Annotated in this window: 45 protein-coding genes, 2 tRNA genes and 1 riboswitch; of the genes, 19 read left to right on the top strand and 28 right to left on the bottom strand. The window is 63.5% G+C overall.

Annotated elements, in window-relative coordinates; translation table 11 throughout:
* On the bottom strand, positions 1–351 hold a 351-nt coding region (locus NKI97_RS29500), incomplete at its 3' end, for an SDR family NAD(P)-dependent oxidoreductase (RefSeq protein WP_352837930.1).
* Between the two features lie 85 nt (positions 352–436).
* Between NKI97_RS29500 and soxR the strand changes: the two genes are divergently transcribed.
* A complete protein-coding gene (soxR, locus tag NKI97_RS29495) occupies positions 437–871 on the top strand; it encodes a redox-sensitive transcriptional activator SoxR (RefSeq protein WP_352450000.1) in 435 nt (144 codons plus the stop codon).
* Between the two features lie 1,078 nt (positions 872–1,949).
* Here the strand turns inward: soxR and NKI97_RS29490 are convergent.
* The gene (locus NKI97_RS29490) at positions 1,950–3,455 is read right to left on the bottom strand and encodes a DUF6538 domain-containing protein (RefSeq protein ID WP_352837928.1); all 1,506 of its coding nucleotides are present in this window, start codon (positions 3,453–3,455) and stop codon (positions 1,950–1,952) included.
* Between the two features lie 137 nt (positions 3,456–3,592).
* A tRNA-Leu gene (locus NKI97_RS29485) sits at positions 3,593–3,677 on the bottom strand.
* 175 nt (positions 3,678–3,852) lie between these two features.
* On the opposite strand from NKI97_RS29485, the gene lipB reads away from it, so the two are divergent.
* The gene (gene lipB / locus NKI97_RS29480; protein WP_352837926.1) at positions 3,853–4,596 is read left to right on the top strand and encodes a lipoyl(octanoyl) transferase LipB; all 744 of its coding nucleotides are present in this window, start codon (positions 3,853–3,855) and stop codon (positions 4,594–4,596) included.
* A 387-nt stretch (positions 4,597–4,983) separates the two neighbouring features.
* On the opposite strand, the gene NKI97_RS29475 is transcribed toward lipB, so the two are convergent.
* From NKI97_RS29475 to NKI97_RS29365, 23 genes are all read right to left on the bottom strand, one after another.
* A complete protein-coding gene (locus tag NKI97_RS29475; protein ID WP_254818120.1) occupies positions 4,984–5,667 on the bottom strand; it encodes an ABC transporter ATP-binding protein in 684 nt (227 codons plus the stop codon).
* Positions 5,664–6,950, bottom strand: coding sequence for a lipoprotein-releasing ABC transporter permease subunit (locus NKI97_RS29470; protein WP_352450003.1), 1,287 nt, complete (start codon positions 6,948–6,950; stop codon positions 5,664–5,666). Before NKI97_RS29470 ends, NKI97_RS29475 begins: the two co-directional genes overlap by 4 nt.
* Positions 6,947–8,275 carry a proline--tRNA ligase gene (gene proS, locus NKI97_RS29465; protein WP_352450004.1) on the bottom strand — a complete coding sequence of 443 codons (1,329 nt, stop codon included), beginning with the start codon at positions 8,273–8,275 and terminating at the stop codon, positions 6,947–6,949. The genes NKI97_RS29470 and proS overlap by 4 nt, the downstream gene beginning before the upstream one ends.
* A gap of 560 nt (positions 8,276–8,835) precedes the next feature.
* Complete coding sequence (locus tag NKI97_RS29460) at positions 8,836–9,120, bottom strand: DUF1467 family protein (protein ID WP_023676613.1); 285 nt, start codon at positions 9,118–9,120, stop codon at positions 8,836–8,838.
* Positions 9,117–9,521 (bottom strand): methylmalonyl-CoA epimerase, encoded by a 405-nt coding sequence (mce, locus tag NKI97_RS29455; protein ID WP_352450005.1) that lies wholly within the window; start codon positions 9,519–9,521, stop codon positions 9,117–9,119. Before mce ends, NKI97_RS29460 begins: the two co-directional genes overlap by 4 nt.
* A 139-nt stretch (positions 9,522–9,660) precedes the next feature.
* Positions 9,661–11,331: a ribonuclease J gene (locus NKI97_RS29450; RefSeq protein ID WP_352450006.1), complete on the bottom strand. Its 1,671-nt coding sequence runs from the start codon at positions 11,329–11,331 to the stop codon at positions 9,661–9,663.
* Positions 11,332–11,416: 85 nt separating this feature from the next.
* Positions 11,417–12,238, bottom strand: coding sequence for a biotin--[acetyl-CoA-carboxylase] ligase (locus NKI97_RS29445; RefSeq protein WP_352450007.1), 822 nt, complete (start codon positions 12,236–12,238; stop codon positions 11,417–11,419).
* Positions 12,239–12,242: 4 nt separating this feature from the next.
* On the bottom strand, positions 12,243–13,679 hold the full coding sequence (nuoN, locus tag NKI97_RS29440; RefSeq protein WP_352450008.1) for an NADH-quinone oxidoreductase subunit NuoN: 1,437 nt from the start codon (positions 13,677–13,679) through the stop codon (positions 12,243–12,245).
* Positions 13,680–13,697: 18 nt separating this feature from the next.
* Positions 13,698–15,203, bottom strand: a complete 1,506-nt coding sequence (locus NKI97_RS29435; RefSeq protein WP_352450009.1) for an NADH-quinone oxidoreductase subunit M — start codon at positions 15,201–15,203, stop codon at positions 13,698–13,700.
* On the bottom strand, positions 15,203–17,176 hold the full coding sequence (gene nuoL / locus NKI97_RS29430) for an NADH-quinone oxidoreductase subunit L (RefSeq protein ID WP_352837923.1): 1,974 nt from the start codon (positions 17,174–17,176) through the stop codon (positions 15,203–15,205). The genes NKI97_RS29435 and nuoL overlap by 1 nt, the downstream gene beginning before the upstream one ends.
* Positions 17,177–17,186: 10 nt before the next feature.
* The gene (nuoK, locus tag NKI97_RS29425) at positions 17,187–17,495 is read right to left on the bottom strand and encodes an NADH-quinone oxidoreductase subunit NuoK (RefSeq protein ID WP_023676620.1); all 309 of its coding nucleotides are present in this window, start codon (positions 17,493–17,495) and stop codon (positions 17,187–17,189) included.
* A 1-nt stretch (position 17,496) separates the two neighbouring features.
* Entirely contained in the window at positions 17,497–18,117 is a 621-nt protein-coding gene (locus NKI97_RS29420) for an NADH-quinone oxidoreductase subunit J (RefSeq protein ID WP_023676621.1), read from the bottom strand.
* 118 nt (positions 18,118–18,235) lie between these two features.
* Positions 18,236–18,727 carry an NADH-quinone oxidoreductase subunit NuoI gene (nuoI, locus tag NKI97_RS29415; protein WP_023676622.1) on the bottom strand — a complete coding sequence of 164 codons (492 nt, stop codon included), beginning with the start codon at positions 18,725–18,727 and terminating at the stop codon, positions 18,236–18,238.
* Positions 18,727–19,770: an NADH-quinone oxidoreductase subunit NuoH gene (gene nuoH / locus NKI97_RS29410; RefSeq protein ID WP_352450011.1), complete on the bottom strand. Its 1,044-nt coding sequence runs from the start codon at positions 19,768–19,770 to the stop codon at positions 18,727–18,729. The genes nuoI and nuoH overlap by 1 nt, the downstream gene beginning before the upstream one ends.
* Before the next feature lie 2 nt (positions 19,771–19,772).
* A complete protein-coding gene (gene nuoG, locus NKI97_RS29405) occupies positions 19,773–21,854 on the bottom strand; it encodes an NADH-quinone oxidoreductase subunit NuoG (protein WP_023676624.1) in 2,082 nt (693 codons plus the stop codon).
* Between the two features lie 74 nt (positions 21,855–21,928).
* On the bottom strand, positions 21,929–22,624 hold the full coding sequence (locus tag NKI97_RS29400; RefSeq protein ID WP_352837922.1) for a helix-hairpin-helix domain-containing protein: 696 nt from the start codon (positions 22,622–22,624) through the stop codon (positions 21,929–21,931).
* Positions 22,625–22,702: 78 nt separating this feature from the next.
* Entirely contained in the window at positions 22,703–24,007 is a 1,305-nt protein-coding gene (gene nuoF, locus NKI97_RS29395) for an NADH-quinone oxidoreductase subunit NuoF (RefSeq protein ID WP_023676626.1), read from the bottom strand.
* Positions 24,008–24,017: 10 nt separating this feature from the next.
* Complete coding sequence (nuoE, locus tag NKI97_RS29390) at positions 24,018–25,070, bottom strand: NADH-quinone oxidoreductase subunit NuoE (protein ID WP_352450014.1); 1,053 nt, start codon at positions 25,068–25,070, stop codon at positions 24,018–24,020.
* 434 nt (positions 25,071–25,504) lie between these two features.
* The gene (locus NKI97_RS29385) at positions 25,505–26,695 is read right to left on the bottom strand and encodes an NADH-quinone oxidoreductase subunit D (RefSeq protein ID WP_352450015.1); all 1,191 of its coding nucleotides are present in this window, start codon (positions 26,693–26,695) and stop codon (positions 25,505–25,507) included.
* Positions 26,696–27,298, bottom strand: coding sequence for an NADH-quinone oxidoreductase subunit C (locus tag NKI97_RS29380; RefSeq protein WP_352837920.1), 603 nt, complete (start codon positions 27,296–27,298; stop codon positions 26,696–26,698).
* Positions 27,295–27,834 (bottom strand): hypothetical protein, encoded by a 540-nt coding sequence (locus NKI97_RS29375; RefSeq protein WP_352837918.1) that lies wholly within the window; start codon positions 27,832–27,834, stop codon positions 27,295–27,297. The genes NKI97_RS29380 and NKI97_RS29375 overlap by 4 nt, the downstream gene beginning before the upstream one ends.
* Before the next feature lie 6 nt (positions 27,835–27,840).
* Positions 27,841–28,422 carry a NuoB/complex I 20 kDa subunit family protein gene (locus tag NKI97_RS29370; protein ID WP_023670824.1) on the bottom strand — a complete coding sequence of 194 codons (582 nt, stop codon included), beginning with the start codon at positions 28,420–28,422 and terminating at the stop codon, positions 27,841–27,843.
* The gene (locus NKI97_RS29365) at positions 28,413–28,778 is read right to left on the bottom strand and encodes an NADH-quinone oxidoreductase subunit A (protein WP_023676631.1); all 366 of its coding nucleotides are present in this window, start codon (positions 28,776–28,778) and stop codon (positions 28,413–28,415) included. The genes NKI97_RS29370 and NKI97_RS29365 overlap by 10 nt, the downstream gene beginning before the upstream one ends.
* 335 nt (positions 28,779–29,113) lie before the next feature.
* On the opposite strand from NKI97_RS29365, the gene NKI97_RS29360 reads away from it, so the two are divergent.
* The 9 genes from NKI97_RS29360 to NKI97_RS29325 all read left to right on the top strand — a co-directional run bounded on the left by NKI97_RS29360 (position 29,114) and on the right by NKI97_RS29325 (position 39,884).
* Positions 29,114–30,316: a winged helix-turn-helix domain-containing protein gene (locus tag NKI97_RS29360; RefSeq protein WP_352837916.1), complete on the top strand. Its 1,203-nt coding sequence runs from the start codon at positions 29,114–29,116 to the stop codon at positions 30,314–30,316.
* A gap of 66 nt (positions 30,317–30,382) precedes the next feature.
* Positions 30,383–30,715 (top strand): hypothetical protein, encoded by a 333-nt coding sequence (locus NKI97_RS35560; RefSeq protein ID WP_502907133.1) that lies wholly within the window; start codon positions 30,383–30,385, stop codon positions 30,713–30,715.
* Positions 30,716–30,995: 280 nt separating this feature from the next.
* A riboswitch (cobalamin riboswitch) is annotated at positions 30,996–31,199 on the top strand.
* Positions 31,200–31,237: 38 nt separating this feature from the next.
* Positions 31,238–31,672: a DUF1636 family protein gene (locus tag NKI97_RS29355; RefSeq protein WP_352817126.1), complete on the top strand. Its 435-nt coding sequence runs from the start codon at positions 31,238–31,240 to the stop codon at positions 31,670–31,672.
* Positions 31,669–32,709, top strand: a complete 1,041-nt coding sequence (cobW, locus tag NKI97_RS29350) for a cobalamin biosynthesis protein CobW (protein WP_352817129.1) — start codon at positions 31,669–31,671, stop codon at positions 32,707–32,709. The genes NKI97_RS29355 and cobW overlap by 4 nt, the downstream gene beginning before the upstream one ends.
* Before the next feature lie 18 nt (positions 32,710–32,727).
* Positions 32,728–36,264, top strand: coding sequence for a cobaltochelatase subunit CobN (cobN, locus tag NKI97_RS29345; RefSeq protein WP_352837914.1), 3,537 nt, complete (start codon positions 32,728–32,730; stop codon positions 36,262–36,264).
* A complete protein-coding gene (cobG, locus tag NKI97_RS29340) occupies positions 36,261–37,724 on the top strand; it encodes a precorrin-3B synthase (protein ID WP_352837912.1) in 1,464 nt (487 codons plus the stop codon). Before cobN ends, cobG begins: the two co-directional genes overlap by 4 nt.
* The gene (locus NKI97_RS29335; protein ID WP_502907132.1) at positions 37,721–38,368 is read left to right on the top strand and encodes a precorrin-8X methylmutase; all 648 of its coding nucleotides are present in this window, start codon (positions 37,721–37,723) and stop codon (positions 38,366–38,368) included. The genes cobG and NKI97_RS29335 overlap by 4 nt, the downstream gene beginning before the upstream one ends.
* Positions 38,365–39,123 (top strand): precorrin-2 C(20)-methyltransferase, encoded by a 759-nt coding sequence (locus tag NKI97_RS29330; protein ID WP_352837908.1) that lies wholly within the window; start codon positions 38,365–38,367, stop codon positions 39,121–39,123. The genes NKI97_RS29335 and NKI97_RS29330 overlap by 4 nt, the downstream gene beginning before the upstream one ends.
* A complete protein-coding gene (locus NKI97_RS29325; RefSeq protein WP_352837906.1) occupies positions 39,120–39,884 on the top strand; it encodes a precorrin-3B C(17)-methyltransferase in 765 nt (254 codons plus the stop codon). Before NKI97_RS29330 ends, NKI97_RS29325 begins: the two co-directional genes overlap by 4 nt.
* Here the strand turns inward: NKI97_RS29325 and NKI97_RS29320 are convergent.
* Complete coding sequence (locus NKI97_RS29320) at positions 39,848–40,630, bottom strand: cobalt-precorrin-6A reductase (RefSeq protein WP_352837932.1); 783 nt, start codon at positions 40,628–40,630, stop codon at positions 39,848–39,850. The two genes, NKI97_RS29325 and NKI97_RS29320, sit on opposite strands and share 37 nt — an antisense overlap.
* A gap of 1 nt (position 40,631) precedes the next feature.
* On the opposite strand from NKI97_RS29320, the gene cbiE reads away from it, so the two are divergent.
* From cbiE to NKI97_RS29280, 8 genes are read left to right on the top strand one after another with little or no spacing between them, the layout of a single operon-like run.
* A complete protein-coding gene (gene cbiE / locus NKI97_RS29315; RefSeq protein WP_352837904.1) occupies positions 40,632–41,873 on the top strand; it encodes a precorrin-6y C5,15-methyltransferase (decarboxylating) subunit CbiE in 1,242 nt (413 codons plus the stop codon).
* Positions 41,870–42,250 (top strand): cobalamin biosynthesis protein, encoded by a 381-nt coding sequence (locus NKI97_RS29310; RefSeq protein ID WP_352837902.1) that lies wholly within the window; start codon positions 41,870–41,872, stop codon positions 42,248–42,250. Before cbiE ends, NKI97_RS29310 begins: the two co-directional genes overlap by 4 nt.
* On the top strand, positions 42,247–43,011 hold the full coding sequence (gene cobM / locus NKI97_RS29305) for a precorrin-4 C(11)-methyltransferase (RefSeq protein ID WP_352837900.1): 765 nt from the start codon (positions 42,247–42,249) through the stop codon (positions 43,009–43,011). Before NKI97_RS29310 ends, cobM begins: the two co-directional genes overlap by 4 nt.
* Positions 43,008–43,814, top strand: a complete 807-nt coding sequence (gene cobA, locus NKI97_RS29300) for a uroporphyrinogen-III C-methyltransferase (protein WP_352755825.1) — start codon at positions 43,008–43,010, stop codon at positions 43,812–43,814. Before cobM ends, cobA begins: the two co-directional genes overlap by 4 nt.
* A complete protein-coding gene (locus NKI97_RS29295; protein WP_352837898.1) occupies positions 43,811–45,124 on the top strand; it encodes a cobyrinic acid a,c-diamide synthase CobB in 1,314 nt (437 codons plus the stop codon). Before cobA ends, NKI97_RS29295 begins: the two co-directional genes overlap by 4 nt.
* Positions 45,121–45,882, top strand: coding sequence for an adenosylcobinamide-GDP ribazoletransferase (gene cobS / locus NKI97_RS29290; RefSeq protein WP_352837896.1), 762 nt, complete (start codon positions 45,121–45,123; stop codon positions 45,880–45,882). The genes NKI97_RS29295 and cobS overlap by 4 nt, the downstream gene beginning before the upstream one ends.
* Positions 45,883–45,906: 24 nt before the next feature.
* Positions 45,907–46,917, top strand: coding sequence for a nicotinate-nucleotide--dimethylbenzimidazole phosphoribosyltransferase (cobT, locus tag NKI97_RS29285; RefSeq protein ID WP_352837894.1), 1,011 nt, complete (start codon positions 45,907–45,909; stop codon positions 46,915–46,917).
* A 26-nt stretch (positions 46,918–46,943) separates the two neighbouring features.
* Positions 46,944–47,306 carry a hypothetical protein gene (locus NKI97_RS29280; RefSeq protein WP_352837892.1) on the top strand — a complete coding sequence of 121 codons (363 nt, stop codon included), beginning with the start codon at positions 46,944–46,946 and terminating at the stop codon, positions 47,304–47,306.
* Between the two features lie 452 nt (positions 47,307–47,758).
* Here NKI97_RS29280 and NKI97_RS29275 read toward each other — a convergent pair.
* Positions 47,759–47,834 (bottom strand) — tRNA-Lys (locus NKI97_RS29275).
* Positions 47,835–48,183 lie beyond the last annotated feature (349 nt).

The following is a 48,183-nucleotide window of genomic DNA, read 5'->3' as shown; positions in this document are numbered from 1 at the left end:
GACGAGATTGACCGCGAGCGCCATTTCCAGCTCCTGGCACTCGGTATCGGCAAGGAGCGCCAGAGGGACAGGGCCGAGGCTCGACGCATTGTTGATCAGGACATCGAGCCCGCCAAGGCTGGCAGTGACCTGCAACGCGATCGGGTAGATGTCCTCCTTCTTGCCGACGTCGCCGACAATACCGTGCGCGCCCGTCTCGTCGGCGATGCGTTCGACATTCGCGGCGGTGCGGGCGACGAAGGCGACGCACGCATTCATCGCGGCAAGCTGCCGCACAAGCGCCAGTCCGAGGCCGGACGTGCCGCCCGTGACCGCCACGCGAAGTCCCTGAAGTTCGACATTCGTCTGCATTGCCAGTGCTCCTTTAATCCGTATGCCTCTTGGTACAAGTTCAAGTTAACTTGAAGTCAAGCGGGAATTGTGCTTTCGTTCATGCATGGATTCCATGCTGACCATCACCGACGTGGCGCGGCGCAGCGGCGTCGCCTCATCGGCCCTGCGCTTCTACGAGGAGCGCGGGCTGATCGCGTCCGAGCGGGCCGGCTCGGGACACAGACGCTATCCGCGATCCGTGCTGCGCCGGATCGCCTTCATCGTCTTCGCGCAGCGAATTGGGCTGACGCTTGAGGAGATCGGCGGCGAGCTGGCCAAGTTGCCAGCCGATCGCGTGCCGTCGCGTCGGGATTGGTCGCGGTTATCGGGCCAGTGGACCAAGCGCATCGACCAGCGCATCGCCGAGTTGCAGCGCCTGAGGTCGGGGCTTACCGAGTGCATCGGTTGCGGCTGCCTGTCGATCGACCGGTGTAGCCTTGCGAACCCTGCCGATATGGCAGGACGCAAGGGGCCGGGGCCGAGGTATTGGCTGGGGTGAGTTGGCAGCCAATTGCGAGACGCTGCGGACCGGTAACGTTCAGCGGCGGTATCGTTTGTCGCTGACTTTCTCCATCCACTCGACGGCGTTGCCATCAATTGCTTGCGCCGTCCTGCCAGACGGTTCGTTCCTTCTAAAGATGCGGCTGCATTTCAGCGGGCCAAGCGAAATAAGGAAATACGTCGAACTGCTCCGGGTGCGGCAGTCATCAACCTCTTCAGCCCCCCGAAACGCTGAGCATTGGAGCCGTTGCGCGTTGCCACAGGCTGATCGGATTGATCCGGCGGTTGGCGATACCTTTCTTGCGGCAACGAAGGACGAAAACGGTGTCTAGGCCATCGGTAATGGTAGCCTGTTCAAAATTTCGCCAATCGTTGGCTGATCGCCCGCACGGTACTGCATTCGGACAGCATGACCCAAGACTTTACATTAAGTATTCGAATTTGTTCGCTTTCGGCGCAGTTGGTCCCGCCCATCATTGAACCGACACGAATCTCATAACCGATTTCTTGCCAAGCGATCGCCGTGTGAAGCTTGTCAAACTCACCCCAAAGGTGCCGCAATATCGAGGAATGCTAATGATAAGGTAATCATAAGCGACCTCCCGAGATACTCGCGCTCCCACGCACTGATCCGGATCAGCTAATTGCCTCTCCTCAGGTAATTATAGCCCACCAAATCCGGCATTGCCTGCGTCCTCCGATCGGTTTGGTCGGATCGGATGAGGCATTCCGGCCCGCCGACAGCCTGCGGATCGATTCGGTCTCGTGTCCGGTTCAAGGGCATCGACCCGTCTGAGTCCGCTCAGCAATTCATGTGGCCGGATGTGGCTAGCTGCATCTGACAGTGCAGAGTTGCCGCAAGCGTGTTTTCCGATTTCTACGTCGAAGTATCGCCGCTGCACGATGCGGGAGGCAAACCGCTTTTCTCACCTGCGCCTGCTGCCATTATCTCGTCTGTGTCATCGCCGAACAGGAAACAGACGGGACAGACAATGACCTGTGTTCTGCCACAGGTAAGCACTGTTCCTGAGCCCGTGACCTTAGACAGAATTGACCGCGCTCTGGATACGCTCGCCCTAGCTATCCACAAGGCTGGCAACAAAGGACGAGCGTATCTCCCGATTTACGAGCGTCTTGAACGGGAGAAGAAGAAATTGATTTGCAGAGATGGGCGCAATGCTGCGCGTCCAGGAACGGCTCAAACGATCTCGGGATCGAAAGGCAAAGCAATTTTTTTGAGTTCGTCTCGTCGCCATTGCAACGATCCGCCCGTACCATACTCTACACGCTCTATCGTATGGCCCCATCAAGATTTTGCGAAGCTCGCTGTCGATACCTGCCTCCTTCATACGATCCTCGAAACTGTGCCGGAGGGAATAAATCTTGTGCTTCGGTGTCGGGAAAAGTTTGTGTGTTTTAAAGAATTTATTGAGGTTTGCAGAAAGCGCCTCTTCACGATTGCGGTAGCGCGGAAAGCCCTGCGGATTTTTCTTAAAAACTTCCAGCGCGACGCCTACCAGCGGTACATCTCGCACTGACCATTCGGTCTTGATCTCGCGCGGATCATCGGCGTCCTCTCGTGGGGTAATGCGAATATACGGAACCGGCGTGTCAAGGAAGATCACGGTCTCATCAAGATTGCATGTCTCGCTTGGGCGTGTGCCTGTCTCGATCAGCGCCAGAACGCAGCGACGCGCTTGAGCATCCAGGGATGCTAAAGCGCCCGGCCTCATGATCTGATCGGTTATCCATTTGGGTTCGAATGACGGCCGTTTACGACGGCGCTTGCCACGCTCCGAAAAGCGGAGGTCATCGAATGGGGTGCCTTTTTGTTCCTCGCCCAAATGAGCGAAATAACGCCTGTAGAGATCCCGCATGTTGCCGAGGTCTCGATTGCCGGCAGACGCCGAATGTGTCGCGGCTCCGATGTCTGGCGGCGGCGCGATGCGCTTGAGCCAGAACCGGTAGAAGGTCAGTCCGTCTTCACGCGTGACGTCGCCGATCGGCTTGTCACCAATCAGGGCAACGAAATTGTTTACGGCTCTCTGCTTTACCTTCTTCCACATTCGGCGCTGCGACTGGCTCTTACCCGCGACTTCATGGGCCATGATCTCATCGGCGTAGAGATCAAAAGCTTTGGAGACTTTGACCGGCGGCACCTGCACCCCGCCGAGGAGAGCGTCGGCGACCGCGGGGGCCGCTTGAACGCGCTCCAGCGCCTCGACACGCTTTAAAATTGAATCGACATTCTGAAAGCCTGCCACCTGTCCATTTGAAAGGTAGGAAACGCCCATGGCTTCAGCCCGGCGAACGGCGTCGCGATACTGATCGAGTGCTGACCTTGCCTCGCCGCCGCAAAGAAGCACCGCCCACAGGGTCTTGTCCGCGTCTTCGAGCTTGTCGCGCATGGCACGTGCGAGGCGGCGTTCGTCCGTTCCCAGGGACTTGCGAATGAACCTGCCGCGATCGTCGATGCCGACCATCTTGGCGGGCATTCGCCGATGATAATAGAAAATTCCGTCGCGCTGGACGAGGTAGCGATCCGGGTCTCTGGCGGGCTCTGCGACGGCCTCTTTTCGCATGGGCCAAACTCGCGATGTATCTCAGTTTGTATCCTAGATTGTATCGCATTTCGGCAAGAACGCCAAGCGCCCTCATCAACGGGTGCTCTGCCAGACTGGAGTTTCAATGGCTTAGAGGGCCAAGTTCACGAATTTGATGGTGCGGTCGAGAAGACTCGAACTTCCACGGGTTGCCCCACAGCGACCTCAACGCTGCGCGTCTACCAATTCCGCCACGACCGCACGTGGTAGGAGCCGGAACCAACCGGCCCGCGGCGTGTAGCAAATCGTTTCCGGTGAAACAAGTGCGCGGCCAGCAATAATCGGCCGGACATCGGCATAACTCTTCAAGGGCCGAACGTGCCGGAACTGGACGTTTGTACCAATTGCCGCCATATGAATGGCGAGACGAGATATCATGACAGAACGCAGCCAGATCGCCACGTCGTTCCTGCCCTTGCCCGGCTCGGCGCCGGTCGAATGGCGCATCGAGCCCGGGCTCACCGCCTATCCCGATGCGCTCGCCGTGATGGAGGCGCGCTCCGAGGCAATCCGCAGCGGCGCCGCCGGCGAGATGGTCTGGCTGGTCGAGCACCCGCCGCTCTACACCGCCGGCACCAGCGCCCGCATCGAGGACCTGATCGAGCCGGACCGTTTCCCGGTCTTTGCCGCCGGGCGTGGCGGCGAATACACCTATCATGGGCCGGGCCAGCGCGTCGCCTACGTCATGCTCGACCTGAAGCGGCGGCGCGAGGATGTCCGCGCCTTCGTCGCCGCACTCGAACAATGGATCATCGGCTCGCTGGCCGCCTTCAACGTACGCGGCGAACGCCGCGAGGACCGCGTCGGCGTCTGGGTGGTTCGGCCGGACCGCCCCGCTTTGCCCGACGGCTCGGCGGCCGAGGACAAGATCGCCGCCATCGGCATCAGGCTGAGGCGCTGGGTGAGCTTTCACGGCATCGCCATCAATGTCGAGCCGGACCTTAGCCATTTCAGCGGCATCGTGCCGTGCGGCGTCCAGGATCACGGCGTCACCAGCCTTGTCGACCTCGGCCTTCCCGTGACCATGGCCGACCTCGACCTGGCGCTGAAATCCGCTTTCGAGGACGTGTTCGGGCCCGCCGCGGTGTCGCCTGTCGAAGTGTCCCGCAAGGCCGGCTGAAACAGTCGCCCCAATGCCTGCGCCAATATGCGAAGGCGGCCCTCGCTCATCAGCATCGAGCCCGCCCTTGAGCTCAATCCTCACATCGCGCCGATCCAGATTGCCATGGAAATGAGGAACGTGCTCATGCACACCAGCGAGACGACATCCTGAACAAGATCGGTCATAACTCTCTCCTGTTGTTAGTATGTTCGTATTTTGTTCTAATTTTGTTCGAATGTCAACGATCGCGGTCCGGGCGTCGCCGGAATTGCGCTCGGTCATTTCGACAGGGTTAAGAAAGGGTTGAGAGGGAGATGCCGAGCGTTCGGGGCCGACAGGCGCGCGAAAGCGGCGGGACGGCGCACGGCAGCTCGCAGGCCGTCATCGCCTCAATTGCAGCGCACCCTAAAGCGGCACAACCTTGCCGTCGGCCAGCGTCACGCGGCGGTCCATGCGCGAGGCGAGCTCGTGATTGTGGGTGGCGATGAGCGCCGCCAGGCCCGATTGCCGGACCAATGCTGCCAGCGCCTCGAACACATAGGAAGCGGTCACCGGGTCGAGATTGCCGGTCGGCTCGTCGGCCAAAAGAACCAGCGGCGCATTGGCGACGGCACGCGCGATGGCGACCCGCTGCTGCTCGCCGCCGGAGAGCTCGGAGGGGCGATGCTGTGCCCGCTTGCCGATCTGCATATAGTCGAGCAATTGCGCCGCCCGCTCGGCCGCCTCCTTGCGCGGCAGCCCTTTTATCAGCTGCGGCATCATGATGTTTTCCAGCGCAGAAAACTCAGGCAACAAATGATGGAACTGGTAGACGAAGCCGACATCGTTGCGGCGGATCGCCGTGCGCTCGTCGTCGGAAAGCCGGCCGCAGGCGCGCCCCGCCAGGATCACGTCGCCGGCGTCCGGTCGCTCCAGCAGCCCGGCGGTGTGGAGCAGCGTCGACTTGCCGGTGCCCGACGGCGCCACAAGCGCCACCATCTCGCCACGCTTCAGCGAAAAATCGGCGCCGTTCAGGATAGTCAGCTTGCGCGGCCCCTGTACATAATGGCGTTCGACGCTCTTCAGCTCGATAATGGCCTCGGCCATCATTCGTACCTCAGCGCTTCGACCGGATCGAGCCTGGCAGCGCGCCACGCCGGAAACAGTGTCGCCAGGAACGACAGCGCCAAAGCCATGAGAACGACCGAGATCGTCTCGCTGGCATCCATGCGCGCCGGCAGCTGGCTCAGGAAATAAAGCTCGGGATTGAACAGCCGCTCGTTGGCCAGCCAGGAGAAGAACTGGCGGATGCGCTCGACGTTGAGGCAGATCACGATGCCGAGCAGCACGCCGGCGATGGTGCCGACAACGCCGATCGCAGCCCCGGTCATCAGGAAGATGCGCAGGATCGCGCCGCGCGTGGCGCCCATGGTGCGCAGGATGGCGATGTCGTGGCCCTTGTCCTTCACCAGCATGATCAGGCCCGAAATGATGTTGAGCGCCGCCACCAGCACGATCAGCGTCAGGATCATGAACATGACGTTGCGCTCGACCTGCAGCGCGTCGAAGAACGTCTTGTTACGCTCCCGCCAATCGACGAGGGTGATCGGCCGTTGCGCCGCCTCTTCGACCTTTGGCTTCAGCGCGTCGATATTGTCGGGATTGTCGGCGTAGATCTCAATCGTCTGCGCCCTGCCTTCCATGTTGAAATAAAGCTGCGCTTCCGAAAACGGCATATAGACGATGGAGCTGTCATATTCCGACATGCCGACCTCAAAGATCGCGGTTATCGGATAGCCTTTCATGCGCGGCGTCGTGCCGAGCGGCGTGACGTCGCCCTCGGGCGAGATCAGCGTGATCGTATCGCCGAGCACAAGGCCGAGATTCTCGGCCATGCGGCTGCCGATGGCGACGCCCTCGCCGGTGTCGAAGCCGACGATCGAGCCCGCCTTGATGTTGTTGGCGACGATCGTGATCTTGCCGAGATCCTCGCCGCGTATGCCGCGCACCAGCGCGCCGGTGCCGCCGCCGACATTGCCTTGCGCCAGTACCTGCCCGTCGATCAGCGGAATGGCATATTTGACGCCGGGCACGCCGTTGATGCGGCCGGCGACCTGGCCATAGTCCTCCAGCGGCATGTCGAGCGGCTGCACGATCAGGTGTCCGTTGACGCCGAGGATGCGCGTCAGCAGTTCGGCGCGAAAGCCGTTCATGACCGCCATGACGACGATCAGCGTGGCCACGCCTAGCATGATGCCGAGGAAGGAGATCGACGCGATCACCGAGATCACCGTCTCCTTGCGGCGCGAGCGCAGGTAGCGCCAGGCCACCAAGCGCTCGAAGCCGGAAAAAGGTCCGGCGCCCGATGGTCTTGCTGCCGCCGCTTCACTCATGCGGCGGCACCGAAGCGCTGCTTCACGTCCGCGATCGGCAGCGTCTCGCGCTCGCCGGTCCTGCGGTTCTTGATCTCGACCTCGCCGGCGGCGACACCACGCGGCCCGACGATCACCTGCCACGGGAGCCCGATCAGGTCGGCGGTGGCGAACTTGCCGCCCGGCCGCTGGTCGGTGTCGTCGTAGAGCACCTCCTTGCCGGCGGCGGCAAAGGCGGCATTCAGCTCGCCGCAGACGCGGTCGCATTCGGCATCGCCAGCCTTCATGTTGATCAGGCCGACATCGAACGGCGCCACCGCTTCCGGCCAGATGATGCCGTTTTCGTCATGGCTGGCTTCGATGATCGCCGCGACCAGCCGCGACGGGCCGATGCCGTAGGAACCGCCAGAAACGAAATGATCCTTGCCGTCCGGGCCGGTCACCTTGGCACTCATCGGCTTGGAATATTTGTCGCCAAAATGGAAGATATGCCCAACCTCGATGCCGCGCGCAGAGACCCGGTCGCTCGCGGGCACCTTCTCCCATGCCGCCTCGTCATGCATCTCGTCGGTGGCGGCGTAGGGCGTCGTCCACGTCTTGACGATCTCGGCGATCTCGGCGTCGTTCGAAAAGTCGGTATCCGCCCCCGGCACCTCAAGCGAGAGATAGTCGCGATGGCAAAACACCTGGCTCTCGCCGGTGTCGGCCAGGATGATGAACTCATGGCTGAGGTCGCCGCCGATCGGCCCGGTGTCGGCGCGCATCGGAATGGCCTGCAGCCCCATGCGCGTAAACGTCCTGAGATAGGACACGAACATGCGGTTATAGGCGGCCTTGGCGCCTTCATAATCGAGGTCGAAGGAATAGGCGTCCTTCATCAGGAACTCGCGCGAACGCATGACGCCGAAGCGCGGGCGCACCTCGTCGCGAAACTTCCACTGGATGTGATAGAGGTTGAGCGGCAGGTCCTTGTAGGACTTGACATAGGAGCGGAAGATCTCGGTGACCATCTCCTCGTTGGTCGGCCCGTAGAGCATATCGCGGTCTTGCCGGTCCTTGATGCGCAGCATCTCCTTGCCGTAGTCTTCATAGCGGCCGCTTTCGCGCCACAGCTCGGCCGATTGGATGGTCGGCATCAGGATTTCGAGTGCGCCGGCGCGATTCTGCTCCTCGCGAATGATCCGGCAGACCTTGTCCAGCACCCGCTTGCCGAGCGGCAGCCAGGAAAAGCTGCCCTGCCCCTGCTGGCGGATCATGCCGGCGCGCAGCATCAGCCGATGCGAGACGATCTCGGCCTCGCGCGGATTTTCTTTGAGAATGGGCAGGAAATAGCGCGACAAACGCATGGACTGGTCCGTGAGAGAGGATGGCGGCGCCGGAATCGGCGCAGCGCTGGCTTGCTTGCCCCGGCTTCATAGCCATTTCATGGCGGAATGGAAACCCGGCCCAGGCGCTGCATAGACGCCGCAATTGCCGCACACGGCTTGCTGGGCGTTTCGCAAGCAACGCCTGCCGTACTATTGTGCACTGCAGCACGAGATTGCCTGTTTCCGGGCAAAATTCTTCGTGACATTTTCACCCGCCTTAGGCTAGTGTGCCCCCATAACCGAGAGGGCGGAGAAAAATCTGCCCTCCTACGCGGTCAAAGTCTTGGGAGGATGCGATCTAGGCGCGGTAACTCGCTGCCGCCGGACACCGGAAACAGATCGGACGCGTTTAAATTGCAAGGCCTCGCGCCTTGCATTTTTTTTGTGCAATCATCTGGTTAGCACGACAGATTACCAAACTACATGACGTTGCGTCAGCCCAAACTCGCCCCGGCCTTTACTTTGGGTTGACCTTGCTGGCTCGGCTTGATTTCAGAGCCTCGGCTAGGCTGGGATAGTCGGACACGGTAGGTAGCCGGCTAATGCGCTGGGCTCTGGTTGAAATCCGGCACGATGTGCGGGATGTCGTCGATACCGAGGCCAAGCCCTCTCGTGATGCCGTAGAAGATACCCATGAGGACCAGCGTGACGATCGTCGTGCGCAGCGCCGCGCGCAGCATGTGCGGTCCGCGCGGTGCGCTCGGAACCGTGCCAAGCGTCACGTCCCGATCCTCGTCCTGCGTCCGCATGCTGAACGGCAGGACGGCGAACAACACCACCCACCATGTGGCGAAGAACAGGGCGACAAACGAAACCCAACTCATGCTTGCTCCAGTTCGACCAGCGTGCCGAAGAAATCCTTGGGGTGCAGAAACAATACCGGCTTGCCATGTGCGCCGATCTTCGGATTGCCGTCGCCCAGCACGCGCGCGCCGCTGGCCTTGAGACGGTCGCGCGCCGCAACAATGTCGTCCACCTCATAGCAGACATGGTGCATGCCGCCGGACGGATTCTTCGCGAGGAATGCGGCGATCGGCGAGGCTTCGCCGAGCGGCTCGAGCAACTCGATCCTGGTGTTGCCGACGTCGACGAACACCACCGTAACGCCATGCTCCGGCAGCGCCTGCGGCGCGGTCACGCGCGCGCCAAGCGTATCGCGATAGACCGCCGCAGCCGCGGCCAGATCCGGCACCGCAAGCGCGACATGGTTGAGGCGTCCGAGCATAGCGTACTCCCGGGTTAGGGGAGTAGGGGAGTAAGGCAGTAGGGAGTATGGAAAAAAGGATCTAGAAGTGCATCTGTTTGCGCTCCTACTTCCTACTTCCCTACTCCCTTACTGCCCTACTCCCCTACTCCCTTGTTCGTCACCGCGTGACGAACACTGTCACCAGCGGCTTCTTGCCCCAGGCTTCGTTGGCCGCGCCGCGCACCGCGCGCCGCACCGCCTCCTGGACCAGGTCGAGGTCTTTTCGGCGCTGGCGGGGGATGGAGTCCACGGCGCCGATTGCCGCATCGATCATCAGGTCTTCCAGGCTCTCGCCGCTGCCGTCGGCCTCGGCGACGCCGATGGCGACGAGATCGGGATCGCCGGCAAGCTCGTATTTGTCGTCGAGCACGACATTGACGGCGACATGGCCGGCAAAGGACAGCTTGCGGCGGTCGCGAATGCCCATCGCCTGGTCGGTGCCGATCAGCCTTCCGTCCTTGTAGATGCGGCCGAACGGCACCTGGTCGATGATGGCGGCGGCACCCGGATACAGCCTGAGCATGTCGCCGTCGCGCACCTGCGCGACCTGGCCGATGCCGGACGTCGACATCAGCGAGCCCTGCGCCACCAGATGCGCCGCTTCGCCATGCACGGGAACGCCGATCTGCGGCCGCACCCATTCATACATCTTGCGCAATTCGCTGCGGCGTGGATGGCCGGAGACATGCACCAGCGCATCGCCGTCCTCGATGATCTTGATGCCGAGATCGATTAGGCGGTTCTTGATTTCGAGGATCGCCTTCTCGTTGCCGGGAATGGTGCGCGAGGAAAACACCACCGTGTCGCCGGCCGTCAGCGCCACCGACTTCATCTCGTCGCGCGACAGCTTGGCAAGTGCGGCAAGCGGCTCGCCCTGGCTGCCGGTGCAGATGATGACGAGGTTTTCGCGCGGGATGAAGCCGTAATCCTCCTCGGCGATGAATTCCGGCAACCCGTCCATATAGCCGAGTTCATCAGCCACATCGATGACGCGCTTCATCGAGCGGCCAATCACCAGGCACTGGCGGCCGGCATCCCGCGCCGCCTTGGCGATGGAGACGATACGTCCGACATTGGAGGAGAAGCTGGTGACGGCGACCCGGCCCTTGGCGTTCTGGATGACGCTCTTGAGGCCCTCGCCCACCGCCACTTCGGACGGCGATTCCCCTTCCCGCATCGCATTGGTGGAATCGCAGACCAGCGCCAGCACGCCCTTGTCGCCATAGGCTCGGAAGCGCGCCTCGTCGGTCATCGGCCCGACCGTCGGCGCCGGATCGATCTTCCAGTCGCCGGTATGGATGACGACGCCGGCCGGCGTCGTGATCGCCAGCGACATCGGTTCGGGAATGGAGTGCGCAACAGGGATGGCCTCGATCTCGAACGGGCCGACGGTGAATTTCTCGCCGGCACGGTAGATCGTCACCGGGATCTTCGGCGCCCCTTGCTCGCCCTGCCGCTTGGCTTCCAGTAGGCCGGCGCTGAACGGCGTCATCCACACCGGCGCCTTGAGCTTCGGCCAGATATCGTGGAGCGCGCCGTAATGGTCCTCATGCGCATGGGTGATGACGATGCCGCGCAGATTGGCGACGTTCTCCTCGATGAAACGCGTGTCGGGCAGAACCAGGTCGACGCCGGGCAGGGTTGCATCGGGAAAAGTGACGCCGACGTCGACCACGATCCATTCGCGCGCATTGGCCGGCCCATAGCCGTAGAGGGCGAAGTTCATGCCGATCTCGCCGACACCGCCGAGCGGCACGAAGACAAGTTCGGCGTTTTCCGCTGTCGCCATGATCTTTCCTTCCTTGCCGGTCAAAATTGTGGGCCGGTCAAATTCAAGCTGGTCAAATACCTGGCCAGTCAAACGTATTGGCCGGTCAAACACCGGCCGAGGCAACCGCGCCGAAATGCACGTCGCCGGCGGCGATCGTCAGAACCGAACCTTGATCGTCGCGGATCACGAAACGGCAGTCCTCGTCAATGGTCTCGAAGGTGCCGCGCACCACATTACCGTCAATTCTGACAGCAACCTGGCCGCCAAGCCCCGCCGCACGCGCCAGCCACCGCCGCCTGACGGCGGCAAGCCCACGCCCTTCGTTCCACAGCCGCGCATTCTCGCTCCAGGCATCCGACAGGGCCAGAAACAGCGTCTCGGCATCGCAAGCAGACCCCAGCGCGCTGAGCGACGTCGCTGGATAAGGCAAATCCTCAGGGTATGCCACCACGTTGACGCCGATGCCGACAGCCACCGCCGAACGATCACCATCCAGCATCGCCGATTCCAGCAGGATGCCGGCGAGCTTGGCGCCCGAGGCAAGCACATCGTTCGGCCATTTCAGTTCGAAACGGTTCTTGCCTTGGCTCGCACCATCGAGGCCGATCGCGATCCTGCCCTTCGGCACGACAGCATCGAGCGCGTCGGCCAGCGCCAGTCCGGCAACGAAGCCGAGCGTCGCGGCAAGCCGAAGCTCGGTGTTGGTGATCACCAGCAGCGTCGCTGCCAGATTGCCCTCGGGCGTCGCCCAGGCGCGGCCACGGCGGCCACGCCCGGCTTCCTGCTTTTTGGAGACGACCCAGAGTTTGCCCGGATCGCCGGCCCGTGCGTGCTCCAGCGCCAGCGCGTTGGTGGAGCCGACCGTGTCGTGCGCCTCGAGCCGGAACCCGTCCGAAGCCGCGGTTGGAGCCAGCCTGAACGTCATTCCGTCAGAAGAAGGTCTTGGCCGCGGCTGCTGCGTAGGTTCCGATCGTGCCGCCGATCAGCACGTAGAACAGCACGAAAGCGCCGCAGACACCGAGCACGACGCGCAGTTCGGTCGCCATCGGCACGAAGCCGCCGACCGGTTCGTCGAACCACATGATCTTGATGATGCGCAGATAATAATAGGCGCCCACCACAGAGGCCAGCACGCCGATGATCGCCAGCGCGTAGAGGTTGGCATTGATGGCGGCAAGGAACACGTACCATTTCCCCCAGAAGCCGGCGAGCGGCGGGATGCCGGCCAGCGAGAACATCAGGATGGTGAGGATCGTCGCCATGATCGGATTGGTCGCCGACAGGCCGGCGAGATCGCTGATCTGCTCGACATTGCCCTCCTTTCGCCGCATGGCGAGGATGAAGGCGAAGGTGCCGAGCGTCATCACCAGATAGATCAGCATGTAGATGGCGACGCCGCGCACGCCGTCCTGGCTGTTGGCGGCAAGGCCGACCAGAGCATAACCCATATGGCCGATGGAGGAATAGGCCATCAGCCGCTTGATGTTGGTCTGGCCGATGGCCGCAAAGGCACCAAGCGCCATCGAGGCAATCGAGATGAAGACGATGATCTGCTGCCAGTCGGCGGCGATCGGCTTGAAGGCGCCCATGGTGACGCGCACCATCAGCGCCATCGCCGCCATCTTTGGTGCCGCCGCCAGAAAAGCCGTCACCGGCGTCGGCGCGCCCTCATAGACGTCGGGCGTCCACATATGGAACGGCACCGCCGAGATCTTGAAGGCAAGGCCGGCCAGCACAAAGACCAGGCCGAAGACGAGGCCGAGCTGGCGCTCACCGCCGCTCAGCGCCGTGGCGATCTCCTGGAAGCCGGTGTTGCCGGTGTAGCCGTAGACCAGCGAGATACCGTAAAGCAGCATGCCTGACGACAGCGCGCCAAGGACGAAATACTTCAGCCCGGCCTCGGTCGAGCGCAGATTGTCCCGGTTGATCGCCGCCAGCACGTAGATCGCCAGCGATTGCAGCTCGAGGCCGAGATAGAGCCCGATCATGCCGTTGGCCGAGATCATCAGCATCATGCCGAGCGTGCAGAGCAGGATCAGCACCGGATATTCGAACTTGTCGAAACGCTCCGCCTGGGCAAAGCGGACCGACATGACCAGCGTCACCGCCGAGCCGACCAGCGCCAGCACCTTCATGAAGCGGGCGAACGGATCCTGGATGAAGGCTTCGCCATAGGCGTTGCCTTGTCCCGGCGAAAAGACCAGCCAGGCGCCGGCGATCACCAGCACGGCGACGGCAAGGCCGCTCACCGTGACAGTGGTGTTGGCGCGCGAATAGGCGCCGAGCATCAACAGCGCCAAGGCGCCGATGGCGAGGATCAGCTCTGGCGTCGAGAGCGACAGGCTTGAGAGAAGGTCCGGCGTCATGGTTCGCAAAACCCCCAGTCAGTTCGCCGCCGCGGTCTGCGCGGCGCCGATGGATGCGGTGACATTGGTAACGAGCGCCTTGACCGATTCGGCGGTCGCGTCGAAGATCGGCGCCGGATAGACGCCGAAGAAGATGACCAGCGCGACCAGCGGATAGATGATCACCTTCTCGCGCGTCGACAGGTCGAGCAGGCCTTTCAGGCTTTCCTTGGTCAGTGCGCCGAAGATCACCTTGCGGTAGAGCCAGAGCGCATAGGCCGCCGAAAGGATGACGCCGGTGGCGGCGAAGAACGCTACCCAGGTGTTGACCCGGAACACGCCGAGCATGGTCAGGAACTCGCCGACGAAGCCGCTGGTGCCGGGCAGGCCGACATTGGCCATGGTGAAGATCATGAACACGGTTGCATATTTCGGCATGTTGTTGACCAACCCGCCATAGGCATCGATGTCACGCGTATGCATGCGGTCGTAGACGACGCCGACGCAGAGGAACAGCGCGCCGGAGACCAGGCCGTGCGACAGCATCTGAAAGATCGAACCCTGGACGCCTTCCTGGTTCATCGCGAAGATGCCCATGGTAACGAAGCCCATGTGAGCGACCGACGAATAGGCGATCAGCTTCTTCATGTCCTCCTGCATCAGCGCCACCAGCGAGGTGTAGATGATGGCGACAACGGAGAGCGTGAAGATCAGCGGCGCGAACATTTCGGATGCGATCGGAAACATCGGCAGCGAAAAGCGCAGGAAGCCGTACCCACCCATCTTGAGCAGGATGGCGGCCAGGATCACCGAGCCGGCCGTCGGCGCCTCGACATGCGCGTCCGGCAGCCAGGTGTGCACCGGCCACATCGGCATCTTCACCGCGAAGGACGCGAAGAAGGCAAGCCATAGCCAGGTCTGCATATTGGCCGGGAAGTTGTGGGTCAGAAGCGTCGGGATGTCGGTGGTGCCGGACTGGAAGAACATCGCCATGATGGCGAGCAGCATCAGCACCGAGCCGGCCAGCGTATAGAGGAAGAACTTGAACGAGGCATAGACGCGCCGCTTGCCGCCCCACACGCCGATGATGATGAACATCGGGATCAGGCCGGCTTCGAAGAAGACATAGAACAAGACGATGTCGAGCGCGCAGAACACGCCGATCATCAGCGTCTCGAGCAGCAGGAAGGCAATCATATAGGCCTTGACGCGCTTCTCAATCGATTCCCACGAGGCGAGGATGCAGAGCGGCATCAGGAAGGTGGTCAGGATGACGAACAGCATGGAGATGCCGTCTACGCCCATATGGTAGGAGATGCCGGAATCCAGCCAGGCAAACTTCTCGACGAACTGGAAGCCGGGCTGCGAATTGTCGAAGCCGGTCCAGATGAACAGCGAAATCACAAACGTGAACGCGGTCGTGAACAGTGCTATGGCGCGGATGTTGCGGCGCGCGTTCTCGCTGTCGTCACGCACGAAAAGGATGAGCAGCACACCAACCAGCGGCAGGAAGGTGACCAGCGATAGGATCGGCCAGGCGGTCATCAGAGCATCATCCAGGTGACGAGTGCGGCAACGCCGATCAGCATGGCGAAGGCATAGTGGTAGAGATAGCCGGTCTGCAGCTTGACGACCCGGTTGGTGACGTCGACGACGCGCGCCGAAATGCCGTCCGGCCCGAGCCCGTCGATGACGGTGCCGTCGCCGGTCTTCCACAGGAAGCTGCCGAGGCGCTTTGCCGGCCGCACGAACAGGAAGTCGTAGAGCTCGTCGAAATACCATTTGTTGAGCAGGAAGGCGTAGAGCAGGCGATGGTTGGCGGCGACGCTCCGAGGCATTTCCGGCGCGCGAATATAGAACTGCCAGGCAATCGCAAAGCCGATCAGCATGGCGATGAACGGTGACAGCTCGACCCACAACGGCACTTCGTGGATTTCGTGCAGGATGTGGTTGTCCGGCAGCGTGAACAGCGACGCCTTCCAGAATTCGGCATAGCCCTCGCCGATGAAGGCGCCGTGGAAGATCACGCCGGCGAACAGCGCGCCCGCCGCCAGGATGAACAGCGGCACCAGCATGACCGGTGGCGATTCATGGACATGGTGCATGACCTCGTGGCTGGCCCGCGGCTCGCCGTGGAAGGTCATGAAGATCAGCCGCCAGGAGTAGAAGGAGGTGAAGCAGGCAGCAATGACCAGCAATATGAAGGCAAACGCGGCGACCGCATTGTGGCCGACGAAGGCCGCTTCGATGATGGCGTCCTTGGAAAAGAAGCCGGCCGTACCGATGATCGTTACCGGAATGCCGACACCGGTCAGCGCCAGCGTGCCGATCACCATCATCCAGTAAGTCGTCGGGATCAGCGTCCTCAGGCCGCCCATTTTGCGCATGTCCTGCTCGTCGGAGACGGCGTGGATGACCGAGCCAGAGCCGAGGAACAGCAGCGCCTTGAAGAAGGCGTGGGTGAACAGATGGAAAATCGCTGCGCCATAGGCACCGACGCCGAGCGCCACGAACATGTAGCCGAGCTGCGAACAGGTCGAATAGGCGATGACGCGCTTGATGTCGTTCTGGACGAGACCGACGGTCGCCGCGAAGAAGGCCGTGAAGGCGCCGATGAAGGTGACCACCGTCAATGCCGAATGCGACAGCTCGAACAGCGGCGACAACCGCGCCAGCATGAACACGCCTGCCGTCACCATGGTCGCGGCATGGATCAGTGCCGAGACCGGCGTCGGGCCTTCCATGGCATCCGGCAGCCAGGTGTGAAGCGGCACCTGCGCCGACTTGCCCATAGCGCCCATGAACAGGAGCAGGCAGACGACCGTCATCGCAGCCTGCTTATCGAGTGCATAGCCGAGGAAGGTCAGCACGGCCGCACCTTGCGGCGCGCCTTCCGCCGGAATGAACGTCGCCGCATTGGCGAAGATGGTGCCGAGATTGACCGAGCCGAACAGCACGAACACGCCGAATATGCCGAGCGCAAAGCCGAAATCGCCGACGCGGTTGACGACGAAGGCCTTGATCGCAGCCGCATTGGCCGACGGCTTCTTGTACCAGAAGCCGATCAGCAGATAGGAGGCAAGGCCGACGCCTTCCCAGCCGAAGAACATCTGCACGAGGTTGTCGGCCGTCACCAGCATCAGCATGGCGAAGGTAAACAGCGACAGATAGGCGAAGAAGCGCGGCCGGTCCGGATCGTGATGCATGTAGCCGATCGAGTAGATGTGGACCAGCGACGACACCGTGTTGACAACTACCAGCATCACCACCGTCAGCGTGTCGATCCTGAGCGCCCACGACGCCTCCAGCCCGCCCGACTGGATCCAGCGCATCACCGGCACGGTGAACACCTCGCCGCCGCCGAAGCCAACCGAGAAGAAGGCGACCCACGACAGCACGGCCGCGATCACCAGGAAGCCCGAGGTGATGTATTCGGAAGCCTTGGCCCCGAGCGAGGTGCCGAACAGGCCGACGATCAGAAAGCCGAGCAGCGGAAGGAAGACGATGGCCTGATACATGGTGGTTCCGTCAACCCTTCATCATGTTCACGTCTTCGACCGCGATCGAGCCGCGGTTGCGGAAGAAGACGACGAGAATGGCAAGGCCGATCGCCGCTTCGGCCGCCGCGACCGTCAGCACGAACAGTGCGAACACCTGGCCGACCAAATCGCCGAGCGCCGCCGAAAAGGCGACGAAATTGATGTTGACCGCAAGCAGGATCAGCTCGATCGACATCAGGATGACGATGACGTTCCTGCGGTTCAGGAAGATGCCGAACACGCCGAGCGTGAACAGGATCGCCGATACGGTCAGGTAGTGCGCGATGCCGACGACCATCTCAGACTCCTTCGCCCGTCTTGACCTTGCGGATTTCCACTCCGGTTGCTGCCGTGCGGCCGACCTGGGCGGCGATCGACTGCCGCTTGACGCCCGGCTTATGGCGCAGCGTCAGCACGATGGCGCCGATCATGGCGACCAGCAGCACCAGCCCCGCCACCTGGAAGTAATAGAGGTAATCCGTATAGAGGATGTCGCCGAGCGCTGCCGTGTTCGAGCGCGCGGCCAGGTCCGGAATGGGTTTCGCGACCGTCGCCGCCAGTTTCGGCGCGAATGTATAGCCGCCGAGCACGACGATCAGCTCCGCCGCCAGGATCAGCCCGACCAGCGCGCCGATCGGTGCATATTGCAGGGCGCCTTCCTTCATTTCGGCGAAGTCGACGTCGAGCATCATGACGACAAACAGGAACAGCACCAGCACCGCGCCGACATAGACGACGAGCAGGATCATCGCCAGGAACTCGGCGCCGGTCAGCATGAACAGGCCGGCGGCGTTGAAGAAGGTCAGGATCAGGAACAGCACCGAATGCACGGGATTGCGCGCCGAAATGACCATGAACGCCGATGCCACCGCGACAAAGGCGAAGAGGTAGAAAAAGGCCGCCTCTAGTCCACTCAGCATGGGTTCCCCCGGGTTTCCTGTCAGAACAGGACGTTCGTCCTGTTTTTTGCCACCGCCTCCGGTCGGCAAGTTGCGTGTTCCTTAAACGAGGCCCCTCGCCCCGTCCATGCGTCAAATATCAGCGGTAAGGCGCATCCAGCGAGATGTTGCGCGCCAGTTCACGCTCCCAGCGGTCGCCATTGGCCAGGAGCCGGTCCTTGTCGTAATACAGCTCCTCGCGCGTTTCCGTCGCGAATTCGAAATTCGGCCCCTCGACAATGGCGTCGACCGGGCAGGCTTCCTGGCAGAAGCCGCAGTAAATGCATTTCACCATATCGATGTCGTAGCGCACGGTGCGCCGCGTGCCGTCATTGCGGCGTGGGCCGGCTTCGATGGTGATGGCCTGTGCCGGGCAGATCGCCTCGCACAATTTGCAGGCGATGCAGCGTTCCTCGCCGTTAGGATAACGGCGCAGCGCATGTTCGCCACGGAAGCGCGGGCTGACCGGCCCCTTTTCATGCGGATAGTTGATCGTCTCCTTCGGCGCGAAGAACTGGCGCATCGACAGGAAGAAAGCGCTGACGAAATCCTGCAAAAGCAGTGACTTGGCGGCCTGGGATAATGCTGACATCAGGCAAACCCGGTGAGTTTGAGGAAAGCGGCGGTAGCGACCACCATGAACAGCGAGATCGGCAGGAAGACCTTCCAGCCGAGCCGCATCAGCTGGTCGTAGCGGTAGCGCGGCACGAACGCCTTCACCATGGAGAACATGAAGAACACCAGGCAGACCTTGAGTACGAACCAGATCAGCCCCGGCACCCAGGTGAACGGCGCGAAGTTGAAGGGCGGCAGCCAGCCGCCAAGGAACAGGATGGTGGCCAGCGCGCACATCAGGACGACGGCGACATATTCGCCGAGGAAGAACAACAGGAACGGCGTCGAGGAATATTCGACCATATGGCCGGCGACGAGTTCCGATTCGGCTTCCACAAGGTCGAAGGGCGGCCGGTTGGTCTCGGCCAACGCCGAGATGAAGAAGACGATGAACATCGGGAACAGCGACAGCCAATGCCAGTCGAGGAAGGTGTTGGGCAGGCCGAGCCGCGTGCCCAGCCCGTCCTGCTGCGACAAGACGATGTCGGATAGGTTGAGCGAGCCGACGCAAAGCAGCACGGTGACGATGACGAAACCGATCGAGACTTCGTAGGACACCATCTGCGCCGCCGAGCGCAGTGCGCCGAGGAAGGGGTATTTCGAATTGGAGGCCCAGCCGCCCATGATGACGCCATAGACCTCGAGCGAGGAGATGGCGAAGACATAGAGGATGCCGACATTGACGTTGGCGATCGCCCAGCCTTCATTGACCGGTATGACCGCCCAGGCAGAGATCGCCAGCACCGCCGACACCAAGGGCGCCAGCAGGAAAACGCCCTTGTTGGCGCCGGACGGGATCACCGGTTCCTTGAAGACGAATTTCAGCAGATCGGCGAAGGCCTGCAGCGTGCCCCACGGACCGACGACGTTCGGTCCGCGGCGCAATTGCACCGCCGCCCAGATCTTGCGGTCGGCGTAAAGCACATAGGCGACGAATATCAACAGAACGACGATCAGCACGACCGACTTCAAAAGGATCAGCAGCGCCGGCAGCACGTAGAAGGAGAAGAAGGTGTCCATATCTACTCCGCCGCCTGCCTGAAGCCGTTCTTCGCCAAAGCCGAGCACTCGGCCATCACCGCGGAAGCCCGCGCGATCGGGTTGGTCAGGTAGAAATCCTTGACCGGCGAGGTGAAGGTGCCCTTGTTCAGCCGCCCGCCGAGCTTGGCAACCCTGGCGATGTCGGCCGGGTCGCCGGCCGCGACATGGTCGATGCGGGCAAGATGCGGGTATTCCGCATAGAGCTTAGCGCGCAGCTGCGGCAGCGAATCGAACGGCAGCTTCTTGCCAAGCACATCCGACAGAGCCCGAAGGATCGCCCAGTCCTCGCGTGCCTCACCGGGCGCGAAGCCGGCACGGTTGGTCTGCTGCACGCGCCCCTCGGTGTTGACGAAGGTGCCCGACTTCTCGGTATAGGCGGCCCCCGGCAGGATGACGTTGGCGCGGTGTGCGCCCTTGTCGCCATGCGTGCCGATATAGACGACGAAAGCGCCGCCGGTCTTGGCCATATCGATTTCGTCGGCGCCGAGCAGGAACAGCACATCGGTCTCGCCCAGCATGCCGGCGACGTTCCTGCCGCCCTCGCCCGGCACAAACCCGACATCGAGGCCGCCGACGCGTGCCGCGGCGGTGTGCAGCACGGCAAAGCCGTTCCAGTCGGCCCTGGCAGCGTTGACGGCGACGGCGAGCTTCGCCGCTTGGCCGAGCACGGCCGCCCCGTCCGGACGCGCCAGCGCACCCTGTCCGACGATGATCAGCGGATGCGTCGCCTTCTTCAGCAGCTGGAAGAACTTGCCGTTACCGTCGGCCAGATCCTTCAGCGATTCCGGCCCGGCGCCGAGCTGCTCATAATCATAGCGCGTATCGCCGACATCGCCGATGACGCCGACCGGCAGATTGCCGGCCCGCCAGCGCTTGCGGATGCGGGCGTTGAGCAAGGATGCCTCGAAGCGCGGATTGGCGCCGATGATCAGCACCGCATCGGCCTGTTCGATGCCTTCGATGGTCGGGTTGAACACATAGCTCGCCCGGCCGAGCGACGGATCGAGTGCGGCGCCGTCCTGGCGGCAGTCGGTGTTCTTCGAGCCGAGCGAAGCCATCAGAAGCTTCAGCGCGTAGATCTCCTCGACGGCTGCGAGATCGCCGGCAATGGCACCGATCTTTTCGGGTGCCGCATTCGACACCGCTTCCTTGATCGCGGCAAAAGCCTCGGCCCAGCTTGCCGGGGCCAGTCTGCCGTCCTTGCGCACATAGGGGCGGTCGAGGCGCTGCGTGCGCAGACCATCCCAGATGAAGCGGGTCTTGTCGGAAATCCACTCCTCGTTCACCGCCTCGTTGGTACGCGGCAGGATGCGCATCACTTCGCGGCCTCGGCTATCGACGCGGATCGCCGAGCCGACGGCGTCCATCACGTCGATGGATTCGGTCTTGGTCAGTTCCCACGGCCGTGCCTGGAAGGCGTAGGGTTTGGAGGTCAGCGCACCGACCGGGCAAAGGTCGATGACATTGCCCTGCAGTTCCGAAGTCATCGCGCTTTCGAGATAGGTGGTGATCTCGGCATCCTCGCCGCGGCCGATCAGGCCGAGCTCGGATATGCCCGCAATCTCGGTGGTGAAGCGGACGCAGCGCGTGCAATGGATGCAGCGGTTCATGATCGTCTTGACCAGCGGCCCGATATACTTGTCTTCGACCGCCCGCTTGTTCTCGTGGTACCGCGAGGAATCGACTCCGAACGCCATCGCCTGGTCCTGCAGGTCGCACTCGCCGCCCTGGTCGCAGATCGGGCAGTCCAGCGGATGGTTGATCAGCAGGAATTCCATCACGCCTTCGCGCGCCTTCTTGACCATCGGCGTGTTGGTGAAGATTTCCGGCGGCTCGCCGTTCGGGCCGGGGCGCAGGTCGCGCACGCCCATGGCGCAGGACGCCTGCGGCTTGGGCGGGCCGCCTTTCACCTCAATCAGGCACATACGGCAATTGCCGGCGATCGACAGCCGCTCGTGGAAGCAGAAGCGCGGCACTTCCGCGCCGGCGTCCTCGGCCGCCTGCAGCAGCGTGTAATGGTCGGGTACAGTGATCTCTTTCCCGTCGACCTTGAGCTTTGCCATTTCGCCTCAAACCCCTGCGGACGTTCCGCAATCTTTCCTTCCGGGCGCAGCCGAGACCGCGCACGATATTGAATTCACTTTTTGGCCCCGGCCAACGCGGCCGCCTGACCGATCCAGCCGTCACGGCCGATGCGGCCCTTCAACGACAGGTAATCTTCGACCCAGGCGATCTCTTGCGGCGTCCACGCGGCGATCTGGGCGTATGTCCAGATGCCAAGGCCGTTCAGCACCTTTTCCAGTTTCGGCCCGATGCCCGATATCGCCTTGAGGTCAGCCGGCTCGGCTGGCCGATCCATCGGCTTAGGCTGCTTGAAATCCTCCGGCATCAGGCCGGCCGACGCATCCGCTGCAACGGTGCTGGCATTCGCCAAGCTCCGCGCCGCAGTGCTCGTCGCAATGTCGGTCACATCGTTGGCGAAGGACTGCGCCTCGGCAAGCAGGGTTTTGGTCGCCGCGCGCGCCTTTATCGAGGAGCTTTTGCCGGTCGCGGAAAAGCGTTCCGTTCGCGCCTCGAAATCCTCGGCGACCGGCCGCCAAAGCCGCTGCGAGGTCTCGGCCGCGCCTGAAAGCACGCCCATCCAGATACCAAAGGCGTGGTTGGCAAGGCCGATGCCGAGTGCCGTCATCGCCGCCGCGCCCGCGACAGGATGCGCCAGGAGATTGACGGCATTGGCCATCTCCTTCGGCATCATCCTGGTCAGATCCTGGTTCATCTTCAACAACGGGTCCATATCGGGCGTAAAATCGTCGGGTGTCGAAAACAGCGACATAGGTGGTCTCCTGGTCGTTTCCGTCTGCCCCGCGCTCGTTTCCTCGTGTCGGACATTCGTCCGCATTTTTGAATTCTTCTATTCCGCCGCCGCCAGCACCGGTTCGGCACGGTGCGCGTTGCGCGAAAACTCGTCGATGCGCCGCTCCACCTCGCCGCGGAAATGCCGCATCAGGCCCTGGATCGGCCATGCTGCCGCATCGCCCAGCGCACAGATCGTGTGGCCCTCGACCTGCTTCGTCACGTCGAGCAGCATGTCGATCTCGCGCTTCTGCGCCTCACCGCGCACCAGCCGTTCCATCACCCGCCACATCCAGCCGGTGCCCTCACGGCAGGGCGTGCACTGGCCACAGCTCTCGTGCTTGTAGAAATAGGACAGCCGCGCGATCGCTTTCACGATATCGGTCGATTTGTCCATGACGATGACAGCCGCCGTGCCGAGGCCCGATTTCAGGTCGCGCAGCGCGTCGAAATCCATCGGCGCGTCAATGATCTGCTCGGCCGGCACCAGCGGCACCGAGGCGCCGCCCGGAATGACCGCCAGCAGATTGTCCCAGCCGCCGCGAATGCCGCCGCAATGCGTCTCGATCAGTTCGCGGAACGGGATCGACATCGCCTCTTCGACGGTGCACGGATTGTTGACGTGGCCGGAGATGCAGAACAGCTTGGTGCCGACATTGTTGGGCCGGCCGAAGGACGAGAACCAGGCGGCACCGCGGCGCAGGATGGTCGGCGCCACCGCGATGGACTCGACATTGTTGACTGTCGTCGGGCAGCCATAGAGGCCGACATTTGCCGGAAATGGCGGCTTCAGCCGCGGCTGGCCCTTCTTGCCCTCGAGGCTTTCGAGCAGCGCCGTTTCCTCGCCGCAGATATAGGCGCCGGCGCCATGGTGCATGTAGATGTCGAAATCGTAGCCGGAGGTGTTGTTCTTACCGATCAGCTTGGCCGCATAGGCCTCGTCGATGGCGCGCTGCAGCGCCTCGCGCTCGCGGATAAACTCGCCGCGCACATAGATGTAGGCGGCGACCGCGCCCATGGCGAAGCCGGCAAGCAGGCAGCCTTCGACCAGCGTATGCGGGTCATGGCGCAGTATGTCGCGGTCCTTGCAGGTGCCGGGCTCGGATTCGTCGGCATTGACGACGAGATAGCTCGGCCGGCCGTCGCTTTGCTTGGGCATGAACGACCATTTGAGCCCGGTCGGGAAACCGGCGCCGCCGCGGCCGCGCAGGCCCGATGCCTTCATCTCGTTGACGATCCACTCGCGCCCCTTGGCAACGATGCCGGGCGTGTTGTCCCAGGCGCCGCGCGCCATGGCACCGGCCAGCGACTTGTCGAAGCGGCCGTAGATGTTGTTGAAGATGCGGTCTCTGTCCTGAAGCATTGCTCGTTCCTCAGACCGGCTTCTTGCCGGTCGGCCGGCTCCTGTTTCCGGGCGACGGCTTGGCCGCAGCCTTCGCCGGTTTGACCTTGGCCTCCGGCGCTTTGAAAGCAGACGCCGGCTCGGCCTTGTTCTTGGGGCCCTTGCGCTGTTTCGAGACGTCCTCGACCTGCGGTTCGGCCTTGTTGGCATTGGCGGCCGAATGCAGAGGCGCTGCGACGCTCGCCGCCCTTTCCGCCGCGGGCGCGACTTTCGTCGCCGACGGCGATTTCAGCGCCGGGTTGGTCTCGACCGCGTCGGTCTTCGGCTTGCTGGCATTCGAGGGCGCAACCGGCGCCGGCGCGGCAGGAGCAGTTGGCGGGACTGATGCTGCGACGGCAGCCGCCGGCTCTGCATCCTTGGTGGCCTTGGTCGCCGCCCTGGTTTCCCGGTCGCGGGTCGCCTTGAGGATCGCCTTTTCGCTCTTGAGGGTCGTCAGGCCACTGGCCGGCTCAGAGGTGATGCGGCCGTTTTGCGGTCCTGGCGTCACCGAAGCACCTTTGCCGGCGTCATAGAGGTCGATGATCTCGGCAAGCCGCTCCGGCGTCAAATCCTCATAGGTGTCCTTGAATATCATCACCATCGGTGCGTTGACGCAGGCGCCGAGGCATTCGACCTCTTCCCACGACAGCGTGCCCTTGTCGTTGGTGTGGAATTGGTCGTGATGGATTTTCGAGCGGCACACATCCATCAGCGCTTCCGAGCCGCGCAGCATGCAGGGCGTGGTGCCGCAGACCTGGATATGAGCGCGGGTGCCGACCGGATTGAGCTGGTATTGCGTATAGAAGGTGGCGACTTCCAGCCCACGGATATAGGGCATGTCGAGCATGTCGGAGATCGTCTCGATCGCCGCCTTGGTCACCCAGCCTTCCTGTTCCTGCGCCAGCATCAGCAAGGGAATGATGGCGGACTGCTCGCGCCCCTTCGGATATTTCTTGATCCACTGCTTCGCCGCCGCCGCATTCGCCCGGTTGAAGGCGAAGGAGGCTGGCTGGAGGCTGGCTTCTGCGAGACGGCGGACTGACATTACGATTTCGCTTCTATGTTTCTACTGGTTAGAGTTGTAGGCGCGATAGCAATCCTCGGATCGCCCCAAAACGCATACGAACTCTTCATTTCCACGCTTCAGGCGGATGTATCCGTCATAGCGGCTATACACCCAAGCTATTGGCTTGCAACGATATTCTTCGGGGATCAATGACGCTACGAGGTTGTCATGAACCGCGCAGTTGGACGATGTCGACGGCCGGCCATGGACAAGAATGCCCTCATCCATTGCTGGGGTCTGGGTGCTCAAGCGACGGACTGTAAGCAGATCGCCTTCTGCAATAAGCTTGAACCCCTCTTTGAGAAGATCGGTCGACGAGAGACCCTCACCGGACCCAGCAAGCGACACTTCAGCGGAAGCCGCAAGGCATGCCGCGGCCAGAAACGCCTTTGACGGTCGAGCCATTCCCATCATCACCGATCGACCTCACCAAACACGATGTCGAGTGAACCCAACACGGCGGTGACGTCGGCCAACATGTGGCCGCGACACAAAAAGTCCATGGCCTGGAGATGCGCGAAGCCGGGCGCGCGCAGCTTGCAGCGATAGGGCTTGTTGGTGCCGTCGGAGACGAGATAGACGCCGAACTCGCCCTTCGGCGCCTCGACCGCCGCATAGACCTCGCCGGCCGGCACGCGGTAGCCTTCGGTGTAGAGCTTGAAATGATGGATCAGCGCTTCCATCGAGCGCTTCATCGCCGCGCGCTTCGGCGGCACCACCTTGCCGTCAAGGTTGGACACCGGCCCGCTGCCCTCCTTACCGAGCAACAGATCGACGCACTGGCGCATGATTTTCGCCGACTGCCGCATCTCTTCCATGCGCACCAGATAGCGGTCGAAACAGTCACCGTTCTTGCCGATCGGAATGTCGAAATCCATCTCGGCATAGCATTCGTAGGGCTGCGATTTGCGCAGGTCCCACGGCGCGCCCGAGCCGCGCACCATGACGCCGGAAAAACCCCAGGCCCAGGCGTCGGCCAGAGACACCGTCGCGATGTCGACATTGCGCTGCTTGAAGATGCGGTTGCCGGTCAAGAGTGAGTCGAGGTCGTCGACCGATTTCAGGAATGGGTCGATCCACTTGCCGATGTCCTCGATCAGCTTCTGCGGCAGATCCTGATGCACGCCGCCGGGGCGGAAATAGGCCGCGTGCATGCGCGAACCCGAGGCGCGCTCGTAGAACACCATCAGCTTTTCGCGCTCGACGAAGCCCCACAGCGGCGGCGTCAGCGCGCCGACATCCATCGCCTGCGTCGTCACATTGAGGATGTGCGACATGATGCGGCCGATTTCCGAATAGAGCACTCGGATCAACTGGCCGCGCTTTGGCACCTCGATGCCGAGCAGACGCTCGGCGGCAAGCGCAAAGGCATGCTCCTGGTTCATCGGCGCGCAATAATCGAGCCGGTCGAGATAGGGCACGGCCTGCAGATAAGTCTTGGCCTCGATCAGCTTTTCCGTGCCGCGGTGCAACAGCCCGATATGCGGGTCAACGCGATCGACGACTTCGCCGTCAAGCTCCAGCACCAGGCGCAAAACGCCGTGCGCCGCTGGATGTTGCGGGCCAAAATTGATGTTGAAGTTGCGAACGGAGGTTTCAGCCATTTACTGCTTTGCCTTTTCATCCCCCGGAAGCACGTAATCCGTACCTTCCCACGGAGACAGAAAATCGAAATTGCGGAATTCCTGCTTGAGCTCCACTGGCTCGTAGATGACGCGCTTGGCTTCGTCGTCGTAACGCACCTCGACGAAGCCGGTCAGCGGAAAGTCCTTGCGCAGCGGATGGCCTTCAAAGCCGTAATCGGTCAGAATCCGCCGCAGATCGGGATGGCCTGAAAACAGCACGCCATAGAGATCATAGGTCTCGCGCTCGAACCAGTCGGCGCCGGGATAAATCCCGGTGATTGACGGCACCAGCGTCTCTTCGTCGGCCTGGACCTTGATTCGGATGCGGATATTCTGTCTCGGCGACAGCAAATGATAGACGACGTCGAAGCGCTTCGCCCGCGATGGATAATCGGCGCCGCAGACGTCGATGATCGAAATGAACTGGCATTTCGGGTCGTCGCGCAGGAAGGTCACCACCTCGATCAGGTCGCGCGGCTCGACTGGGATGGTGAGTTCGCGATAGGCGAATACCGCCTCGCCGATCCGGCCGACCAGTTTCTCGCCGAGATAGGTCGAGAGATCATTCAACGCCTGGGTCATGACAGCCTCGCCAACCAGTCCAGAATCTTGCGTGAGTCTTCCGGATCTTTCTCACCGAACCAACCGCTCTCCGTGGCCGCGTCAATGGTCAAAAAAACCTGGCATTCATCATCGTCACCCAGCTCGCCAAAAAACAGCTTTCCGACAAACTGCCGGGTTTCGAGGTTTGCCGGGTCCCCGTTCAGGGCAACGCACTCCACAAACAACTTTTCGGTAACTGCTCCCTGGCCCGGCGCCGAAGAGGAAAGCTTGGCCGACATTTCAGCAGTCAGGTTCTTGGTTCGATCGCCAAGCGAACGCAGTCTCACGTCGCCATGATAAAAGACTATTCGTGGGTCGCTTGTCGGCTCAGCCTCCCAATCATTTAGTCGAATGTCGACACCGAGACCAGCAGCACCAAATTTCGTATCTGCTAAAAGCGCAGAAGAATAAAACGTCGAACCGGCGTCCGTTTTTACAAATCGCTGTTCAGACGTCTTGAACATCAAATCCAGCCAAGGCTCAGGGTTGCCATGAATAATCCCATCTTCATCCACGGCGATTTACCGCTCGATCGTGCCGGTGCGGCGGATCTTCTTCTGCAGCAGAAGGATGCCGTAAAGCAGCGCTTCGGCGCTCGGCGGGCAGCCGGGCACGTAGATGTCGACCGGCACGATGCGGTCGCAGCCGCGCACCACCGAATAGGAATAATGATAATAGCCGCCGCCATTGGCGCAGGAGCCCATCGAGATGACGTAGCGCGGCTCCGGCATCTGATCGTAGACCTTGCGCAGCGCCGGCGCCATCTTGTTGGTCAGCGTGCCGGCGACGATCATGATGTCGGACTGGCGCGGGGACGCGCGCGGCGCGACACCGAACCTCTCCGAGTCATAGCGCGGCATCGACGTATGGATCATCTCGACCGCGCAGCAGGCGAGACCGAAGGTCATGAACATCAACGAGCCGCTGCGCGCCCAGGTGATCAGCGCCTCGGTCGAGGTGACGAGAAAGCCCTTGTCGGCGAGCTCGTTGTTGATCTCCAGGAAGAATGGATCGTCGGACCCGACCGGCCTGCCGGTGTTGGGGTCGATGAGGCCCTTGGGCTTCGGCGCGACGAGCGTGCCGGAACTGTCGTTCAATCCCATTCCAGCGCTCCTTTTTTCCATTCATAGGCAAAGCCGATGGTCAGCACCGCCAAAAACACCATCATCGACCAGAAACCGAGCATGCCGATCTGGCTGAACGACACCGCCCAAGGAAACAGGAAGGCCACCTCCAGATCGAAGATGATGAACAGGATCGACACCAAGTAGAAGCGGATATCGAACTTCATGCGGGCGTCGTCGAACGAGTTGAAGCCGCACTCATAGGCGGAAAGCTTTTCCGGATCGGGGTTGCGGTAGGCCACCAGGAACGGTGCAGCGAGCAGCGCCAGCCCGACGATCAGCGCCACGCCGATGAACAGGACGATGGGCAGGTACGAACCTAAAAGTGCGTTCATGCTGCAGTTTCCGTTGGCGGCCAATCCACTCTGATTACAGCACCGGACCCACTTGCGGAAGCGTGACAGTTTAACCACTGAACCGTTTTAAGGGGGCTCTATGCTGCAACGCGGCGAGGGTTAGCGCAGCGCTTTCGGCGAAGCAAGTCAAACCTTGTTCAAATCGCGGTGCTGGACGGCATATCCGGGAAAACTGGTCCGATCCGCTCCTGTTTGATTTCCTTCACTTTTTACTCCACTTTTCTCTCCTGACATGGATGCCGCCAAAACCCTGCTAGCATGGCACGGAATCGCAGGTCATTTTCTCTGTCTAAAATCCTCCGGATGCCGCCTTCATGAAGGAAAAAATCTCGCTTGCCACGGCCCGCCGCATCGCGCTCGCGGCACAGGGATTCAATGACCCGCGACCCACCGGCACGCCTGACCGCCGGCATCTGGCCCGCGTGCTTGCCCGTACCGGCCTGCTGCAGATCGATTCCGTCAGCGCCGTGGTGCGCGCCCACTATATGCCGCTCTATTCGCGGCTTGGCCCTTACAAGCTGGCGCTGCTCGACGACGCCGCCGTAACGCGCAAGCGCATGGTCTTCGAATATTGGGCGCACGAAGCCTCCTTCTTGCCGGTCGAGACCTATCCGTTGATGCGCTGGCGCATGCAGCGGGCCGAGGGCGGCGACGAAATGTACAGCGGACTGGCCAAATGGGGCCGCGAGCACGCCGCCTATATCGAAGACATCTATCGCGAGGTCGCCGAACGAGGCCCGATCGCAGCGTCGGCTTTCGAAGGGCAGAAGGGTTCGGGCGGCTGGTGGGGCTGGAGCCATGCCAAGCACGCCTTCGAATGGCTGTTCTGGGCCGGCCGCATCACCACGGCGCATCGCCGCGGCTTCGAACGGTTCTACGATCTGCCGGAGCGCGTATTGCCGCCGGCGGTACTCGCGCTACCGGTTCCCTGTCCCGAGGATGCTCACCGCGAATTGCTGCGCATCTCGGCCCGCGCCCACGGCATCGCCACGGCAGGAGACCTGCGCGACTATTTCCGCCTCTCGCCCGCCGACATCAAGGGCCGCATCGAGGAGTTGGTCGAGGCCGGCGACCTGTTGCCGGTGAGCGTCGAAGGCTGGAACAAAACAGCCTATCTCCACAAGGACGCCCGTTTGCCGCGCAAGATCGAGGCGCGCGCCTTGCTCGCGCCGTTCGATCCTGTCGTCTTCGAGCGGTCGCGCACCGAGCGGTTGTTCGATTTCCACTACCGCATCGAGATCTACACGCCGGCCGAAAAGCGCCGGTATGGCTATTATGTGCTGCCATTCCTGCTCGGCGACAGCATCGTCGGGCGCGTTGACCTCAGGGCCGACCGCCCGGCCGGCGTACTGCGCGTCCATGCCGCCTATGCGGAGCCCGGCGCCTCGCTGCAAACCGCAGCCGAACTCTTCGAGGAATTGAAGCAGATGCAGGGCTGGCTCGGGCTTGAGCGCATCGAGGTGACAGCTGCCGGCGACCTTGGCCAGCCGCTAGCGGATGTTGCCGCCGTAGGGTAGTGGGCAGTTTGAAATTTCGGAGATTTTCTACCTGCGCTTTGGCTAGCTCTACGCTATGATCGAGAAATGGCTACACCGGACAGGTCGCACGTAGAAATCGTTCAAAACGGAATATGGCATTTGAGCCCCGTCGAGGACGTCGCCGGAATGAACGGCGGCGTGCGATGCGCTTCATGCAAGCAGCTGGGTAAGGTGCACAGAGCATCGGTCAATGGCATGCGCGCACATTTCGAGCATCACCAAGCCAACCCGGAATGCGAACTCAGCTACCGCAGTCCTGCTAGCAAAGCAATACGATGGCCAAGCACCCCAAGCGCCCACGCGATCCCAACGAACTCGCACAGGCAAGCTTTGGGAGATCGGCGACATTGTGGCGTTGATCGCGGGGAAGGAAGCTGAAAATCCTATGGTGCGTGGCCCTTATGAAAAGCGTTATAACTATCCGCCGTCGAACTAAGTTTGTCCTCTTGGCGGTCCTCGTAGTTCTCGTATTTGCCGGCTATTCCGAGCGTTACAGGCTGGGTCAGCACCTATGCCGCAACTTCATAGATACCTGGATTGAAAGGAGCGGATACATATTGTGCTATCGCGCTCCATAGCGTGGCGCGGACTCACGTCGGAATTTCAAACTGATCCATTACCCGCCATAGACGTGCGTTGACACGACTACCCCCACAAGCCTAAATCCGTTCCAGACGGTCCCCTGCCCGCAACGGCAAGGGCCAAGAGGGAATGCGGTGCGAAATCTCGATTTCAAATCCGCGGCTGTCCCCGCAACTGTAAGCGACGAGCCAAGGCCGAAAACCACTGGGATGTTCCCGGGAAGGCGGCACCCAGGCGATGACCCGCGAGCCAGGAGACCTGCCGTCTAGGACATAAGAATCCGATCGCCTGGCGGGTTTTCCGGGCAAGGAGCCTGATTTGGAACGCGACAGCAGTTTTCCGGCTGAGACAGCGGATTTATTGTCCGGCCTTGGTGATTCCCCGGCCGGCGTTACCGTCATCGTCTGCTCGTCATGCCGTGACGAGACCGGTTCGGACGCTCATCCGCGCGCCGGCGAACTGCTCGCAGAGGACACGCGCCGCGCCGCTTCCAGCGAAAACATCAAAATCCGCACCGTCGAATGCCTCGGCAATTGCAAGCGCCGGCTCAGCGCGGCCATGCTGCGCGACGGCTGCTGGAGTTACGTCTTCGGTGATCTGACCACGACCAGCGGCGCCGATCTCGTCACCGGGGCAAAGCTGTTTGCCACCTCGACGGATGGGCTCATTCCTTGGCGCGGCCGTCCCGATTGCCTGAAGCGCGGCCTTGTTGCCCGCATCCCTCCCCTCGACCTTTTGAAGGACCTGACATGACCGCTGCCTCCCTTTCACGCGTTTCCTGCACCGTGGTCACCGGCTTTCTCGGCGCCGGCAAGACGACGTTGATCCGCCATTTGCTCGAAAACGCCAAAGGCAAGCGCCTGGCCATCATCGTCAACGAGTTCGGCGACATCGGCATCGACGGCGAGATTCTGAAGGGCTGCGCCATCGACACCTGCCCCGAGGAAAACATCGTCGAGCTGGCCAATGGTTGCATCTGCTGCACCGTCGCCGATGATTTCGTACCGGCGCTGGACCAGATCCTGTCGCTGACGCCGAGGGTCGACCACATCCTGATCGAGACATCCGGCCTCGCTTTGCCCAAGCCGCTGGTCCAGGCCTTCCAGTGGCCGTCGGTGAAAAGCCGCGTGACGGTGGACGGCGTCATTGCCGTGGTCGACGGACCGGCGCTGGCTGATGGCCGCGTAGCCAACGACATGGACGCCCTGCAGGCCCAGCGCGCGCAGGACGAGACGCTCGACCATGACGATCCGGTCGAGGAAGTGTTCGAAGACCAGCTCGCCTGCGCCGACCTGATCATCCTGTCGAAGAGCGACCTGATGGACGCAGCCGGCTCGGCCCGTGCCAATGCCGTCATCGGCAAGCACGTTGCGCGGGCGGTGAAGATCGTACCGACTTCGCAAGGCAAGGTCGACCCGTCGGTGCTGCTCGGCCTCGGCCTCGCCGTCGAGGACGACATCGAGAACCGCAAGACCCACCACGACGACGAGCTCGACCACGAACATGACGATTTTGACTCGTTCGTCATCGACATCGCGTCTGTGTCCAACCCGGACGAGCTCGCACAACGGGTCGCCACGGCGGCGGAGGAAGAAAACGTGTTGCGCGTCAAGGGTTTCGTCGAAGTCGGCGGCAAGCCGATGCGGCTCCTGCTGCAGGCCGTCGGTCCGCGCGTCAACCACTATTACGACCGCGCCTGGACCGCTGAAGACGACCGCCGCTCGCGCCTGGTCGTCATCGGCCTGAAAGGGCTGAACCGCCCGGCCATCGAGCGTATCCTCGCCGGCTGACCCCAGGTACGAGCCGCGATGCACATCCTCACCACCACATCCGCCTCGCTCGACGATCTCGCCGAGCCTGTCGATCTCAGGCAAACGCCTGCGGATGTCGTGGCGCTGTCCTTCACCGACAGCGACCTGGCCGGGCTGGCGGCGGCGTGGAAGGCAGATGCGCACCGCCTGCCGTCGATGCGGCTCGCCGCCTTGCGCGACCTGCGCCATCCGATGTCCGTCGACCTGTGGATCGACAGCGTCGCCCGCCACGCCAAGGTCATTCTGGTCCGCATCCTCGGCGGCTATGACTGGTGGCGCTATGGCTGCGACCAGCTCGCCGTTATCGCGCGAAATCGCGGTATCAAGCTGGCGCTGCTACCGGGCGAGAGCCACGACGAGGATTTGCGACTGATCGATGGCTCGACGCTGCCGCGCGAGGAGTTGGACGCCCTGCTTGGCTATTTCCGCGAGGGCGGGCCGGCAAATATGACGGCGCTGGTGCAGAGGCTGGCAAGTCTCGCTGGATCGGGTGCGGCGGTAGCCGAACCTGTTAGCGTGCCAAAGGCGGGATTTTACGAGCCGGGACTGGGGGTCGTAGAACGCGGCGTCCCCCTCCCCCTCGAGGGGAGGGTCCGGCGGCAGGCCGGGGGTGGGGTCCTCTCCGAAGCGCGCCTACACAAAACGTCGCGCACTGTCGTGACGACCCCACCCGGCCCTGCGGGCCACCCTCCCCTCGAGGGGGAGGGGGACGTCGTGCCAATTCTCTTCTACCGTTCGATGCTGCTCGCCGCCGATGTCGCGCCCATCGACGCGCTTTTCGAAGCCCTGCGCCACCGCGGCATGGCTCCCGTGCCTATGTTCGTCTCCAGCCTCAAGGACCCGGCGTCGCTCGCCTTTGTCGAAACCGCGCTCGCAACCCTGAAGCCTGCCGCCACCATCACCGCCACAGCTTTCGCCTCGGGTGCCGAGCCCGGTGTCGAAACCCTGTTCGACCGCGCCGGCGTGCCGGTGTTCCAGGTCATCGTCGCGACCACCCGCCGCGACATCTGGCAAACCAATCAACGCGGCCTGGCGCCCGCCGACCTTGCCATGCATGTCGTCCTGCCCGAGCTCGACGGCCGCATCCTGGCCGGCGCCATTTCATTCAAGGGCGAAAGCGAAACCGACCCGGCGCTGGCCTTCCGCGCCTTCGCCAACCGGCCTGAACCCGACCGCGTGGCGCAAGTGGCGAACCGTGTCGAGGCCTTCGTGCGCCTGCAGCGGACGCCGCGTGCGGAGCGCAAGCTCGCCATCCTGATCCCCGACTATCCGAGCGCCCCCGGTCGCACCGGCTACGCGGTTGGTCTCGACGTGCCGTCCAGCGTGCTGGCAATGCTGCACGACCTCAGCGAACAGGGCTACGCCGTTGAAAGGATTCCGCAAACGCCGCGCGAGTTGCTGGAGGTGCTGGAGCGTGGAGGTGAAGGGTTGGGGTTTGAGGACTATCTCGGGTACTCGGCGGAATTGCCTGCTGAAGCGATAGCTGCCGTGACGGCCGCATGGGGGAATGCGGCAGATGACACAAGTTTGTGCGAGGCACCCCCCTCTGTCCTGCCGGAGACGTCCGGCAGGACAGAGGGGGGTGTTCAAGCGCCTGCCGCCGCAAAATTCGCCTTCCGCGCAGCCACCTTCGGCAACGTCACCGTGGCACTCGCACCTGACCGCGGGCGCCCAGCCGACCGCCGCGCCGACTATCACGACCCGACGCTGCCGCCGCGCCATGCGCTGGTCGCCTTTGGCCTCTGGCTGCGCAAGTCGCTCGGCATCCATGCAATTGTCCATGTCGGCGCCCACGGCACGCTGGAGTGGCTGCCCGGCAAGACCGTGGCGCTCAGCGAAAACTGCTTTCCCGAGATAGTCACCGGTCCCCTGCCCGTCATCTATCCCTTCATCGTCTCCAACCCGGGAGAGGCAGCGCAGGCCAAGCGGCGCATTGCCGCCGTCACGCTCGGCCATCTGCCGCCGCCGCTGACCGGCGCCGGACTGGACGAAAACCAGCACAGGCTTGAACGACTGGTTGACGAATATGCCCAGGCCGACGGGCTCGACCGCCGCCGCCGCGACCGCCTGGCGAAGCTGATCGTCGAGACGGCGGAAAAGACCGGCCTCGCCTCAGAGGCAGGCGTCGCCAGGACCGACGCAGCCGACGAGGCTTTGCGCCGCATCGACGCCTGGCTCTGCGATCTCAAGGATTTCGCCATCAAGGACGGCCTGCACATTTACGGCCGCTTGCCGGAAGGCGAGGCTGATCCGGTACGGCGGCAAAGTGCGGCAGCTGAAAAAACCGCGCTGCTTGCCGCCCTCGACGGCCGCCACGTCGCTGCCGGTCCGGCCGGTGCGCCGGCGCGTGGCCGGAGCGATGTGCTGCCCACCGGCCGCAATTTGTTTACCGCCGACCCGCGCACCATGCCGACGCCGACCGCCTATGATCTGGGCAAGATGGCAGCGGAAGAAGTGGTCCGCAGCTACATGCAATCGCATGGCGACTGGCCGCGCTCGCTGGTCATCGACCTGTGGGGCTCGGCCTCGCTGCGCACCGGCGGTGAAGAGATCGCGCAAGGCCTGGCGCTGATGGGCTGCCGGCCGCAATGGGATTCCGCCACCGGCCGCATCACCGGCATAGATGTGCTGCCGCCGGCAACACTCGGCCGTCCGCGCGTCGATGTCACCTGGCGCATATCGGGCCTGTTCCGCGACATGTTCCCGACCCAGATCGCGCTGATCGACGCCGCGGCCAACGCGGTGGCGACCCGCGACGAGGACGATTCGGAAAACCCGCTCGCCGCTAGGACCCGCATCGACGGCAAGATCAGCCCGCGTATTTTCGGCACCTCGCCGGGCACTTACGGCGCGGGCGTCGAGGACTTGTTGTCGAGCGGCGACTGGGCAGCGCGCGAAGAGATCGGCCGCACCTATCTCGCCGCCACCTCGCACGCCTATGGCGGCTCCGAGGGCAAAGGCATTTCGGCGCCCGGCGCGTTCGAGGATCGCCTCGCCGAGGCCGACCTTCTGGTTCATACCGGCGACGACCCCGGCCGCGACATCCTCGAAGGCTCGGCCGACGTCGCCTTCATCGGCGGCTTTTCGGCAGCACTTGCCGCCCTCGGCAAAAACGCCGACGTGATCGTGCTCGACACCACGGACCCGCAAAGACCGAAGCCGCGCTCGATCAGTGAGGCCGTGTCGCGCGTCGTGCGGGCACGCGCCGTCAATCCGCGCTTCATCGCCGGCCAGATGCGTCATGGCCCGCGCGGCGCCTCGGAATTCGCCGAGACGGTCGACCGGCTTGTCGGCTTTGCTGAGACTACCCATGCCATATCGGGCACGCTGATCGAGGCGGTGCACGACGCCTATCTTGGCGACCCCGTGGTGCGCGCCTTCATCCTGCGCGAGAACCCGGCGGCGGCAAAGGTGATTGCCGAGCGTTTGCTGTCGGCACGGCGGCGCGGGCTCTGGCATCCGCTGCGCAATTCGATCGATGACGATCTCGCCGCACTGATTGCCGAAGCGCAAGCTCTGGGAGCGGCGGCATGAACGCTTTCTCGCGCCGTGGCGCCTGCCCCGCTTTGTCGGCGCCGATGCAGACCGGCGACGGGCTGCTGGTGCGGCTCAATCCGGTCGCTGGAGGACTGTTGCCGAAGTCGTTGATCGGACTCTGCGAATCCGCCTTGCGCCATGGCAACGGCATCATGGAAGTGACCGCCCGCGGCAGCCTGCAGATCCGCGGCCTGACGCCGGCAAGCGCGCGGCTGCTGGCGATGGAGGTCGATGCGCTGGGCATCGCGGTGCGCACCGGCGTGCCGGTAGAGACCGGCCCGCTGGCCGGGCTCGACCTGGAGGAGATAGCCGACCCGCGCCCGATGGCGGAGCGGATTCGGGCGGCAATTGAGGACGCCGGTGTTACGCAACGCCTTGGCCCGAAGGTTTCGGTGATCGTCGACGGCGGCGGGCAGCTGACAATGGATGCGGTTACGGCCGATGTCAGGCTGGTCGGGGTGCGGGCCGCCGACGGAATTAAGTGGCGGGTATCGCTCGCCGGAGATGCGCAGAGTGCCACGCCGCTGGCGATGTCCGACGAAGATGCGGCTTGTGACATCGCCGTCGCCATTCTCAGGATGGTTGCCGAAAAGGGCCGCGATGCCCATGCGCGGGATTTGACGGCGAGGCAGCTGAGATCTCTCGCAAGTTGGCGATCCGTCGCGCCCCCCTCTGTCCTGCCGGACATCTCCCCCACAAGGGGGGAGATTGCGCCCTCATCTCGGCTTTCGCCTATCACCCGAGGTCCTGAGCCGCCGCTGAAGCTGCCGATCTCCCCCCAAGTGGGGGAGATGTCCGGCAGGACAGAGGGGGGCGCGACCGAACGCCAGCCCATCGGAGTTCTTAACCTAGCCACCACCGCAATCGCCCTTGGTATTGGCCTGCCGTTCGGCAGCATACCAGCGCAAAAACTTATCGATCTCACCCAATACGCCCTCACCCTCGGCACCACCGAAATCCGCCTGGCGCCGGGTCGCGCGCTGCTTTTGCTTGGCCTCTCCCCAGCCGCATGTCTTTCACTCCAGAAAACCGCCGCAGCCCTCGGCTTTGTCACCGACGCAGCCGATCCGCGCACCAGGATCGCCACCTGCCCCGGCGCACCCGCCTGCGCCTCCGGCCGGATCGCCACCCGCGACATCGCCGAGACCATCGCCGTGGAAAACCGCGATATCCTCGATTCCTCGCTGACGCTGCACATCTCCGGCTGCGCCAAGGGTTGCGCCCATCCCGGTCCGGCGGCGCTGACCCTGGTCGGTGGCGAAAACGGAGCCGGACTTGTCGTGGACGGGACGGCAAAGGCATTGCCCGCCGGATACAGGCCGGGCTACGACGCCGCGCACAGCATCGGCCGCATTGCAGCGGCGATCCGCAGCGCACGACATTCCGGCGAAACTGCTGCCGCCTGCCTGGCAAGGCTCGGCGCGGCCGGCATCACCGAAATCTACCGACAGGAATGAGCATGCCCGCCCAGAACGCCTACGACTACATCCATGATGGCACGGCGATCTACGAGCGCTCCTTCGCCATTATCCGCGCCGAGGCCGACCTGTCGCGCTTTTCCGAAGCCGAGGCCGAAATCGCTATCCGCATGATCCACGCCTGCGGCCAGGTCGAGGCTGCGCGGCACTTCGTTTTCTCGAGCGATTTCGTCGCCGCCGCGCGCACGGCGTTGGGGGCCGGCGCGCCGATCTTCTGCGACGCGCAGATGGTCTCGCATGGCGTCACGCGCGCCCGGCTGCCGGCCGGCAATGAGGTGATCTGCACGCTGCGCGATCCGCAGACCGCCGACATCGCGAAAAAGATCGGCAACACCCGCTCGGCCGCGGCGATCGACCTGTGGGGCGAGCGCATGGCCGGTTCGGTCGTCGCCATCGGCAATGCGCCGACCGCCCTTTTCTATCTGCTGGAAAAGCTGCGCGACGGCGCGCCAAAGCCGGCGGCGATCATCGGCATGCCGGTCGGGTTTGTCGGCGCCGCTGAATCGAAGGATGCGCTGGCCGAAAATTCCTATGGCGTGCCTTACGCCATCGTGCGCGGCCGGCTGGGCGGCAGCGCCATGACCGCCGCCGCCCTCAATGCATTGGCGAGGCCGGGCCTATGAATGCGATTGCAAAAGGCAGGCTTGTCGGCGTCGGCACCGGGCCCGGCGACCCGGAACTCTTGACGCTGAAGGCAGTGCGCGCGCTGGCCGAGGCCGATGTCGTCGCGCATTTCGCCAAGCGCGGCAACAACAGCAACGCCCGGGCCATCGTCGAAACCCATTTTCGCTCCGATTTGATTGAACTGCCGCTGCTCTATCCGGTGACGACCGAAATCGACAAGGATCACAGCGATTACCGCTCGCAGATCACCGATTTCTACGAGGAATCGGCCGAAAAGGTCGCCGCGCACCTCAGCGCCGGCAGGATGGTCGCTGTGCTTTCGGAAGGCGACCCGCTTTTCTACGGCTCCTACATGCATCTCCATGTCCGGCTGGCGCACCGCTTCCCGACCGAAGTCATTCCCGGCATCACCGCCATGTCCGGCTGCTGGTCGGCGACCGGCCTGCCGATCGTCCAGGGCGACGACGTACTGACCGTATTGCCCGGCACAATGAGCGAATTCGAGCTGATGCGCCGCCTCGCCGACACCGACGCCGCCGTGATCATGAAGGTCGGCCGTAACCTGCCCAAGATCAGGCGCGCGCTGGAGGCAACCGACAAGCTGGCGCGGGCCATCTATGTCGAGCGCGGCACCATGCCGGGCGGCGTCTCGATGCGGCTTGCCGACAAAAAGGACGACCAGGCGCCTTATTTCGCCATCGTGCTGGTGGCCGGCTGGTCAGGGCGGCCAAGAGCATTGGGAGCCGAAGCATGAGCGGCCGTCTCACCGTCATCGGCCTGGGGCCCGGCAACGCCGACCAGGTGACGCCGGAGGCAAGCCGTGCCGTTGCCGAGGCAAAATTCTTCTATGGCTATAAACCCTATCTCGACCGGCTCGATCTGCGCCCCGACCAGATTCGCGTCGCTTCCGACAATCGCGAGGAACTCGCGCGCGCCAGGGACGCGCTGCTGAAGGCTGTGGAAGGCCACGATGTCGCCGTCGTGTCGGGCGGCGATCCCGGCGTCTTCGCCATGGCCGCAGCCGTCTGCGAGGCGATGGAAGCGGGCCCACCCGAATGGCGCGCGGTCGACATCGCCATCGTGCCCGGTATCACCGCCATGCTCGCCGTCGCCGCCCGCATCGGCGCGCCGCTCGGCCATGATTTCTGCGCCATCTCGTTGTCCGACAATCTGAAGCCGTGGGACCTGATCGAGCTACGCCTGCTAGCGGCAGCCGGCGCCGGCTTCGTAATCGCGCTCTACAACCCGATCAGTAAGGCGCGCCCATGGCAGCTAGGCCGCGCCTTCGAATGCTTGACGGCGATCCTGCCCGGCACCACGCCGGTGATCTTCGGCCGTGCCGCCGGCCGTCCCGACGAGCGCATTGAGGTTTTTCTGCTGGCCGACGCCGATGCCGCGAAGGCCGACATGTCGACCTGCATCATCATCGGCTCGCCGGAAACCAGGATCATCAAGCGGGGTGACAAGGCCGCGCTGGTCTACACGCCGCGTTCGGCAGCGGGCCCAAGAACATGACCGACCAGAAAATGATCGACCATCTCGCCAAGAGATTCGACGGTCTCAGCCGACGTGACGTCCGGCAGCGCCGGCCTGCGGATCATCACCACCTCGATTCCCAGCGCTCGCGCCGCCGCGATCTTGCCGTAGGTCGCCTCGCCGCCGCTGTTTTTGGAAACAACGACTTCGATGTGGTGTTGCAGAAGCAGTGCATGTTCGTCGACTTCCCGAAACGGCCCGCGCGCCAAGAGATAGGTCGCGTCGGGCACAGCGAGCCTGGGCTCGACCGGGTCGACACTGCGGATGAGATAATGATGCTGGGGAGCGGCCTTGAAGGCAGCGACCTCCTGTCGCCCGAGCGCCAGGAACACGCGGCGCGGCACCGATCCCAAAGCCGTCACCGCGCTGGCAACGGTGTCGACCAACATCCAGCGATCACCTTCGACCGCCTCCCATCCGGGACGCCTGAGCGCAACGACAGGCACGCCGGTCATGCGCGCTGCTTCCGCCGCATTGGCGGAGATTCGCGCCGCATAGGGATGCGTGGCGTCGATCAGGAGGTCGATCTTGTTCTGGCGGAGATACGCCGCCAGCCCGCCGGCACCGCCGAAGCCGCCGACCCGCACCGGCACCCCCTGCGCGGCCGGGTTTTCGGTGCGGCCGGCCAGCGACAGTATGACCGAAATATCCGCGCGCGCGGCCAGCTTTCCGGCCATTTGCCGGGCTTCGGTGGTTCCGCCGAGGATCAGTATGCGGTGGGTCATCATGCCTGCTGAAGCTCCGCGCGGCGCTAAGCTCACCTCAAAGTGGCTCACGATCATCGGCATCGGCGAGGACGGTGTAGCGGGTCTCGGCGACGAGGCCAAGCGGTTGATCGCGGAGGCCGAATTCGTCTTCGGCGGCAAGCGCCACCTTGCCCTCGTCGCGTCGCTCGCCAAAGGTGAAGCGCGCGCCTGGCCGACACCCTTCGATGCCGAGATGCGCGGCGTGCTGGCGCTCTCCGGCAGACGCGTCTGCGTGCTGGCCTCCGGCGATCCCCTCTACCACGGTGTCGGCGTCACCCTCGCCCGCAAGGTCGCGGCAGAGGGTATGCGGGTGATTCCCGCGCCCTCGGCCTTTTCGCTGGCCGCCTCACGCCTGGGCTGGGCGCTGCAGGACGTCGAGACCATTTCGCTGCATGGCCGCTCGCTCGACCTGATCCGGCCGTTGCTGCATCCTTGCACCCGCATTCTCGCGCTGACCTCGGACAGCGATGCACCGGGAGCGATTGCCCGTCTGCTGACAGAGCTCGGCTTCGGCGCCTCGCAGCTGACCGTTCTGGAGGCGCTCGGCGGTCCGAACGAAAGGCTGCGCTCGGCAAGCGCCGGCACCTTCGATCTCGAAAAGATCAACCCACTCAACGTGCTCGCGATCCAAGTTGAATCAAGTTCAGAGGCACACATTCTGCCACTGACATCAGGCCTTGCCGATCATTTGTTCGAGCACGACGGCCAGATCACCAAGCGCGAAGTGCGCGCCGTCACCCTGTCCGCTCTCGCGCCAACGCGCGGCGAATTGCTGTGGGATATCGGCGCTGGCTCAGGCTCCATCGGCATCGAGTGGATGCTGGCCCATCCTTCCATGCGTGCGATCGCCGTTGAGGCCGATCCGGCCCGCGCCGCGCGCATCCGACGCAACGCCGCGGCTTGCGGCGTTCCCGGTCTCACCGTCGTCGAAGGTTCGGCACCGCAAGCGCTTGCCGGGCTGGAGACGCCCGCGGCGATATTCATCGGCGGCGGCGGCAGCGATGCCGACGTGCTGGAGGGAGCCATGGATGCCTTGCCTGCCGGCGGCCGCCTCGTCGCCAATGCGGTGACCCTGGAGATGGAGGCGCTGCTGCTTTCCCGTCACGCCGCGCACGGCGGCGAACTCACCCGCATCGCTGTATCCCGTGCTTCGCCGGTCGGTTCGATGCAGGCGTGGCGGCCGGCCATGCCGGTTACCCAATGGAGCTGGGTCAAGCCATGATGGTCGCGGGCATCGGCAGCCGCAAAGGCGTCAGCGCAACGGACGTGCTTGCCGCGGTAGAAACCGCGCTGGAGGCGCACGGGCTTGCCCTGTCGGCGCTTTCAGCCCTCGCGACCGCGTCTCTCAAGCAGGATGAGGCGGCAATCTTCGACGCCGGACGCGAACTCCGCCTTCCGGTAATCGTTGTCGGGCAGGACGAACTCAAAGCCGCATCTACGGCCAGCCGTTCCGACCTATCGCAGGAGCATGCCGGCACTCCGTCGGTTTCCGAAGCCTCGGCGCTTGCCGCCGCCGGCAAAGGCGCAAAACTGCTCGGGCCGCGCACCGTGCTCGGTGCTGTCACTTGCGCCATCGCCATCAGCGGAGAGGCGGCATGACCGTTCACTTCATCGGTGCCGGCCCGGGTGCTGCCGACCTCATCACCTTGCGCGGCAGCCGCCTGCTCGGCAGTTGTCCCGTCTGCCTCTATGCCGGATCGATCGTCGCGCCGGAGCTGTTGCAGCACTGCGCGCCCGGAACGAGGTTGATCGACACCGCGCCGATGTCGCTCGACGAGATCGAGGCCGAATATCTGGCCGCCCACGCGGCCGGCAATGATGTCGCCCGCCTGCATTCCGGCGATCTTTCGGTGTGGAGCGCCGTTGCCGAGCAGATCCGCCGGTTGGAAAAGCACGGCATTCCCTACACGCTGACGCCGGGCGTGCCGTCCTTCGCCGCTGCGGCGGCGGCGCTGCGCCGCGAGCTGACCATTCCAGAAGTCGCGCAAAGCCTGGTGTTGACCCGCATCTCCGGCCGCGCCTCGAAAATGCCGCCCGGCGAAAAGCTGGCCGGCTTCGGCCGCACCGGCGCCACGCTGGCCATCCACCTTGCCATCCACGCTATCGACCGCGTAGTCGCCGAGCTGACGCCGCATTACGGCGCCGACTGCCCGGTCGCGGTCGTCTTCCGTGCCTCCTGGCCGGATGAGCGCGTGCTGACCGGCACGCTGGCCACCATCGAGGCGCAATTGGCCGCCGATCCGATGGAACGCACGGCAATCATCTTCGTCGGCCGTTCGCTGGCAGCGGAGGGCTTTGGCGAAAGTTCACTGTACGACGCGCACTACCAGCGACGCTTTCGCGGACGGGACGGATTGTGAGCGGTAGCAACAGAAACACTACGGTCGAGCAGGCGCTCACCCGGCTTAACTTCAAGCCGCGCCAGCTTGAGCCCGGGCATGTCTGGCTGGCCGGCGCCGGCCCTGGCGATCCCGGCTGCCTGACGCTGGAAGTGCTGGCCGCCCTCGGACAGTGCGACGCCCTGGTTTATGATGCGCTGGTCTCGCCGGAAGTCGTCGCAGTCGCCGAGGGCGCGGAATTGTTCTATGCCGGCAAACGCGGCGGCAAGCCGTCGATGAAGCAGGACGACATCACCGCTCTGCTGGTCCGGCTGGCGCGCGCGGGCCGGCGCGTCGTCAGGCTGAAGGGCGGCGACCCCTATATTTTCGGGCGTGGCGGCGAAGAGGCGCTGGCGCTGGCCGGGGAAACTATCCCGTTCCGCATCCTGCCTGGCCTGACGTCCGGCCTCAGCGCGCTGGCCGCGACCGGCATTCCCGGCACCATGCGCGGCATCAACAAGGCGCTGATCCTGGCGACCGGCCATGCCGCCGGCACCGATGACGATCTCGACTGGGCGGCAATCGCCCGTACCGGCCAGCCGGTGGTCGTCTATATGGGTATGGCCAACCTGCCGCTGATCGCCGCTTCGCTGCTCGAGGGCGGCCTGCCGTCTTCGACGCCCGCCGCGGTCATCGTTGCCGCGACGACGCCGCAGGAGCGTATCGTCGTCGCCACGCTCGCCACGATTGCCGAGGAAACGGCCGCAGCCGGCTTGACCTCGCCGGCGCTGATCGTCGTCGGCGGCATCGTCGGGATGCGCGCGGCACTGGCGGGTGAGCCATGACCCGCGCCATCATCATCGGCGCGCCGCGCTCGGGCTCGGGCAAGACCAGCGTCACCATCGGCATTTTGCGCGCACTTGCCCGGCGCGGCCTGAAAGTGCGCGGCGCCAAATCCGGCCCGGACTATATCGATCCTGGCTTCCACACCGCAGCCACAGGCTTGTCCGGCATCAATCTCGACAGCTGGGCAATGCCGCCCGCCCTGCTCAACGCGCTGGCCGGCGAAGCGACCGAAGATGCCGATTTTATCTTCCTCGAAAGCGCCATGGGCCTGTTCGACGGGATCCCTGCTGCTCCAGGCCGTTCCGGTTCGGCGGCCGATCTCGCACGGCTCTATGGTCTGCCGGTGCTGCTTGTGCTCGATGTCTCCGGCCAATCGACCACGGCTGCGGCCGTCGCCAAGGGTTTTGCCACCTACGATCCGGATGTGCGCATGGCCGGGGTCGTGCTCAACCGGCTGGGCAGCGAGCGCCACCGCCGGCTATGCGGCGATGCCATCGAAGCACTCGGCCTGCCTGTCGTCGGTGCCATCCTGCGCGATCCCTCGCTCAACCTGCCCGAGCGCCATCTCGGCCTCGTCCAGGCCGGCGAATATGAGAATCTGATGGCGCATCTCGACCGGCTGGCCGACATGGTCGAGCGCTCGCTCGATCTCGAGGCCATCATGGCGCTGGCGGCGCCATTCACGCCCGCGCCGGGCAATTTCGGCGACGCGCTGCCGCCGCCCGGCCAGCGCATTGCACTCGCCGAGGACGCCGCCTTCACCTTCCTCTATCCGCATGTCGCCATGCATTGGCGCAAGGCCGGCGCCGAAATCGTGCCGTTCTCGCCGCTCGCCGATGAGGCGCCTGGCGACGATTGCGATGTCTGCTGGCTGCCCGGCGGCTATCCCGAGCTTCACGCCGGCCGCCTCGCCGCCGCCGCGAATTTCAGGGCGGGCATGGCGAGGTTCGCCGCCACGCGGCCGGTGCATGGCGAGTGCGGCGGCTTCATGGTGCTGGGCGAGGCACTCGAGGACGCGTCGGGCGAGACGCATCGGATGCTCGGCCTCCTCGGCCATTCGACCAGCTTCGCCAAGCGCAAGATGAATCTCGGCTACCGCGAGGCGCGGCTGCGTTCCGAGTGCCCGCTCGGAAGCCAAGGCACGCTGATCCGCGGCCATGAATTCCACTACGCGCAGATGGTTGCGACCGGCAATGACGAGCCGCTGGCCGACCTCGCCGACGGTCAAGGAAATCCGCTCGGCGCCTCGGGATACCGGCGCGGCAATGTCAGCGGCACGTTCTTCCATGCCATTGCGAGGGGCGGATGAAGGCCTCGCAACAGCAAATTCTCGATGATATCGTGCTTTGCCTCGTCTTCTTTACCCGGCTGCCGCTGCCCGGAACCGACTTTCGTGGCCGCAGCCTTGCCGCTGCGATCTGGGCTGCACCGCTTGCCGGTCTCGCCGTCGCTCTGGCCGGTGCGCTGGTCTACGCCGTCGGAACGAGGCTCGGCCTGGCCGAGGGTCCTGCTGCAGCGTTGACCCTTGCCGCGATCTTGCTCGCCACCGGCTGCCTGCATGAGGACGGCCTTTCGGACGTCGCCGACGGCTTTGGCGGCGGCAAGACGCGCGAAAGGAAATTGGAGATCATGCGTGACAGCCGCATCGGTGCCTACGGCGCCTGCGCGCTCGGCATCTCGCTGCTGATCCGCTGGAGCGTGCTCTCTGGATTCGCCGGCCCGGCTCATGTCCTTTGGGCCCTCATTGCCGCGCATGCGGCGTCGCGCGGCCTGCTCGGCGCCTTCATGCACCTGCTGCCGCCGGCCCGTAGCGACGGCCTCTCGGTTGATGCAGGCACAGTCACGGCCGAAACCGCTATAGCCGGTGCTGTGCTCGGTGCGGCCGCGCTGCTGGCGCTTGGGTTCAGCGCTGCCATCTTCGCGCTCATCCTGCTTGCGTTTCTGTTTGCCGCCTTCCGCGCGCTGTGTATCAACCAGATCGGCGGTCAGACCGGCGACACCGTCGGCGCCCTGCAGCAGCTGGGCGAGATCGCAATCCTGCTCGTCGCTTCCGTTTCCCTTTCTTGACTCTGTTTCGGAGATTTCGCCCCCATGCCTTTCAAATCGCTCGATGAACTGCGCGCCGCCTGCCTCGACCTGCCCAATGGCAGCGATGCCGCCGCCAATGCCGTCGCGCGCCGCCAGGACACGCTGACCAAGCCGCAAGGCAGCCTCGGCCGGCTGGAGACGATAGCCGCCTGGCTGGCGCGCTGGCAGGGCCGCGACATGCCAAAGCTCGACCGTGTCAAGGTCTTCGTCTTCGCCGGCAACCACGGCGTCACTGCGCAAGGGGTGTCGGCTTTCCCCTCGGAAGTCACCGTGCAGATGGTGGCGAACTTCGCCGGTGGGGGTGCTGCCATCAACCAGCTTGCCCGCATTGCCGGCGCCGAGCTCGACGTCATCCCGCTCGACCTCGACCGCCCGACCGGCGACTTCACGCAAGAGCCGGCGATGGACGACGAGGCCTTCCTCGCCGCCGTCTCCGCGGGCTACCACGCGATCAGCAAGGAACTCGACCTCGTCTGCTTCGGCGAAATGGGCATCGGCAACACCACGCCGGCGGCGGCCATCTCGACCGCGCTGTTCGGCGGCGGCGCGGAGCGATGGACAGGGCGTGGCACCGGCGTCGACGACGCCGGCCTCGTGCGCAAGATCGTCGCCATCGAGGCTGGCCTCAAGCGCCACGCCACGGCGCTAGCCGATCCGCTGAAGATAGCGGCAGCCCTCGGCGGGCGCGAGCTTGCGGCGATCTTGGGCGCAACACTGGCGGCGCGCCATCTCGGCGTGCCGGTGCTGCTCGACGGCTTCGTCTGCACCGCCGCCGCCGCACCCTTGGTAGCGCTGCACCCTGCCGGCCTCGCTCACACCATGGCCGCTCACGTCTCAGCCGAATCCGGCCATCGCCGCCTGCTCGAAGCGCTCGGCCTGCCACCCTTGCTCGACCTCTGCATGCGGCTCGGGGAAGGCTCCGGCGCCTGCCTCGCCGTCAACATCGTCCGCTCGGCACTCGAATGCCACGCCCGCATGGCAAGCTTTGCGGAGGCTGGTGTTTCGGAGAAGTAAGGCGGAGCCAAGCGCGGATCGCGTTGATGAACAAACCCTCACAGATTTTCGGAGACCCCAAACAGGGGCTTCGCGATGTTCTTGCTCGGATCATCAGGGATTTCGACAGCAAGAGCGGCGCTTTTGCCGGGCTGAAATACAATTCGCCGTGGATACTCGCCACCGAGGATTGGGCAGAGCGATCGGGCCATACGGTCGAAGAGCTATGCGAGATGATTCTCAATGGCGAATCTCAATCTTTTCTGGCGAGCAGACAGACCCGAGAATCGTTCAGATTTTTGAAGATCTTCGCAGTGCCGCGGAAGATTGGCGAACCGAGACAGACTACATCGATCCACCCCTTCCCTACGATCCTGAAGAGGCAAAATTCCCCGATCGCAAAGAACTGAAAGCGCATACACTCAGGCCTGGGATTCTTTGGGATTATCGACGCAGTGGCATCACTACGATGCCCGAGACCTTAGTTTTAGCGGAATTATCGAAGATAGATTTGGTCACGAAATTAGATTCTCGATGACCTTCAAGCTGGCATATGGTGGTCCCATAAGGTTGTTCTTCCAATTTCCTTACTATTCGGAAGGCGATCCGAGACATCTAGACCTCTTTATGCTTTCAGGCTGTTTTGTCTGTCACGACCTCCGTTTGCCCAAAGCACTCGACCTTAAATGGACCGTCGGTAAAAGCAGGACAAACTTCGATGCCGTCGACGGCGCCTTGGCCATAGTGCGGGCGATCCTCAGCTGTCTGCGGCCGACTATCCATAGCGGTTGCATAATGCGGCCACCCGATAGCGGCGAAACATCCCGCTTTCTAGGTCTTTCCACCAATTTTCTGAAAAATTTGGTGGGTGCGCACAGGATTGAACTGTGGACCCGCTGATTAAGAGTCAGCTGCTCTACCAACTGAGCTACGCACCCACTCGGCCGGCAAAACCGGCGTTGGCGGGCATATAGCCGCCGACATCCGCCATGTCCAGCCCCGTGGGATTCATTTCCCGACAAATCGCACCGGGGGTCTCGTCATCCCTGGGCGGAGCGAACGCGAAGCGGAGCGCAGACCCTGGGATCCATGCCGTTACAGTCGTCGAAGAACGCAGCGACGCGGATTAGCATCCGTCCGCAAATGAGCAGAAGACGGCGGCTCGTTGAAGTCCAGCTTGCACCGTCGGCGCATTGCCGTCCGGTCACGGCATGATGGGGTGGACGGCGCCCGACGGCATCGGATGTGCCAGAATGAGTTCGTTGAGATCTCAAACAAGGGAGCCGT

The sequence above is a fragment of the Mesorhizobium sp. M0296 genome, from assembly GCF_040321675.1.
Lineage (GTDB): Bacteria > Pseudomonadota > Alphaproteobacteria > Rhizobiales > Rhizobiaceae > Mesorhizobium.
Note: the sequence above shows the minus strand (reverse complement) of the source record. Positions and strands in the feature narration are given on the sequence as shown.

Excerpts from the sequence above, each read along its gene's own strand:
- NKI97_RS29435 (WP_352450009.1), bottom strand. The coding sequence starts at position 15,203 with ATGACCGCCTGGCCGATCCTATCGCTGGTCACCTTCCTGCCGCTGGTT.
- NKI97_RS29370 (WP_023670824.1), bottom strand. The coding sequence starts at position 28,422 with ATGGGATTGAACGACAGTTCCGGCACGCTCGTCGCGCCGAAGCCCAAG.
- mce (WP_352450005.1), bottom strand. The coding sequence starts at position 9,521 with ATGCTCGGACGCCTCAACCATGTCGCGCTTGCGGTGCCGGATCTGGCC.
- NKI97_RS29380 (WP_352837920.1), bottom strand. The coding sequence starts at position 27,298 with ATGACCCAGGCGTTGAATGATCTCTCGACCTATCTCGGCGAGAAACTG.
- NKI97_RS29490 (WP_352837928.1), bottom strand. The coding sequence starts at position 3,455 with ATGCGAAAAGAGGCCGTCGCAGAGCCCGCCAGAGACCCGGATCGCTAC.
- cobW (WP_352817129.1), top strand. The coding sequence starts at position 31,669 with ATGACCGCTGCCTCCCTTTCACGCGTTTCCTGCACCGTGGTCACCGGC.
- NKI97_RS35560 (WP_502907133.1), top strand. The coding sequence starts at position 30,383 with ATGGCTACACCGGACAGGTCGCACGTAGAAATCGTTCAAAACGGAATA.
- NKI97_RS29335 (WP_502907132.1), top strand. The coding sequence starts at position 37,721 with ATGAGCATGCCCGCCCAGAACGCCTACGACTACATCCATGATGGCACG.
- nuoH (WP_352450011.1), bottom strand. The coding sequence starts at position 19,770 with ATGGACACCTTCTTCTCCTTCTACGTGCTGCCGGCGCTGCTGATCCTT.
- NKI97_RS29470 (WP_352450003.1), bottom strand. The coding sequence starts at position 6,950 with ATGAGTGAAGCGGCGGCAGCAAGACCATCGGGCGCCGGACCTTTTTCC.
- NKI97_RS29325 (WP_352837906.1), top strand. The coding sequence starts at position 39,120 with ATGAGCGGCCGTCTCACCGTCATCGGCCTGGGGCCCGGCAACGCCGAC.
- cobT (WP_352837894.1), top strand. The coding sequence starts at position 45,907 with ATGCCTTTCAAATCGCTCGATGAACTGCGCGCCGCCTGCCTCGACCTG.
- nuoG (WP_023676624.1), bottom strand. The coding sequence starts at position 21,854 with ATGGCAAAGCTCAAGGTCGACGGGAAAGAGATCACTGTACCCGACCAT.
- nuoN (WP_352450008.1), bottom strand. The coding sequence starts at position 13,679 with ATGACGCCGGACCTTCTCTCAAGCCTGTCGCTCTCGACGCCAGAGCTG.
- cobN (WP_352837914.1), top strand. The coding sequence starts at position 32,728 with ATGCACATCCTCACCACCACATCCGCCTCGCTCGACGATCTCGCCGAG.
- NKI97_RS29445 (WP_352450007.1), bottom strand. The coding sequence starts at position 12,238 with ATGACGTTCAGGCTGGCTCCAACCGCGGCTTCGGACGGGTTCCGGCTC.
- lipB (WP_352837926.1), top strand. The coding sequence starts at position 3,853 with ATGACAGAACGCAGCCAGATCGCCACGTCGTTCCTGCCCTTGCCCGGC.
- nuoI (WP_023676622.1), bottom strand. The coding sequence starts at position 18,727 with ATGTCAGCATTATCCCAGGCCGCCAAGTCACTGCTTTTGCAGGATTTC.
- NKI97_RS29475 (WP_254818120.1), bottom strand. The coding sequence starts at position 5,667 with ATGATGGCCGAGGCCATTATCGAGCTGAAGAGCGTCGAACGCCATTAT.
- NKI97_RS29310 (WP_352837902.1), top strand. The coding sequence starts at position 41,870 with ATGATGGTCGCGGGCATCGGCAGCCGCAAAGGCGTCAGCGCAACGGAC.
- NKI97_RS29365 (WP_023676631.1), bottom strand. The coding sequence starts at position 28,778 with ATGAACGCACTTTTAGGTTCGTACCTGCCCATCGTCCTGTTCATCGGC.
- nuoK (WP_023676620.1), bottom strand. The coding sequence starts at position 17,495 with ATGGTCGTCGGCATCGCGCACTACCTGACCGTATCGGCGATCCTGTTC.
- NKI97_RS29320 (WP_352837932.1), bottom strand. The coding sequence starts at position 40,630 with ATGACCCACCGCATACTGATCCTCGGCGGAACCACCGAAGCCCGGCAA.
- NKI97_RS29420 (WP_023676621.1), bottom strand. The coding sequence starts at position 18,117 with ATGCTGAGTGGACTAGAGGCGGCCTTTTTCTACCTCTTCGCCTTTGTC.
- NKI97_RS29330 (WP_352837908.1), top strand. The coding sequence starts at position 38,365 with ATGAATGCGATTGCAAAAGGCAGGCTTGTCGGCGTCGGCACCGGGCCC.
- soxR (WP_352450000.1), top strand. The coding sequence starts at position 437 with ATGGATTCCATGCTGACCATCACCGACGTGGCGCGGCGCAGCGGCGTC.
- NKI97_RS29450 (WP_352450006.1), bottom strand. The coding sequence starts at position 11,331 with ATGGCGACAGCGGAAAACGCCGAACTTGTCTTCGTGCCGCTCGGCGGT.
- NKI97_RS29385 (WP_352450015.1), bottom strand. The coding sequence starts at position 26,695 with ATGGCTGAAACCTCCGTTCGCAACTTCAACATCAATTTTGGCCCGCAA.
- nuoL (WP_352837923.1), bottom strand. The coding sequence starts at position 17,176 with ATGTATCAGGCCATCGTCTTCCTTCCGCTGCTCGGCTTTCTGATCGTC.
- cobS (WP_352837896.1), top strand. The coding sequence starts at position 45,121 with ATGAAGGCCTCGCAACAGCAAATTCTCGATGATATCGTGCTTTGCCTC.
- nuoF (WP_023676626.1), bottom strand. The coding sequence starts at position 24,007 with ATGCTTCAGGACAGAGACCGCATCTTCAACAACATCTACGGCCGCTTC.
- cbiE (WP_352837904.1), top strand. The coding sequence starts at position 40,632 with ATGCCTGCTGAAGCTCCGCGCGGCGCTAAGCTCACCTCAAAGTGGCTC.
- NKI97_RS29280 (WP_352837892.1), top strand. The coding sequence starts at position 46,944 with ATGAACAAACCCTCACAGATTTTCGGAGACCCCAAACAGGGGCTTCGC.
- cobG (WP_352837912.1), top strand. The coding sequence starts at position 36,261 with ATGAACGCTTTCTCGCGCCGTGGCGCCTGCCCCGCTTTGTCGGCGCCG.
- NKI97_RS29400 (WP_352837922.1), bottom strand. The coding sequence starts at position 22,624 with ATGTCGCTGTTTTCGACACCCGACGATTTTACGCCCGATATGGACCCG.
- NKI97_RS29360 (WP_352837916.1), top strand. The coding sequence starts at position 29,114 with ATGAAGGAAAAAATCTCGCTTGCCACGGCCCGCCGCATCGCGCTCGCG.
- NKI97_RS29295 (WP_352837898.1), top strand. The coding sequence starts at position 43,811 with ATGACCCGCGCCATCATCATCGGCGCGCCGCGCTCGGGCTCGGGCAAG.
- cobM (WP_352837900.1), top strand. The coding sequence starts at position 42,247 with ATGACCGTTCACTTCATCGGTGCCGGCCCGGGTGCTGCCGACCTCATC.
- proS (WP_352450004.1), bottom strand. The coding sequence starts at position 8,275 with ATGCGTTTGTCGCGCTATTTCCTGCCCATTCTCAAAGAAAATCCGCGC.
- NKI97_RS29460 (WP_023676613.1), bottom strand. The coding sequence starts at position 9,120 with ATGAGTTGGGTTTCGTTTGTCGCCCTGTTCTTCGCCACATGGTGGGTG.
- nuoE (WP_352450014.1), bottom strand. The coding sequence starts at position 25,070 with ATGTCAGTCCGCCGTCTCGCAGAAGCCAGCCTCCAGCCAGCCTCCTTC.